At 38.8% G+C, this 57,671-nt stretch carries 50 protein-coding genes and 3 pseudogenes (1 of these 53 running past the window's edge); 27 read left to right on the forward strand and 26 right to left on the reverse strand.

Annotated features, from left to right (window positions below; all coding sequences use genetic code 11):
* A partial coding sequence (gene deoC, locus G8Y84_RS00005) for a deoxyribose-phosphate aldolase (protein ID WP_165806025.1) occupies nt 1-386 on the reverse strand: 386 nt, incomplete at its 3' end.
* A 243-nt stretch (nt 387-629) separates the two neighbouring features.
* Between deoC and G8Y84_RS00010 the strand changes: the two genes are divergently transcribed.
* Genes G8Y84_RS00010 through hisIE form a run of 9 tightly spaced genes read left to right on the forward strand, consistent with a single transcriptional unit; the run spans nt 630 to nt 7,533 of the window.
* Complete coding sequence (locus G8Y84_RS00010; RefSeq protein WP_136732106.1) at nt 630-1,457, forward strand: ATP phosphoribosyltransferase regulatory subunit; 828 nt, start codon at nt 630-632, stop codon at nt 1,455-1,457.
* The gene (gene hisG, locus G8Y84_RS00015; protein ID WP_165806026.1) at nt 1,454-2,068 is read left to right on the forward strand and encodes an ATP phosphoribosyltransferase; all 615 of its coding nucleotides are present in this window, start codon (nt 1,454-1,456) and stop codon (nt 2,066-2,068) included. The genes G8Y84_RS00010 and hisG overlap by 4 nt, the downstream gene beginning before the upstream one ends.
* Nucleotides 2,058-3,308 (forward strand): histidinol dehydrogenase, encoded by a 1,251-nt coding sequence (gene hisD, locus G8Y84_RS00020; protein ID WP_105965685.1) that lies wholly within the window; start codon nt 2,058-2,060, stop codon nt 3,306-3,308. Before hisG ends, hisD begins: the two co-directional genes overlap by 11 nt.
* A gap of 5 nt (nt 3,309-3,313) precedes the next feature.
* Entirely contained in the window at nt 3,314-4,324 is a 1,011-nt protein-coding gene (locus tag G8Y84_RS00025; protein ID WP_037577146.1) for a pyridoxal phosphate-dependent aminotransferase, read from the forward strand.
* Nucleotides 4,308-4,883, forward strand: a complete 576-nt coding sequence (gene hisB / locus G8Y84_RS00030) for an imidazoleglycerol-phosphate dehydratase HisB (RefSeq protein WP_037577145.1) — start codon at nt 4,308-4,310, stop codon at nt 4,881-4,883. Before G8Y84_RS00025 ends, hisB begins: the two co-directional genes overlap by 17 nt.
* Nucleotides 4,880-5,455 carry an imidazole glycerol phosphate synthase subunit HisH gene (gene hisH, locus G8Y84_RS00035; protein WP_103159075.1) on the forward strand — a complete coding sequence of 192 codons (576 nt, stop codon included), beginning with the start codon at nt 4,880-4,882 and terminating at the stop codon, nt 5,453-5,455. Before hisB ends, hisH begins: the two co-directional genes overlap by 4 nt.
* Complete coding sequence (hisA, locus tag G8Y84_RS00040) at nt 5,448-6,152, forward strand: 1-(5-phosphoribosyl)-5-((5-phosphoribosylamino)methylideneamino)imidazole-4-carboxamide isomerase (protein ID WP_037577139.1); 705 nt, start codon at nt 5,448-5,450, stop codon at nt 6,150-6,152. The genes hisH and hisA overlap by 8 nt, the downstream gene beginning before the upstream one ends.
* Nucleotides 6,149-6,907, forward strand: a complete 759-nt coding sequence (gene hisF, locus G8Y84_RS11520) for an imidazole glycerol phosphate synthase subunit HisF (RefSeq protein ID WP_105997036.1) — start codon at nt 6,149-6,151, stop codon at nt 6,905-6,907. Before hisA ends, hisF begins: the two co-directional genes overlap by 4 nt.
* Nucleotides 6,904-7,533, forward strand: a complete 630-nt coding sequence (gene hisIE, locus G8Y84_RS11525; RefSeq protein WP_105997037.1) for a bifunctional phosphoribosyl-AMP cyclohydrolase/phosphoribosyl-ATP diphosphatase HisIE — start codon at nt 6,904-6,906, stop codon at nt 7,531-7,533. The genes hisF and hisIE overlap by 4 nt, the downstream gene beginning before the upstream one ends.
* Before the next feature lie 113 nt (nt 7,534-7,646).
* Here the strand turns inward: hisIE and argF are convergent, their stop codons facing one another.
* The 5 genes from argF to betB all read right to left on the reverse strand — a co-directional run bounded on the left by argF (nt 7,647) and on the right by betB (nt 13,570).
* Nucleotides 7,647-8,696 (reverse strand): ornithine carbamoyltransferase, encoded by a 1,050-nt coding sequence (argF, locus tag G8Y84_RS00055; RefSeq protein ID WP_229717312.1) that lies wholly within the window; start codon nt 8,694-8,696, stop codon nt 7,647-7,649.
* A 206-nt stretch (nt 8,697-8,902) separates the two neighbouring features.
* Nucleotides 8,903-9,352 carry a DUF1801 domain-containing protein gene (locus G8Y84_RS00060; protein WP_107363994.1) on the reverse strand — a complete coding sequence of 150 codons (450 nt, stop codon included), beginning with the start codon at nt 9,350-9,352 and terminating at the stop codon, nt 8,903-8,905.
* A gap of 24 nt (nt 9,353-9,376) precedes the next feature.
* Nucleotides 9,377-10,024 (reverse strand): zinc ribbon domain-containing protein, encoded by a 648-nt coding sequence (locus G8Y84_RS00065; protein WP_037577127.1) that lies wholly within the window; start codon nt 10,022-10,024, stop codon nt 9,377-9,379.
* Nucleotides 10,025-10,354: 330 nt separating this feature from the next.
* Nucleotides 10,355-12,049, reverse strand: a complete 1,695-nt coding sequence (betA, locus tag G8Y84_RS00070; protein ID WP_103159081.1) for a choline dehydrogenase — start codon at nt 12,047-12,049, stop codon at nt 10,355-10,357.
* 21 nt (nt 12,050-12,070) lie between these two features.
* Nucleotides 12,071-13,570, reverse strand: a complete 1,500-nt coding sequence (gene betB, locus G8Y84_RS00075) for a betaine-aldehyde dehydrogenase (RefSeq protein ID WP_037577122.1) — start codon at nt 13,568-13,570, stop codon at nt 12,071-12,073.
* Between the two features lie 210 nt (nt 13,571-13,780).
* Between betB and cudC the strand changes: the two genes are divergently transcribed.
* Nucleotides 13,781-14,341: a choline uptake/conversion transcriptional regulator CudC gene (gene cudC, locus G8Y84_RS00080; RefSeq protein ID WP_037577119.1), complete on the forward strand. Its 561-nt coding sequence runs from the start codon at nt 13,781-13,783 to the stop codon at nt 14,339-14,341.
* 224 nt (nt 14,342-14,565) lie between these two features.
* On the opposite strand, the gene G8Y84_RS00085 is transcribed toward cudC, so the two are convergent.
* Complete coding sequence (locus G8Y84_RS00085) at nt 14,566-16,182, reverse strand: BCCT family transporter (protein WP_037577153.1); 1,617 nt, start codon at nt 16,180-16,182, stop codon at nt 14,566-14,568.
* 766 nt (nt 16,183-16,948) lie between these two features.
* Between G8Y84_RS00085 and G8Y84_RS00090 the strand changes: the two genes are divergently transcribed.
* Nucleotides 16,949-17,095 carry a hypothetical protein gene (locus G8Y84_RS00090; RefSeq protein ID WP_157946134.1) on the forward strand — a complete coding sequence of 49 codons (147 nt, stop codon included), beginning with the start codon at nt 16,949-16,951 and terminating at the stop codon, nt 17,093-17,095.
* A 343-nt stretch (nt 17,096-17,438) separates the two neighbouring features.
* Here G8Y84_RS00090 and G8Y84_RS00095 read toward each other — a convergent pair whose 3' ends face one another.
* From G8Y84_RS00095 to G8Y84_RS00110, 4 genes and pseudogenes are all read right to left on the reverse strand, one after another.
* A complete protein-coding gene (locus tag G8Y84_RS00095) occupies nt 17,439-17,915 on the reverse strand; it encodes a GNAT family N-acetyltransferase (protein WP_107368069.1) in 477 nt (158 codons plus the stop codon).
* 131 nt (nt 17,916-18,046) lie between these two features.
* Nucleotides 18,047-18,735, reverse strand: a pseudogene (locus G8Y84_RS00100) (flavin reductase family protein).
* 189 nt (nt 18,736-18,924) lie between these two features.
* Nucleotides 18,925-21,796 (reverse strand): annotated as a pseudogene (locus G8Y84_RS00105) (DEAD/DEAH box helicase).
* 2 nt (nt 21,797-21,798) lie between these two features.
* Nucleotides 21,799-22,191: a (deoxy)nucleoside triphosphate pyrophosphohydrolase gene (locus G8Y84_RS00110; protein WP_037577110.1), complete on the reverse strand. Its 393-nt coding sequence runs from the start codon at nt 22,189-22,191 to the stop codon at nt 21,799-21,801.
* A 137-nt stretch (nt 22,192-22,328) separates the two neighbouring features.
* Between G8Y84_RS00110 and budA the strand changes: the two genes are divergently transcribed.
* Nucleotides 22,329-23,036 (forward strand): acetolactate decarboxylase, encoded by a 708-nt coding sequence (gene budA / locus G8Y84_RS00115; RefSeq protein ID WP_165806027.1) that lies wholly within the window; start codon nt 22,329-22,331, stop codon nt 23,034-23,036.
* A gap of 133 nt (nt 23,037-23,169) precedes the next feature.
* Here budA and G8Y84_RS00120 read toward each other — a convergent pair whose 3' ends face one another.
* The 5 genes from G8Y84_RS00120 to G8Y84_RS00140 form a co-directional block, all read right to left on the reverse strand.
* On the reverse strand, nt 23,170-24,597 hold the full coding sequence (locus G8Y84_RS00120; protein WP_165806028.1) for an alkaline phosphatase: 1,428 nt from the start codon (nt 24,595-24,597) through the stop codon (nt 23,170-23,172).
* Nucleotides 24,598-24,860: 263 nt separating this feature from the next.
* A complete protein-coding gene (locus tag G8Y84_RS00125) occupies nt 24,861-26,300 on the reverse strand; it encodes an alkaline phosphatase (protein WP_119513139.1) in 1,440 nt (479 codons plus the stop codon).
* A 251-nt stretch (nt 26,301-26,551) separates the two neighbouring features.
* Nucleotides 26,552-27,172: a DedA family protein gene (locus tag G8Y84_RS00130; protein ID WP_107360609.1), complete on the reverse strand. Its 621-nt coding sequence runs from the start codon at nt 27,170-27,172 to the stop codon at nt 26,552-26,554.
* A gap of 110 nt (nt 27,173-27,282) precedes the next feature.
* Nucleotides 27,283-27,678 (reverse strand): hypothetical protein, encoded by a 396-nt coding sequence (locus G8Y84_RS00135; protein WP_037577096.1) that lies wholly within the window; start codon nt 27,676-27,678, stop codon nt 27,283-27,285.
* Nucleotides 27,679-27,955: 277 nt separating this feature from the next.
* The gene (locus G8Y84_RS00140) at nt 27,956-28,969 is read right to left on the reverse strand and encodes a HoxN/HupN/NixA family nickel/cobalt transporter (RefSeq protein ID WP_105965677.1); all 1,014 of its coding nucleotides are present in this window, start codon (nt 28,967-28,969) and stop codon (nt 27,956-27,958) included.
* A gap of 214 nt (nt 28,970-29,183) precedes the next feature.
* Here G8Y84_RS00140 and G8Y84_RS00145 point away from each other — a divergent pair, with 214 nt between their 5' ends.
* Together G8Y84_RS00145 and G8Y84_RS00150 are read left to right on the forward strand one after the other, a co-directional pair.
* Nucleotides 29,184-29,861 (forward strand): response regulator transcription factor, encoded by a 678-nt coding sequence (locus tag G8Y84_RS00145; protein WP_037577090.1) that lies wholly within the window; start codon nt 29,184-29,186, stop codon nt 29,859-29,861.
* Nucleotides 29,854-31,329 carry a sensor histidine kinase gene (locus G8Y84_RS00150; RefSeq protein WP_165806029.1) on the forward strand — a complete coding sequence of 492 codons (1,476 nt, stop codon included), beginning with the start codon at nt 29,854-29,856 and terminating at the stop codon, nt 31,327-31,329. The genes G8Y84_RS00145 and G8Y84_RS00150 overlap by 8 nt, the downstream gene beginning before the upstream one ends.
* A 230-nt stretch (nt 31,330-31,559) precedes the next feature.
* On the opposite strand, the gene G8Y84_RS00155 is transcribed toward G8Y84_RS00150, so the two are convergent.
* Entirely contained in the window at nt 31,560-31,994 is a 435-nt protein-coding gene (locus G8Y84_RS00155; RefSeq protein ID WP_157948450.1) for an antibiotic biosynthesis monooxygenase family protein, read from the reverse strand.
* A gap of 219 nt (nt 31,995-32,213) precedes the next feature.
* Nucleotides 32,214-33,701, reverse strand: coding sequence for a cardiolipin synthase (gene cls, locus G8Y84_RS00160; RefSeq protein ID WP_037577081.1), 1,488 nt, complete (start codon nt 33,699-33,701; stop codon nt 32,214-32,216).
* 751 nt (nt 33,702-34,452) lie between these two features.
* Here cls and sph point away from each other — a divergent pair.
* The 6 genes from sph (at nt 34,453) to G8Y84_RS00190 (ending at nt 40,631) form a co-directional block, all read left to right on the forward strand.
* Nucleotides 34,453-35,382 (forward strand): sphingomyelin phosphodiesterase, encoded by a 930-nt coding sequence (gene sph, locus G8Y84_RS00165; RefSeq protein WP_051605031.1) that lies wholly within the window; start codon nt 34,453-34,455, stop codon nt 35,380-35,382.
* Between the two features lie 686 nt (nt 35,383-36,068).
* Nucleotides 36,069-37,229 (forward strand): poly-gamma-glutamate synthase PgsB, encoded by a 1,161-nt coding sequence (gene pgsB / locus G8Y84_RS00170; RefSeq protein ID WP_105963285.1) that lies wholly within the window; start codon nt 36,069-36,071, stop codon nt 37,227-37,229.
* Nucleotides 37,230-37,231: 2 nt separating this feature from the next.
* Entirely contained in the window at nt 37,232-37,684 is a 453-nt protein-coding gene (gene pgsC / locus G8Y84_RS00175; RefSeq protein WP_037577418.1) for a poly-gamma-glutamate biosynthesis protein PgsC, read from the forward strand.
* A gap of 14 nt (nt 37,685-37,698) precedes the next feature.
* Nucleotides 37,699-38,769, forward strand: a complete 1,071-nt coding sequence (locus G8Y84_RS00180; RefSeq protein ID WP_105963284.1) for a CapA family protein — start codon at nt 37,699-37,701, stop codon at nt 38,767-38,769.
* Entirely contained in the window at nt 38,759-39,049 is a 291-nt protein-coding gene (locus tag G8Y84_RS00185; protein ID WP_037577412.1) for a hypothetical protein, read from the forward strand. The genes G8Y84_RS00180 and G8Y84_RS00185 overlap by 11 nt, the downstream gene beginning before the upstream one ends.
* On the forward strand, nt 39,033-40,631 hold the full coding sequence (locus G8Y84_RS00190; protein WP_105963283.1) for a gamma-glutamyltransferase: 1,599 nt from the start codon (nt 39,033-39,035) through the stop codon (nt 40,629-40,631). Before G8Y84_RS00185 ends, G8Y84_RS00190 begins: the two co-directional genes overlap by 17 nt.
* A 224-nt stretch (nt 40,632-40,855) precedes the next feature.
* Here the strand turns inward: G8Y84_RS00190 and G8Y84_RS00195 are convergent, their stop codons facing one another.
* Both G8Y84_RS00195 and G8Y84_RS00200 read right to left on the reverse strand, forming a co-directional pair.
* Nucleotides 40,856-43,417 (reverse strand): YfhO family protein, encoded by a 2,562-nt coding sequence (locus tag G8Y84_RS00195; RefSeq protein ID WP_210433423.1) that lies wholly within the window; start codon nt 43,415-43,417, stop codon nt 40,856-40,858.
* Nucleotides 43,418-43,701: 284 nt separating this feature from the next.
* On the reverse strand, nt 43,702-44,355 hold the full coding sequence (locus G8Y84_RS00200) for a poly-gamma-glutamate hydrolase family protein (RefSeq protein WP_051605030.1): 654 nt from the start codon (nt 44,353-44,355) through the stop codon (nt 43,702-43,704).
* A 544-nt stretch (nt 44,356-44,899) separates the two neighbouring features.
* Between G8Y84_RS00200 and G8Y84_RS00205 the strand changes: the two genes are divergently transcribed.
* Nucleotides 44,900-45,136: a hypothetical protein gene (locus tag G8Y84_RS00205; RefSeq protein ID WP_037577403.1), complete on the forward strand. Its 237-nt coding sequence runs from the start codon at nt 44,900-44,902 to the stop codon at nt 45,134-45,136.
* A gap of 374 nt (nt 45,137-45,510) precedes the next feature.
* Nucleotides 45,511-45,996 carry an immunodominant staphylococcal antigen IsaB family protein gene (gene isaB, locus G8Y84_RS00210; RefSeq protein ID WP_037577400.1) on the forward strand — a complete coding sequence of 162 codons (486 nt, stop codon included), beginning with the start codon at nt 45,511-45,513 and terminating at the stop codon, nt 45,994-45,996.
* A 42-nt stretch (nt 45,997-46,038) separates the two neighbouring features.
* On the opposite strand, the gene G8Y84_RS00215 is transcribed toward isaB, so the two are convergent.
* Nucleotides 46,039-47,310 carry a mechanosensitive ion channel gene (locus G8Y84_RS00215; protein ID WP_069191686.1) on the reverse strand — a complete coding sequence of 424 codons (1,272 nt, stop codon included), beginning with the start codon at nt 47,308-47,310 and terminating at the stop codon, nt 46,039-46,041.
* Between the two features lie 119 nt (nt 47,311-47,429).
* On the opposite strand from G8Y84_RS00215, the pseudogene G8Y84_RS11530 reads away from it, so the two are divergent.
* Nucleotides 47,430-47,516, forward strand: a pseudogene (locus G8Y84_RS11530) (aggregation-promoting factor C-terminal-like domain-containing protein); the annotation flags it as partial.
* 138 nt (nt 47,517-47,654) lie between these two features.
* Here G8Y84_RS11530 and G8Y84_RS00220 read toward each other — a convergent pair.
* Nucleotides 47,655-49,250, reverse strand: coding sequence for a xylulokinase (locus tag G8Y84_RS00220; RefSeq protein WP_165806030.1), 1,596 nt, complete (start codon nt 49,248-49,250; stop codon nt 47,655-47,657).
* Between the two features lie 397 nt (nt 49,251-49,647).
* Between G8Y84_RS00220 and G8Y84_RS00225 the strand changes: the two genes are divergently transcribed.
* From G8Y84_RS00225 to G8Y84_RS00235, 3 genes are all read left to right on the forward strand, one after another.
* Nucleotides 49,648-51,006: an alanine/glycine:cation symporter family protein gene (locus G8Y84_RS00225; protein ID WP_103158951.1), complete on the forward strand. Its 1,359-nt coding sequence runs from the start codon at nt 49,648-49,650 to the stop codon at nt 51,004-51,006.
* 320 nt (nt 51,007-51,326) lie between these two features.
* The gene (locus G8Y84_RS00230) at nt 51,327-51,428 is read left to right on the forward strand and encodes a type I toxin-antitoxin system Fst family toxin (protein ID WP_107358294.1); all 102 of its coding nucleotides are present in this window, start codon (nt 51,327-51,329) and stop codon (nt 51,426-51,428) included.
* A gap of 264 nt (nt 51,429-51,692) precedes the next feature.
* Nucleotides 51,693-51,779, forward strand: a complete 87-nt coding sequence (locus G8Y84_RS00235) for a hypothetical protein (RefSeq protein WP_375713371.1) — start codon at nt 51,693-51,695, stop codon at nt 51,777-51,779.
* Between the two features lie 133 nt (nt 51,780-51,912).
* On the opposite strand, the gene G8Y84_RS00240 is transcribed toward G8Y84_RS00235, so the two are convergent.
* From G8Y84_RS00240 to G8Y84_RS00250, 3 genes are all read right to left on the reverse strand, one after another.
* Nucleotides 51,913-53,307, reverse strand: a complete 1,395-nt coding sequence (locus G8Y84_RS00240) for an MFS transporter (RefSeq protein WP_103158950.1) — start codon at nt 53,305-53,307, stop codon at nt 51,913-51,915.
* Nucleotides 53,308-53,670: 363 nt separating this feature from the next.
* Nucleotides 53,671-54,897: an ArgE/DapE family deacylase gene (locus tag G8Y84_RS00245; protein ID WP_103158949.1), complete on the reverse strand. Its 1,227-nt coding sequence runs from the start codon at nt 54,895-54,897 to the stop codon at nt 53,671-53,673.
* A gap of 24 nt (nt 54,898-54,921) precedes the next feature.
* Entirely contained in the window at nt 54,922-56,355 is a 1,434-nt protein-coding gene (locus tag G8Y84_RS00250; RefSeq protein ID WP_210433424.1) for an MDR family MFS transporter, read from the reverse strand.
* Between the two features lie 184 nt (nt 56,356-56,539).
* On the opposite strand from G8Y84_RS00250, the gene G8Y84_RS00255 reads away from it, so the two are divergent.
* Entirely contained in the window at nt 56,540-57,478 is a 939-nt protein-coding gene (locus G8Y84_RS00255) for a ketopantoate reductase family protein (RefSeq protein WP_165806031.1), read from the forward strand.
* A gap of 65 nt (nt 57,479-57,543) precedes the next feature.
* Here G8Y84_RS00255 and G8Y84_RS00260 read toward each other — a convergent pair whose 3' ends face one another.
* Nucleotides 57,544-57,671: the 3' portion of an ADP-ribosylglycohydrolase family protein gene (locus G8Y84_RS00260; RefSeq protein WP_107378402.1), read on the reverse strand. Its footprint extends 826 nt past the window's final position; only the last 128 of its 954 coding nucleotides appear in the window; the start codon falls outside the window, past its right edge; the stop codon is at nt 57,544-57,546.

Below are 57,671 nucleotides of genomic sequence, written 5' to 3' on the forward strand. Positions count from 1 at the left end.
AAGACCGTTTCGATAATCACTTTGACTGTTTTCCCTTGGGCCGCTTCCACTACCGCAGCAATGTCGGCTTGAACGTCGTCGTAACGCCCGTCTTTCAAGGCGCCAATGTTAATGACCATATCGATTTCATCAGCCCCATTCTCAATGGCGTTTTTCGTTTCGAACGCTTTGACTTCTTTCGTCGATGCGCCGAGTGGGAAACCAATCACGGTACAAACAAGAACGTCTGAGTCCGCTAACTTGTCATGGGCATAAGCCACGTGTGTTGGGTTAATACAAATGGATTTAAAATGATAGGTTTTTGCTTCGTCGATAATGCGATCAATTTGGTCGCGTGTCGATTCAGGTTTTAATAATGTGTGATCAATATATTTTTCAAAATTCATTTTGAATGCTCCTTTTTCTTTCCTATTCGTTTCTCATTATACAATGCGAACAACCAAAAAACGATTAATTATACTCTAGGAATCCCACTACGCTTCCATAAATCTCCTCTTTATGTGCTTTAAATCTCTAATTATTTTTATTTTTCAGAAAAATCATTGAATTTAAATGAATGACGTGCTAGTATGGATACATCTTTCGAAAAACACTTTAACTTGGTAGAGAATAAAAGCGAGGCGATGACTATGGAAAATCCCACAATTTTACGTAAACAACAAGAACTTGAGTTTTTACAACAAGCACAGCAACAAGGTTTTGCCCTTATTGAGACAGATTTCATTGAAACACTCACATGGACACAGTTATCTCCCGATGACCTCAAACAAATGACTGAGCGTTCAATGTGGCAAAGCGACGATCATGTATACGCATTACGTAATGATTTTACGGATCAACTGATGCGCTATTACTCTATTTATCAACGCGAACATTCTATGCTTGCTTATAGTGGTCCCATCGCCCGACATCAAAATGTAGCACTCCAACTCGGCTTAGAATGTTATGACCCCACGATTCAAACGGTGCAACATGCCTACCAATTTTTCAAATCCTATATCGAAACGACCCTACAAGAGTCACTCGATTTTGCCGTCATCGGTCATTTCGAATTGATAGAACTGCTTTTAGGCACACAAGCAAAGGATCCAGCGCTGTTGGAGTTACTAGGCCAACGTAATATTTCAGCCTTAAAAGCACAATTAGGCGTCTCGCATCCACTTATTCAGCTGTTAAGTACGCCTACAGATGCGCAATTGGCACAACTACACACTTTATTTCCGCAAGATCATAAAATTTTACAGAGTTTATCACGCTGGGAAACGTTTCTCCATCAACAAGGAGTGGCGCATATCCATTTAGATATTACTCCACAACCCCCACGTTCTTATTATAAAGGGACGTTTATTAAAATATATTTGTCGAGTGGAAAAATCCTTTCAGGTGGCGACTATAAGGGCACACTTGAAGGATTCGGACTGGGATTAACATTAAATACAAAGGAGGCCACAGAATGATTACCGTTGCATTAGCCAAAGGACGTTTACTTAAAAGTTTCATTGAATATCTCGAAAATCATGACAATGCGGCACTTGCCTCCCAACTTTCCAATCGTAGGCGTGCGCTCCAATTAACCACTGACCGCTATCTTTTCTTATTTGTCAAAGGCCCAGACGTACCTAAATATGTCGAACAAGGCAATGCCGATATTGGTATTACAGGGAGCGACATTTTAAATGAAGCCTCCTATGATGTGAATCAACTGTTGGCCCTCCCTTTTGGCCACTGTCATTTAGCCGTTGCAGCGTTTGAAGAGACAACCACTTACCAAAAGATTGCTACGTCTTATCCTAAAGCGGCGTCGGACTATTTTAAACAAACGGGACGTGATGTGGCAATGATTGAACTTTCTGGCTCCATCGAATTGGCTTGTGTCATCGGCATGGTCGATGGCATTGTCGATATTGTCCAAACTGGGCATACATTAAAATCGAATGGCCTTGTTGAAAAAGAACATATTTCAGATGTTCAAGCACAACTCATCACCAATCGCCAAAGTTTTTTTACGGCTTCACAAGAAATCGATACATTTATTCAAATGTTGGGGGTGTCACTCATTGATACGTAATGGACAATCATTTTTACAACAACTGAAAACGACAACTTCATTTAATGCCCACATCCATGACGCTGTGGCGACGATATGTGAACGTGTGAAATGTGAGGGGGATGTTGCGCTACAAGATTATACCGCGCAATTTGATGGCATCGTCCCGACGCATTGGCACGTGCCAAACACTGATCTCCAACACGCTTACGAGACATTAGATGCAGATTTGCGCAAAGCACTAGAACTCAGTCACGAACGCATCACACGTTATCAAACAAGTATTCGTTATCAGGATGGCGATGCAACGTCTGAAATTTACGAAGTTTATCGTCCATTAAATCGTGTCGGTATTTATGTACCTGGCGGTAAAGCGAGCTATCCTTCTACCGTCTTAATGACTGCAACGCTTGCGAAAGTGGCGGGGGTCAATGACATTATTGTCGTGACGCCTCCTCAAAAAGAAGGCATTGCCAAAAGTGTGCTAGCCGCCTGTTATATCGCTGGCGTGACCCAAGTGTTTCAAGTTGGGGGTGCCCAAAGCATTGCTGCTCTCGCTTACGGGACTGAAACGATTCCAAAAGTCGATAAAATTGTCGGTCCCGGCAATCAATATGTCGCTTATGCTAAAAAATATGTCTACGGTGACGTGGGCATTGATCAAATTGCCGGTCCGAGCGAAATCGCCCTTATCATCGATGAAACATGTCGTTTAGAGGACGTCACTTATGATGTATTGGCCCAAGCTGAACATGATGAAATGGCACGCACATTTGTCATTTCAGAAGATGAGGAACTTTTAAAGCGGCTCGCGCAGAACATTCAATCCATCGCTTCGCAAACTGAGCGCAGTGCCATCATTCAAGAAAGTTTGGCGCATCACCATTATTTAATTCATACTGCTAACTTTGAAGAAAGTTGCGCCGTGATGAACGCGATTGCACCGGAACATGCGTCTATCCAAACAGCTTCACCTGAACATTATGTCCCTTATATCTCTTATGTAGGCAGTCTGTTTCTCGGACGTTATGCGCCTGAAGCGATTGGAGATTACATCGCTGGCCCAAGCCACGTGCTTCCTACAAATGGCACCGCGCGCTTTCAACATGGTTTAAGCGTTAACGACTTTTTAACGAAACATACCGTCATTCAACTGTTTGAAAAGACGTATCAACAAACCGCAAAAGCGGCGATGCGTATCGCTCAAGAAGAAGCGCTCTATAACCACCAACATTCGCTAACTATACGAAAACAGAGGTGACAGACATGATTCATATGGATAAAAATGAAAGCCCGCTTCAACCGTTATCACGCTCAACGTTACATGAACTATTAGACCAATGTGCCTATCATCTATACCCTGATGAAGCGTACGAACGGTTTAAACAAGCGTATGCGCACTATTATGGTGATTTATCAGAACATCAAATCTGTATTGGGAATGGGTCGGATGACCTTATTCAAAAGTTAATGTTGACGATGCCTAAAGGGCCATGTCTGACTTTGCATCCTGACTTTTTCATGTATCAAGACTATGCCCGTCAAGTTCAACGGCCCATCGCTTATGTGGATGCGCGTGAGGATTTAACTTTTGTCATCGAAGACATTATTGATCGCATTCATGAAGTACGCCCGAGTTTCTTTATTTTTAGTAATCCACACAATCCAACAGGCCATCGTTTTAATGAAAAAGAGGTGGCACAAATTCTTGAGGCGGTGACCGAATATGGAGGCTATTTGGTGGTCGATGAAGCGTATGTCGAATTTTCCAACCCCCTTCAAATGAAAGCAAACGATTATTTGCTTCGTATGCGCACATTGTCTAAAGCGTTTGCGATTGCAGGTTTGCGTTTAGGGGTACTCATTGGCACACCGTCAACTATCGAGATTGTCAAACAGCTCGAACATCCGTATCCGATGAGTGGCTTCACGTTAGCAGTCGGACGTCACCTCTTTGCGCATCCTACAGAAACAAGTGCGTTCATCCAACAGCAACGCACCTTGAGTGAAGGTCTTAAAAATATTTTATACACGTATGCGACCCCTTGGATGACGGTCTATCCGAGCGAGACGAATTTTGTGCTGACACGTGGCAGAGCGGCTTTAGATTTAGGAAACTATGTAAAAGCTCGTGGCTTCCTACCGCGATTTTATAATAGCGAGACCGAACAACCGATGGGAGATTGTGTCCGTTATTCTATTATTACCGAGGAGGATTTGACGACCTTTGAATCTCTCGTGAAAGAATGGAGTGAACACTATGACGTATCAAATTGAACGTGAAACGAAAGAAACAAAAATCGCCATCGAAATCGACACTCCTGGTGAGACGCACATCGCCACGGGTGTAGGATTTTTAGACCATATGTTAACACTCTTTAGCTTTCATAGCGGCATAAAGCTTCATATCGATGTCGATGGGGATACGTGGGTAGATGATCACCACACGACAGAAGATATTGGCATTGTGTTAGGCCAACTCATTTTACAAAAAACGAAAGCCGAACCCTATTTTGAACGTTACGGTACAGCATATATTCCAATGGACGAATCTTTAGCACGCGCGGTCGTCGATATTAGCGGTCGTCCCTATCTCTCGTTCCATGCGACATTAAGCAAAGAAAAAGTTGGCACCTTTGATACTGAACTCGTCGAAGAATTTTTTAGAGCGCTCGTCATCAATGCCCGTTTAACTGTACATCTCGACCTTTTACATCAAGGCAATACGCATCACGAAATCGAAGCACTCTTTAAAGCATTCGCACGTGCGTTAAAAGAAGCGTTAACTCCTTCTGCTGAGTCCCGTATCCCCTCTTCAAAGGGCGTGATTGAATGATTGCTATTGTCGATTACGGTCTTGGCAACGTGTTGAACGTGAAACGTGCCGTCGAACATTTAGGGTATGACGTCGTATTAACACGAGACGTCACTACCCTTGAACAAGCGGAGACCCTTATTTTACCGGGCGTGGGTCATTTTAAAGATGCGATGAAGACGATGGAGCGGTTACAACTCGACTCCTTTTTAAAAACGACCCCTCAATCCATCATTGGGATATGTCTTGGTATGCAATTACTGTATGACTGGAGTGCAGAAGGTGACGTTCGTGGGCTTGGACGCATTCCTGGAAAAATCGAAGCCATCCAAACGCCCTACACGGTGCCTCACCTGGGATGGAATAACTTGTATAGTGATGATTCAACGTTAAAAGACGATGTCTACTTTATTCATAGTTATCAGGCGCCAATGACCGATGTTGTGGTTGCCTATGCGGATTACGGCACAGCGATTCCAGCTATTATTCAACAAGGGACAACAATGGGTATTCAGTTTCACCCTGAAAAAAGTGGAGACGCAGGATTAGCTATTTTAAAACAAGCGCTCAAAGGAGGTTGGATACATGATTAAACTTTGGCCCGCTATCGACCTTATCGATGGTGAAAGTGTCAGATTAACGGAAGGACACTACGAGACGTCAGAAAAAATGCAACGCACCGCTGAGGAGAGCCTCGACTTTTACTCGCAATTTGCTTGTGTCGATCGCATTCATATCGTCGACCTCATCGGAGCGAAAAACCAATACGCCACTGAAGCGACGTACATTCAAACGCTTGTGCAACGTACCGACAAACCTGTCGAAGTCGGCGGTGGCATTCGCACAGAAGCAACTTTGCGTGCCTACTTTGCAGCGGGTGTCGATTACTGCATTGTCGGGACACAAGCGATAAAAAATATCGGTTGGCTCCAAGAAATGAGCACCTTATTTCCCGGGAAACTTTATGTCTCCGTTGATGCATTTGAACGTCAAATTAAAGTGAACGGTTGGCTTGAATCCACGGAACTTGATTTAATAGCATTCTCCAAAAAAATTGCGACCTTTCCTATAGGGGGGCTCATTTATACCGACATTTCTAAAGATGGCAAGTTGGCAGGCCCTAACTTTGAGGTGACAAAATTGTTGGTCGATGCCATTGACGTCCCTATCATTGCTTCTGGAGGGATTCGCCATCATCAAGATCTTCAACAACTCGAACAACTCGGCGTTCATGCGGCGATTGTCGGTAAAGCTGCACACCAACCGGCATTTTGGGAGGGGCTCTCATGATTAAAAAACGGATTATCCCTTGCCTCGATGTTAAAGAAGGTCGCGTCGTTAAGGGGGTTCAATTTAAAGGGTTACGTGATATTGGTGACCCGGTCGACCTCGCACTCTATTACAATGCCGCTGGGGCTGATGAACTGGTCTTTTTAGATATTTCCAAAACTGAAGAAGGCCATGATTTAACACTTGAGGTCATTCGTCAAACGGCAGAACAATTATTTATTCCGTTAACAGTAGGCGGTGGTATTTCTACATTAGAAGATATCTCTCAGCTCTTAAACCACGGGGCAGATAAAGTATCCCTCAACTCCGCTGCCCTAAAAAACCCTGACCTCATTCGTCAAGCGAGTGACAAATTTGGTAAACAGTGTATTTGTATCGCAATTGATAGTCAATATGACCCGCAACTCGATGATTTCGTTTGTTGTACACATGGCGGTAAACAACGTACCGACAAACGTGTTTACGATTGGGTCCAAGAAGTAGAAGCCCTCGGTGCCGGTGAACTCCTCGTCACTAGCATGGCTTTCGATGGTATGAAACAAGGCTTTGATTTGAATCATTTAAACGAGATTGCACGTCGCGTCAATATTCCTATCATTGCCTCTGGGGGCGGGGGTCATGCGACGCACTTTACAGACCTTTTTACAAAGACCCCAGTATCAGCTGGGCTCGCAGCTAGTATTTTACATGATAAAGAAACGACGATTCGTGACATTAAAACCGAACTTCAAAAAGGAGGGATCCCTGTCCGATGACACTTCATCCTGATTTTTCAAAAGGCTTATTGCCTGTCATATTACAAGATGCCGATACTCAACAGGTGCTCATGTTAGGTTATATGAATGAAGCCGCTTTTCAAAAAACAAATGAGACCGGCGTTGCGTGGTTCTATTCACGGTCTAAACAACGTTTATGGCAAAAAGGGGAGTCTTCCGGTCATGTCCAACGCGTCGTTGATATGCATCTAGATTGTGATCAAGACACCTTGCTTTTATGGGTACATCCTGAAGGCCCAACCTGCCATAAAGGAACACAAAGTTGTTTTGACACCCCTGTGCCGTTTCATCTGAAACAGTTAGAACATTCCATTGCGACGCGACTCAAGGAACAGGACTCCGGTTCTTATACCCACTACCTCATGACCGAAGGCAAGGAAAAAATCACCAAGAAATTCGGTGAAGAAGCCTTTGAAGTCGTTATCGCTGCGATGAAAGATAACCGTACAGAACTCATAGAAGAAAGCGCCGACCTATTGTATCACTTGACCGTCTTATGGCAAGAACAAGGGATTTCTATTGACGATGTCGAAGCGCAACTGGCTGCACGCCATCAAACGAAAAACAACTTTAAAGGTGAACGTGCCGATATTGAAAAATGGTGAGGTCACTTCATTTTAGATAAGACCTATTTCACCTCAAAACATCAAAAACGCTTCAAACTCTTTTAACCTAGAGTTTGAAGCGTTTTTGTTATCTCTATTTACAATGATATTGTTTAAAAAACGTCTCCTAATGTGGCGGCGATGATAGCTTTGATGGAGTGCAAACGATTTTCTGCTTGTTCAAATACGACCGATTGTGCACTTTGAAAAACGTCATCCGTGATTTCCATCGCTTCGAGGCCGTAAAGCGCTTGTATTTTTTGTGCTGTGAATGTTTCGACGTCATGAAATGCCGGTAAGCAATGCATCACGATCGCATTGGGATTTTGGGTCAGGTTTAACAACTCACCATTCACTTGATAAGGCAGTAACGCTTCAATACGCTGTTCCCATTCGGCGTCGTCGGTCCCCATCGATAACCACACATCTGTGTAAATGGCGTCGGTATGTTTTACCGCATCTTCAATATTTTCTGTAATCCATAGGTTTGCGCCACTGTGCTTAGCGAGCTGTTGTGCAAGTTCCTGTACGGAGGCGTCAGGTTGTGCCGATAATGGTGCAGCAATATGGATATGTACGCCTAAAATTGCACCTGTCACTAACAAGTCATGCGCGACATTGTTTGAGGCATCGCCTACATAAGTGAGGGTTTTATTTTTTAACTTCCCAAAATGTTCCTTAAGCGTCATAAAATCAGCAATCATTTGCGTCGGATGCCATTCATTGGTTAAGCCGTTCCATACGGGTACCCCTGAAGCGACACTTAATGTTTCGACGTGGGCTTGTTTGAACCCTCTAAATTCAATGCCATCATACATGCGTCCAAACACTTTAGCGGTATCGGCAATAGATTCTTTCACACCTAAATGAAAATCTCCTTCACCATAAACATCGACATTGGCGCCTAAATCTTTTGCCGCCACACTAAAAGCGGCTCTTGTACGTGTGGAAGGTTTTTCGAAAAGCAACGCAATGTTTTTCCCTTTCAAATAAGGATGCGGCAACTGATGTTGTTTCTTCTCTTTCAGTTCCATCGCAAAATCAATGAGTGTCTCGAGTTCATCTTTTGTAAAGTCGCTTGTTTTTAGAAAGCTCTTTCCTTTGAAGTCAGTAATTTGTTTTAAAGTAGTTGTGTACGTCCCATCTTCATCACGTCCCCTTATGAGAAATTATACAGTTTTTATAATATTTATACTGTATGTTGAATAATTATACCTAAACTATTAAAGAAGTCAATACTTTATGACATAAAAAAAGCGAAGCATCACCTGCTTTCGCCTTAATTTCTTGCTAAAAGTCCTATTATTATACATTCAAATATGCATTTCAGTCTTTAAAGTAACGCTACAAACCCTCATTCTTACCGCAATTAGCATAAGTGTTGATCACGTGACTCATAATACGCTATCCAATCGTCCACCGTAATGCGCGTACATAATTCACCAATTAATGCATACGGGATATGTTTTGTATTCGTAAACCGGACGCAACTTTTTCCCATATTGAGCTTCGTCGGCACTTTTTGCGCATACCGCGCTTGAAACCATTTTAGCAATGTATCGTCTCCATAAAGCCCTATATGATACAGCGCAATATAATTCTTTTGTGCGGCAATAGAAATAAACGGGAGCGCTTCAGCTTTTTTCAAATACCCTTTAGGATAACGTGATAACGGCACGACAAATGTCGGCATTCCATATTGCATACATGCTTCAAACCCTTTCGGCAAGTGCGTCTCAATCGTTTGATACAATTTTAAAAATGCCGCACGTCGTCCTTCATCGATTTGTTGAATATAGTGTTCAATCTCTTGTTGCATGGTTTCACCTACGTTCTCAGTTCATTATATTTGTGGAATATTTTCTATCGCTTTGATGTGTTGACCTTCAATCGTGACATTAATCGTATGTTCATTATTCGCATAATCATCGTAATACCAATGATTGCCATTTTGAATCGTTGGTGCCCCATGCACACGTAAAAATGCTTCTTTGGACACATGATGTGGGATAATAAATAAATCCGAAATCGCATCATCCTCGTAATGAATCCCCACATTACCGTAAACGGTCACATCTTCTCCGCTTACTTCAGTGTGTGTCGTTGGACGACCGAGCATTTTTTCAGCGCTTTGACGAGACATGCCGACATGAAGCCCATCATAAGCCCCTGTTTGTGAACGTTTCATAAAACCTTGACTAAAGTTTTGAGATAATACATCAATTTTTGTATTCACTTGATGAATTTGTGTCTTATTTTCATCCGCATGTGTTGGAGATATGAACATCCATCGTGCCATCATAACTAAAAGAATAGCACTCGCTGCAATACTAATGCCTATGCCCATCCAAAAAGCGATTCGTTTGAATACATTCCTATGTGCGCTTTGTGGCTGTTTTTGACGGCGAGACATCTTTTGTTGGGCACCGCAAAAACGACAATAGGCATCCGCATCGTCTAACGGTCTATGACAATGCATACATTGCACCACTGTCCCCCTCCTCTCTATGTATCGGGTTCTCCGTTACTATTCAGTTAAAATCGTCTTCAAGATTACTGTAACCCTTCAACATGATTTTAGCGTAAACTTGATGTAAAGTTTATAAATATTCCTAAAAGTAAATGGGATATTCAAAACAGAGTTATATGCTAAGAAATGAGCGCCTAATGCTTTTACGTCAATAATGGGCAATATCACGTTCTTCCACATTTCCTTTACTTCAATACTTCACTAAAACTTTGTGCAGATGTCTATACATATTTAGTCTTCTACATACCAAAAAGACTGAGACATTGATTGCCTCAGTCTTTTCCACTTATTTTATTCAATTGCGCCTGCTTTTGGATCTGATTTACCATGGACATAGTAATCCACATGTTCAGGTGCTAATGGTTTCACGCCTTTAATAATGTCAGCTGCTTTTTCCGCAAGCATTAAGACAGGTGCATGGATATTTCCGTTTGTTGTCGTTGGCATAACAGATGCATCGACGACACGTAAGTTTTCCATGCCGTGAACTTTCATTGTTAATGGGTCAACAACAGCCATTGGATCTGAGGCTGGTCCCATTTTAGCACTACATGACGGGTGTAACGCTGTTTCTGCATCACGACGCACCCAATCTAAAATTTCTTCATCTGTTTGTACAGAAGGTCCTGGAGAAATTTCGCCACCGTTATATTTATCCATTGACGGTTGGTTTAAGATATTACGTGCGACGCGAATTGCTTCCACCCACTCTTGTCTATCTTCTGGTGTCGACAAGTAGTTAAAGACAAATTCTGGTTTTTCATATGGGTTTGTCGATTTAATTTTTAAATAGCCACGAGAGTTTGAATACATCGGTCCAACGTGTACTTGGTAACCATGTGCCGTCGGTGCTTTTTGTCCATCATAACGTACCGCTAATGGTAAGAAATGGAACATCAAGTTTGGATATTCTACTTTGTCGTTAGAGCGTACGAAACCGCCCCCTTCAAAGTGGTTACTTGCGGCAGCACCTGTGCGGCGTGTTAACCATTCTAAGCCGATAAATGGCATTTTGAATTTATTTAAACTTGGTTGCATTGATACTGGCTCTTTACATTTATGTTGAACGTAAACTTCTAAATGGTCTTCAAAGTTTTCACCCACACCTGGCAAGTGAAGACGGGGCTCTACGCCTACAGAACGTAGATGTTCCTCATCACCAATACCTGATAATTGTAGTAATTGCGGCGTATTAATCGCGCCTCCTGAAAGAATGACTTCTTGCGCAAGTGCTTTATGAAGTTTTCCGTTACGTTTAAAAGTCACGCCTGTGACACGGTTGCCATCGAAATGAAGCTTTTCAACAAACGCACGTGTTTTTACAGTTAAGTTTGGACGCTTCATCGCAGGACGTAAGTAAGCGCGTGACGCTGACACACGGCGGCCGTTATGAATTTGACTGTCGAACGGTCCGAAACCTTCTTGACGGTAGCCGTTAACGTCTTTTGTTTTATGATAACCTGCATCAACAGCGGCATTAAAGAAAGATTCGAACAATGGATTATCCGCTGGGCCACGACGTAATTTAACTGGTCCATTTAAACCACGAATTGGATCATCTTTATCCGCACCAAATGCGGTTTCTAAACGTTTGAAATAAGGAAGACAATGCGCATAATCCCATGTGTCCATGCCTTCAGGTTTGCCCCATTTTTCGTAATCTAATGGGTTCCCACGTTGATAAATCATACCGTTGATGGAACTTGAACCTCCAAGCACTTTTCCGCGTGTATGGAAGACTTTACGGCCACCCATATGAGGTTCTTCAGCTGTTTCATATTTCCAATCGTACAAACGGTTCCCAGAAGGATACATTAACGCAGCTGGCATTTGGATGAGTAAGTCCCAAGGATAGTCACTGCGTCCTGCCTCTAATACGAGAACTTTTTTGTCTTTATCTTCACTTAAACGTGCCGCTAAAACGGAACCTGCACTTCCGCCTCCGATAATGATGTAATCATACATTTTGTCGTATGCTTTGCTCATAAACGTATGTCCTCCTCTGAATTAATCGTTATTTTTACCAAACCATTCGATAGGTTCAGGTTGTGTATTTAATAAAATGTGTTTCGTTTCTAAATATTCCTCTAAGCCTTCATGACCAAGCTCTCGTCCAATACCTGATTGCTTGTAGCCACCCCATGGGGCTTGTGCAAAGTATGGATGGAAATCGTTAATCCACACGGTACCCATGCGCATCTTTTTCGCCACACGGTTCGCTTTACCGATATCTTTTGTGAAGACGCCGCCCGCTAAACCATAAATAGAATCATTTGCGAGACGAATCGCTTCTTCTTCTGTGTCGAACCCTTCAATCGTTACGACCGGACCGAAGACTTCCTCTTGAACAATACGCATTGACGTATCACAATCTGTGATGACCGTCGGCTCAAAGAAGAACCCGTCTTGTAAATCTTCACGTTCAGGACGTTTACCACCAATCGCAATTGTTGCGCCTTCTTTTTTCGCTACTTCCATATAGCCTTCAACTTTCTCGCGATGTGCCGCAGAAATTAAGGGTCCAAGTTCTGTCGTTTCATCAAAACCGTTGCCCATTTTAATGTTTTTAATACGGTCGATTAATGCTTTTTCAAAATCATCTTTGATTGAATTATGCACGATGATACGTGAACCTGCAGAACACACCTGACCTGCATGGAATAACCCTCCATTGAGTGCTTGGTCTACTGCTAAATCAAAGTCCGCGTCATCGAAAATCACATTAGGATTTTTACCACCAAGCTCGAGTGCAATGTTTGTCACATGGTCTGCCGCTTGTTTCATAATGCGTTTCCCTGTTTGAATACCGCCTGTAAATGAGACGAGATCGATATCTTTATGTGTTGACATGATGTCCCCAATGTCAGAACCTGCACCTAAGACAAGATTCACAACTCCTTTAGGGAAACCGACTTCTTCCATTAATTCAAACACGCGAATGGTTGTTAATGGCGTGATTTCACTCGGTTTCATGACGATAGAACATCCTGTTGCGAGTGCTGGCGCAATTTTCCATGACGCTTGAAGTAATGGATAATTCCAAGGCGTGATTTGTGTCACGACGCCAACGGGTTCTTTCACAATCTTGCTGTCTGTATTTGGGATTGGAGAATTCACAATTTCTCCGCCCACTTTATCAGCTAACCCTGCAAAATATAAAAATACGTTATGAATATCGTCCATATCTGCACGAGATTCTTCTAACGTTTTCCCTGTATCTAACGTTTCAAGTTGCGCGAGTTCTTCGCGGTGTTCTTTGATTTTATCTGCAATAGCACGTACCTTTTGGCCTTTCACGTCACCTGTTTCGTCCGCATAAACCCCTTCATCGAATGCGCGACGTGCTGCTAAAATTGCACGTTCAACATCTTCCGTTGTCCCTTCAGCCACTTCGAGAATGACTTCTTGATTATAAGGATTAATAATTTCACGTGTAGCTTTATTACTGCTCTCAACCCACTCACCATCGATAAATTGACGGCGTGATAATTGTTTTACAATCTCCATCAAACGACCCTCCGTTAAGTTTGTTAAGTTTTTATTTAACGAATTTCACAAATTAAACTTTAACAAACTCCTCAACCCTTGTCAACGTTCCGACTCACCTCTGTTGCTTTCGTTAAAAAAATAATAAATGTTTCTAATTTATTGAACTTTATGGTTATAATGCTCATAAAACGTGATAAAATAAAATTTGCAAATTGGAGGTGTGCTGTCGTGAAACAACCTAAATCTTATGAATCACAATTAGAAACAGCCAAAGATATCGTCATCAATTCCATAGCCGAGACAATGGATTTGTACGGTATTAATCGCAGTGTCGGAAATTTATACGGCATTATGCTCTTTAAAGACAGCATGACGTTAGATGAAATGCGCCAAGAACTCCAAATGAGTAAACCAAGCATGAGCGCTGGCGTTAAAAAACTACAAGAGCTCGATGTCGTTAAACAACGTTTTACACGTGGAAGCCGTAAACAACACTTTGAAGCCGAAAAAGACTTTTTCGACTTCTTCAGTAACTTTTTTACAAAAAAATGGCAACGTGAATACACCGTGAACTTTGCGGCTGTGAAAGAAGCTGAAGCCATCATTAATTCCATTTTGGCAGCGGACGATGTTGATGAAGCGACCCGTGAAGAAGCTAAAGAAATCAAAGCACATTTGGCACATTCACGTGTATATTATCACTGGCTAGAAAATATCAGTCAGGCGATACAAACAGGAGAAATTTTTGAACATTACCCTATTCCAGATCCTGAGGAAACAGAAAAATAATAAACGGGCACTTCGCAATAGCCACTGTGCATTTTGATGTTTTTCAAATCATCACGTGGCAACCACCCGCTCTTCAGACTTTAGACAAACCTCACTTTTTTAAGCAGGTTTGTCTTTTTTTGGTTTAAGGGGTATGAAAATAGCCATCAAAACTGAACTAAAAGGCAGATTTTGATGGCTTTCTCATTTGAGACGGGTCCTTAACCCACCTCTTTTTTATTAAGTTATAAGTTATCGTCCTCGTCGTCTTCTTTCTTTTCTGAGACTTGAACGATGCGTAACGAACGACGTTCAATTTTCTTAAAGCGTTCCGCGCGTGACTGTAGCGCAATTCTGTCATTCGACAAAATCATTATGAAAGAGATCATAATAATGGAGAATATGACGATTAAAGGAACACCGGCGACAATCGAGGCCGTTTGTAGGATTTCCAGTGCTTTTTCTCCTCCCACAAGCATAAGTGAAAATGGAAGTAAGCAAAGCGCAAACGCCCAGAATAAACGGTTCCATTTGAACGGTTCGCCTTTTAATTTCATTTGCGTTGCAGCCGCAACAATATATGACGCTGAGTCAAATGTTGTTACTAAGAATAAAAAGGCAGAAATAATAAATAATACGACAACAACCGTCGAGAACGGCAATTGGCTAATGACTTCAATAATGGTTGCTTCAGTCCCATGCGCATTTAAAAATTTCACTACATCAAATTTTCCTGAGATTTGTAAATATGCCGCATAGTTTCCAAAAATACCGAAGAATAATACACAACCAAATGTACCATAGGCAATAGTGCCTAAAATGACTTCTTTTAATGTACGCCCTTTTGAAATACGCGCAATGAATAATCCAATAAATGGCGCATACACAATCCACCATGCCCAATAGAAAATCGTCCATGTTTGTGGGAAATTGGTTTCTTTACGACCACCAATCCCTCCGAATGGTTCGAGCCATGTGGCCATTTGGAAAAAGTTTTTCAACATATTTCCAAAACCAGTCACTGTGGACTCCATAATGAAAATCGTCGGACCTACAATAAAGACAAACGCCAGTAATACGAGAGACAACCAAACATTTAAGTCACTTAACAGTTGAATCCCTTTTTTCAAACCTTGGTAAGAACTGTAGGCAAAGACAGCCGTGATACACAAGAGCACGATACTTTTGACGACCATGCTGTTACCATCGATGCCAATTAGTTTTTCTAAACCGGCTGTAATCATCGGCACACCCAGTGCGAAAGACGTCGCCGTTCCGCCCATTAAACCAAAAATGAACAAAATGTCGACCAATTTACCTAAAAATTTGTCGGTTTGCCCTTTTAAAATGGGACGACACGCCTGACTGATTTTGTATATCGGTTGTTTTTTCACGAAGACGAGATAACCAATCGGTAAGGCAGGTAACACGTAAATCGACCATGCAATCGGCCCCCAATGGAACATGCCATACATCGTCGCATACCCTAATGCCTGTTCACTCATCGGTTTCGCATCAAATGGTGGACCTTGATAGTAGTACGCCCACTCGATAACACCCCAATACAAAATATCAGAACCAATCCCCGCACAAAAAAGCATAGACGCCCACGCAAAGTCACTAAACTCCGGCTTATCACTTGCGCGTCCAAGCGTGACTGATCCATATTTACCAAACGCAATATAAAGCACGAATCCGAAAATCGTTAAGCCCAAGACTAAATAAATTGCGCCTAGTTTCGACGTTACGAACTCATTCATCGCCATCACGACAGCACGACTTTGATCAGGAAACACCATCATAGGGATGACCGTCAACAATAACGCTAATGCTGTCCCGATAAAAACGACCCAATCTATCATTTTTCGATTTTGAAGCAATAGAAGCTCCCCCTTTATGTATTCAATGCATATGCTCATCTTGCTGAAAATCTTCTGATGTGATTCGTATTAATACATGCAATAGGTTATCTAATATTTCATTTTAATGCAAATTCCATACAGTAAAGTTGTGACAACTTAATGAATATATATAACTTTTTTGTTATGTGAATATTGTCAAAACGCTTTAATTAACTACATAAAGAACGTTAAGAATTTACTTAACAAATTAAATGAGGTATAATTATACTTAAATTACGAATATTTATTTATTTCAAAACGGACTGTTTTTCTTTTTATTTTGCGTACTTTTTATATCCTAATGCCCATCCAAAAAGGTTAAAATTTATGCTATATTGAACATAATCCTTTAAAAATAACAATTAAAAAACCAAATGCCCTCCCCTTGAACATTTGGCTTAATCTTAGTTTACTTTTCTATTTAGGAAAGAAGGTGATTTTCATGCGAAGAGACCAACTTTTCAGTGTACCTGTTTTAATTTTCTTGATTCTTAACTATCTATGTATGCTTGCGCTATTTTCATTTTTATCAAATTTAGGCATCGGTAAAGGATTCTTGTTATCTTTTCCTTTTTTTATCGCTGTCCTGAACTACATTTTCCTTTATATTCGGTATCATAAAGAAAAAGATATTTAACATACACTATTATCATTTTTCCAAAGGCAAAAAGAAAAGAAGGTGATTCTCATAAAGACATTTTTCAAAATAATGAGTGTTGTGGTTTGTATGTTCATTTTAAGTCGTGTTACTTTTTATATTTTACAGTTGCTTTCAGTAGATACTTGGATTGCACGAGGCATTACAATTGCTGTGATTGTTCTCTTTGCGATAGGCGTAAACATTGTCATCTATCGACACTACCATAAAACTTAATAGATGCTTTATGACCTCTCAAAGTTAAAAACCGACCTTCTTTTTAAAGGTCGGTGAAATGTTAAATTCTATTAATTCGTCCACGCAAGGATAAAAACGAAAAGGCCACAAAGCATCGCGAAAATCCCTAAAACTTTACGTTCTCTCAACGTCATAATGCCTAAAGATAAAAAAATAATAGATTGGAGTATTATCCTCACAAACTGGGTCAAATGGATAAGGTGTAAAAGATTAAGGAAGGTCACGATAAGCGCTATACTTCCTATCACCACTGCCCCCCATTCATACGGTAAAAATATTTTATTCATATCTCACTTCGTCAATGAAAAGTAATTAAATTTTGCTAGTTCTTTAAACATTTCACCATGCGTTGTTCACGAAAGCCTTCGTCCTCTACTTCTTCTCCGTCAAATTGATATCCGTGTTGTTCATAAAAATGAATCGTATCAAAATTAGAATCCACCACCCACAATGCCACTTGTTGGGCTTTTTTAGCAATCTCCGCTTCTGCCTTTTGAAGTAGCGCGGACCCTATGCCTTGTCGCTGTACTTCTGGTAATAAGTAAATCATATAAATTTCATATGCCCCTTGTAAATCATCATCATGTGTTGGGCCGTACATGACCACGCCGACAATCCGATGATCTTGTTCAGCGACCCAACAATCCGCATTAAACTGTTGATGTTTCTCAATATAATCTGCTTCATGTTGTGTTTCTAAATGTGCATCTGGTACAAGCCCTTTGTATGTATCGATATAGGATAAATAATGTACTTTCGCAATTTCTGGAATATCTGCTGCTTTTTTACGTCGAATCACCATCGATTGCCCCTCTCACATCTTCTTTATTTATGATTATAAATCAAAAATAGAGTGTACAGACCCTCAATATGCCTGCCCACTTTAGAGTATGACTAAATGCTTATAAAGTTAAACTCTCCGTATTCATCCTATTTATCTGTTTGGTTATCAAAATTACGGCCTTCTAAACCGGCTAATTCTTCTTTTGAGGCTTTTGGAGATTTCATTTCAAATATTTCATCGACGACCGTGTAATCATAATGCCCTAAACGTGCGATAGGTCGTATGGATTTGATGTCTAATTTTCCATTATTTAAAATGACGTTATCATCAATATGCACTTGAGCCACGCGTCCAATCACAATGTCTACGGTAGAAACGGGGTCCCCTGTAGGAATACGAATCGTTGTACGTATTCACACTCAAAGTGCACCGGCGACTCTTTAACACGATAACCGGGTACTTCAATACACGCTTCCTTTGTGACCCCTGCGAATTCAAATTCATCTTCTTGAGGGGGTAAGGCTTTCAAAGATAAATTGACCGCTTCTCTTAAGTCATACGTCGCCATGTTCCAAACAAACCATCCTGTTTCTTCCGAATTCTTTACCGTATCTTTGCGTTCATGATCGGCTAACACGGATTGATTCGCCGCAAACATCACCATAGGGGGATCCCCCCATGTTAAGTTTTGATATTGACTATATGGCGCCAAATTATCCACGCCATCCTTTGATTGGGTAGAAATCCATCCTATCGGTCTTGGCACCGTACTACTCTTAAACGGATCGTGTGGTAAACCATGACTTCTCACGCCTTGTTTTGGTGAATAATGCATTTCAACAACACCCCTTTTATTTATCTCTAACTTTAGTGTAGGAAATCATAAAACGAAGGTCTAATACTAAAATACTATTCATTTATTACCATAAGCTATAGATGAGAAATTTATACTATTCCTTATGTATAAATTTAAAACCACATCATAAAAACACAATAGGGGTGACTTCCCATTGGATTTTCTGCCTTAATTACTTACTAAATAGCGATAAATATCATCTCTTACAGGGGTATTCAAACTTAAATGCATTGTCACAACGGGCGAACCATTAGGCATTGTGGTTTGTTGTGCAGTGCCTTGAATCACATGTGCTGTTCCTAAATAAAAAAAACTGTGTCCCTTCAGGATTGTCTTTTTGCACAAAAACATAGATTGTTTTATTCGTCGCTTCATGTTCTAAAATTTTCTGAACTTCAGGTGCGTTTAATTTTCGATTAGATTTTGTGAACCATTTCAATTCATTTTGACTGACAAATTTATCTCCATAATTTGTGTTTTCACTCACATCTTCTTTTTTCTTGTAAGTCACAAAAATGGGGATCATTTCTTCTTTTACTTTATAACCAAACACTGTGGAGGACTCATCACTTTTAAAGTTTTTAATTTTAACGAAGTCCTTACGTGAATATTTATGATATAACAACAGCTCACTCTGGCCTTCTTGATAAACCTCGTTGTTGTATTGAGCCAAGCGCAACAAATCTTCAACATACATGCGGTATAAATCATCTTCAAGTTGGGCCTTAAAGATAGGGCTCAACGCTGCAATTTCTTCGTTTACGACAATCAAAGGTTGACCATAGGTTTGATCAATCGTTTTACTAAAGAAACTCAAATCCAATATACGTAATGCTGTTTCAATATCTGCCGTTGTGACCGTTTCATCGTAATCTCGTACAAATTCTAATAATTCGGTTTTCCGTGCTTCTCCTTCAATCAATCGCGTGAGAATATAGTGTTCCGCGCTTTTCAGTCCTGGTGCCACCTCTCGCGTTAAAAACACTAAGTTTTTAGACGCATTTTCTGACAATTTAACATCCGTTTCTTTGATTTGTTGTAAAAACATATGATAATTTTTCCGTTTGTTTTCTACAGTAATCACTAAAGGATCCATCGAATTTTGTTCGACAAAATCCATCATTAACGGTATTCTACCGATGCGCTGTTTGACATTAAAATATGCTTCTTTCAAATTGGGTAAGGCATCTAGCTTTGCCTCATTTATAGAATCAAAAATTTTCTTTTTGGCCACTTCTTCAAAATTGATTGTCGACACACCGTTGAGCACACTAGAGTCTGTTAAAAACTTTCGATACGTCTCTTTGTTTTGTGATTGATTGCCTGACAATGCGATAGGAATGAGGTAATTGTTTTTATAGTTTCCAATAAAATCGATAACTGTCACATAGTCTTTATTGCGACTTTTACGTAAGCCACGCCCCAGTTGTTGAACGAAAATGATGCTGGAAGCCGTCGCTCTTAACATGATCACTTGATTGACTTCGGGAATATCAATCCCTTCATTAAATAAATCGACAGTGATAATATAATTGATTTTCCCCTCTTTAAGTTGTTGAATCACTTCTTGACGTCGTTCTTGGTTATCTTCACCCGTTAATGCGATGGTTGGAAATCCACGATCTGTTAATTTCACTGCCAACTCACGTGCTTCTTCTTTACGACTCACAAAGATTAAACCTTTCAGTTCAGTACCTGAATAACCATAATAGTGCGTACGCTCTAATACGTGTTCAACTCGCGCATCTGACGTTAATTTTTGTAAAGAATTGGTATCCTCAATTGTGACGCCATATGCGACATAATCAGTAACACCAAAATAGTGAAATGGGCAAAGTATATCGTTTTCTAAGGCTTCTTGGAGACGAATTTCATAGGCGACATTGTAATGAAACAATTCAAATACATTTAATGCGTCGTTACGCTCGGGTGTCGCTGTCATGCCAAGCATAAAATCAGGTTTAAAATAGTCAAAAACGCGCTGATATGAACCCGCTGCAGCACGATGCGCTTCATCAAAGATAATATAATTAAAATGTTTTGACGCAATGTGTTCATAAATATCGGGCTTAGAGATGGTTTGAATAGTGGCGAAAAGATATTTTGCCTCTAAATCCTTTTGGTTTCCTGTCAATAAACCAAATGCTGAGGCCGGTTCATCTGCTAAAACTTTCTGGTAGTCTTCCCTCGCTCTTCGCAATATCCCCTCATTATGTACAATAAATAAAAAACGTTCTGGTTGATAAGCGCGTACATCTAAGGCAGACATAATTGTTTTGCCTGTCCCAGTAGCTGATACAATAAGGCCGCGTGTTTCACCTCTAGCCCGTAATTCATCTAATGACTTTAAAGCTTCAATTTGCATTAGATTAGGGACAATTTTTTGCGCTTCTTTCATGTTTTGTTGCATAGCGACTTGCTCTTTTTCAACTTCTAAAACACGTTCAAAAGCGCGTGGCTGATATAACGTTTGATACGTTTCAATCCATTCAGATGTAAGTGGATCACTTTCTTGCCATAAGCGGTCAAACTGTGCTTTTACTTTATGAACGAGATCCCCATTTTGATGAGAAGACAGTAAAATATTATGTTCGTAATTTACCTTTAAGGCATTAGATGTAAGGTTTGAACTCCCTATAACTAATGACGTATGAAACGCATGATCAAAAATATAACCTTTCGCATGAAAGCCACTTACATTCGTGACACGCACCTCAATATTTTCCAATTTCAAGAGTTCTTGATACATTTTTGGATTATTAAACGAAAGATAATTAGAGGTTAAAATACGACCTTTGACACCGCGTTGTTTAAGTTCATACAGATGTGTTTTTAAACTGGCCAATCCACTTTCAGTAATGAATGCCACAGAAATTGAAAAGGCTGTACATTTATGTAATTCATCTATAATCGTTGCAAGTACATTTTCTTCATGATGATTGATGACCAATTTAGGCATAAAGTTACCTAAGTGTTCAGCATTTCGATCAATAAAACCTTTATGTAACGATTGCGTCATATCACGAATCAGATTGTCCATCGTTAGTCCTCACTTACAATGATTTCGACAGCTGGAATATCTGCAGGTGCCCAAGTTAAAGATTTCAAATCTTTTTTATTTAACCACTCAATCGCTTTATGTTCTGTCAAAGTAGGTAATTGTGATTTTAATTGGCAACGATAAGTTGTCAGTTGAATAATCGCAAAGTCATATTCATAAGTTGTGGTTGTCACTTTTTCTCCCACTTCTAAGTCACATTTCATTTCTTCACGAATTTCTCGTTTTAATGCTTCAATATCACTTTCTCCTTGTTCAATTTTTCCACCAGGAAATTCCCACATTAAGGGTAAGCTCATTTTCTCACTACGCTGCGCACATAATACTTTATGGTCGTCAAAAATAATCGCACCGACAACGGCTATTTGTTTTTTCATTGAAATATCGCCCCTTTTTCAATTGATTATTTTTATTATAAATGATCTCATAAAATGTTGTAATGACTCAAGTATTGAATGTGACAAATTAAAATAAGGGTATAATAGTATTAATGAAATCAAAGGAAGTGGCATAGATGACTATTCATACTTTGTATCAACATGGGACATTAGGAGTGTTAATGGCGGGTGCGCTTGAAGGGACCGCACCGATTAAAGATATTTTGAAATATGGAGATTATGGGATAGGTACACTTGAAGGGGGCGACGGAGAGATAATGATTCAAGACGGCGTTGCCTATCATATCAGTGCTGAGGATGAGACTGTTAAAGCGTTAACGGGGGCTGAACTCACACCTTATGCGAATGTCATCCAATTTCAAGCAGACACGTCTTTTGAATGTGAAAATGAAACAGAAGAGACCCTTTTTCAAAAAATACGTCAAGCAATGATGAGTGAAAATTTATTTTCTGTCGTTAAAATTTCAGGACATTTTAAAAACATGCATGGCCGAGTCATGCCTAAACAAGATCCACCCTACCGCAAATTAATTGAATCTGCGCGTCAACAACCTGAATATACTTGTCATGATATTGAGGGGACGATTATCGCTTTTTACACGCCAGAATTTTATCATGGCGTTGGTTCTGCAGGCTTTCATCCCCACTTTTTATCTGCAGACCGTTCGTTTTTAGCCCATGTCCTTCATTTTGAAACGGGACGTATCCAAGTCGAAATCCAAAACTGTCAGGCCTTTCATCAAATGCTTCCATCAACAGACAGTTTCTTAAACAAAAAAATTGATTTTGATCACATTCGTGAAGATATTGAAGAAGCCGAATAGAAAACAAAGCCCCTTACTTCCATCGAAAATAAGGGGCCTCTCTTATGCTTGCTAATTCACATTCCTATTCTTATCGAAAAAACTGCCTATAAAGTCAATGGCTTCGTAGACAGTTTTCTTCATTTTGTTACTCTTATTTTCCACCTAACATGTCAAACATTTTCTTCGCGTTATCTGTATTATCAATATTTCCTCGGAAATGTTCAGCGCCTGGACCATGGGCATAAATGTCGACATCTTCGCCGGTATGTCCTGTAGATGTCCATCCTGTTAACGATTTATCATCAACAGGTTTTTGAATCGCCGTGTGCAAGGCTTGGAGTTGTGTTTCATAGCGGTCTTTGTCTTTATCTTTGTTCAGACGTTTTAATTTTTTCGCTTCTTTTTGAATTTGTTGCATTTCTTTCTTCGTGATTTCAAATCCATATCCTGCATTGATGGTGTCTTCTACACTTTGACCTGCTTCAATTTGTTCAACCATCCAACGTCCTGAATGTTTCATTTGACGAATAGGTTCTGGTTTCCAGTTGTACTCGCCATCTTTCCCCATCGATAAACCACCTGTCGAATGATCAGCTGTTGAAACAACGAGGGTGTCTGGATGATTATTGGCATAAGCAATGGCTTGTTCAAATGCTTTTTCGTAGCTCGCCATTTCTGACATAACACCTGTCACATCATTCGCATGTCCTTGCTTATCGATAGAAGCGCCTTCGACCATAAGGAAAAACCCTTTGTCATTTTTAGACAGTTTGTCTAGGGCCGCTTGTTGCATATCTACGAGCAATGGATTTTTATCAGGCGCATCGATTTGGAGGGGCATGTTTTTATCCGCAAAAAGACCGAGTACTTTGTCTTTTTTAGAAGCTGTTAATTGCGCTTTATCCGTCACGACGTCATAGCCTGACTTTTTAAATTTTTGGTCTAAATTGCCATTCTCTTTACCAAAGTATTTTGCGCCGCCCCCTAACAGCATGTCGACTTTATGTTGACCGTTAATGCGTTGGTCATAGTATTGTTGTGCGATTTCATTCTTTTTATCACGACTGTCGACGTTGGCTGCAAATGCGGCTGGTGTCGCATCTGTAATTTCTGCTGTAGATACAAGACCTGTGGATTTCCCTTGTGATTTCGCACGTTCGAGCACAGTCTCCAAATCTTTTTTATCATTATCTACGCCAATGGCACCGTTATAGGTTTTCACACCTGTACTGAAAGCTGTGCCCCCTGCAGCGGAATCCGTAATATTTTCTTTGGGGTCTTCAGGATGTGTTTGGTGTGCCCCAACGAGATGTTCATCAAATACCGTACGCTCCACTTCTTTTGTATTCGGGTTATCCGCAAAATGACGATAAGCTGAATTATAACTTGGACCTAACCCATCTCCCACCATAAAAATAATATTTTTCGGGTTTTTCGTATTTCCGTAAACAGCTGCTTCTTTTTTCTCTCCTGTTGTCGATTTCTGTTCTTCTGCATTCACTCCAGGCGTCATAAATAGAGATGATGCGATAAGTGTGCTCGCTAGTGTCACTTTTGAAAATCGATTCGTCAATTTCATTATGTATAGACCCTCATTTCTTAAAATTTGAATACAGGCACATTGTAGAGGGTGAATTTAAATTTAAAGTTAGTTTTATGTTAATAAATAGTAAACGTAGGAATTTCTTTTTGTAATATTTGTTTTATTATTTTATTATTTATTATGTCTTAATAATAAACGCAGTTACTTTCATATAAATTGAAAAAGCGCTCACACTCTCCATTGAGAGCATGAGCGCTTCATCTTGCAATTAATCATTTACTTTGTATTAAAAGTATTTTCTACTTTACATCTTTAGCGAAAAAATCAAAAATATTTGTCGCATTTTCTGTATTATCAATATTGCCTCTCCAAGATTCTGAACCTGGGCCATAAGCGTAAGTATTCACATCTTCTCCTGTATGACCGTATGTTGTCCAACCAGTGTGCGATTGATCATTGATTGGCTTTTGAATCGCATCTTGAAGTTTTTGAAGTTGTGCTTCGTATTTTGATTTATCTTTGTTTTCATCTAAACCTTTAATTGCGTCTGCTTCTTTTTGAATCGCATCCATTTGTGCTTTGGATAAGTCAAAACCGTAGCCCGATTGAATTGTTTTTGTGACATCTTTGCCACTTGCGATTTCATCTGCCATCCATTTACCAGAGTGTTTCATACTTTGAACTGCTTTAGGATCCCATTTGTAATCTTTGCCTTTACCAATCGTTAATCCACCTGTTGAATGGTCAGCTGTTGCGACCACTAACGTATCTTTGTGTTGCTTTGCATATTTCATCGCATTGTCAAATGCCGTTTCAAATCCGGACATTTCAGACATAACACCCGTAATGTCATTCGCATGTCCTTGTTTATCGATAGATGCGCCTTCCACCATTAAGAAAAAGCCTTTTTTGTTTTTTGAAAGTTTATCCAATGCTGCCCCTTGCATATCGGATAAAAGTGGATTTTGTTTAGGTGCATCGATTTGAAGTGGCATATTTTTATCCGCAAATAAACCTAAAACTTGATCACTTTTAGCATTCACAAGTTGTTGTTTATTTTTAACGACGTCATAGCCATCTTTTTTGAATTTTTTATCGATGTTGCCGTTTTCTTTACCGAAATATTTAGCGCCGCCTCCTAATAAGACGTCAACTTTATGTTTGCCTTTAATGCGGTCGTTATAAAATTGTTTTGCGATTTCATCTTTTTTATCACGGCTGTCAATATGTGATGCATACGCAGCAGGTGTCGCATCTGTGATTTCAGCTGTTGATACGAGACCTGTAGATTTCCCTTGTGATTTCGCACGCTCTAACACCGTTTCAACGGGTTGTTTGTCTGGTGTCACACCAATGGCACCATTATAGGTTTTATGGCCTGAGCTGAACGCTGTTGCTGCAGCCGCTGAGTCTGTAATATTTTCTTTCGGATCATCAGGATTTGTACGTTGTGTCCCCACGAGATATTGATCAAATGCTGTTTTTTCCATTTCTTTCGTATTTGGATTGTCTTTAAAATAGCGATAAGCTGATGTATAAGCAGGTCCCATCCCGTCACCGACTAAAAAGATGACATTTTTAGGATTTTTCGTATTTCCGTACATCGCCACTTTGTCCTCTTTTTGATGATGTTCTTTATTTTGATCTTTCGCATACGTCGTTTGTCCAGCGCCGAAAAGTGCAGAAGCTACTAATGTACTCGCTAACGTCACTTTCGTCCATTTACCCGTCATTTTCATAAGTCAATAACCCCTAACATTATTATTTACAAATAAATTGTACTATCTCTTTTTGAATATGACGTTAGATTGACGTTAACTTTCAGTAAAGCGAATCAGAATCATTACTTTTACTCAAAAATATTTTTAGCTTATCTCCTCTTTCACATGTATTTCATTTTCCACACCAAAATTATTCCTAAAATCCTACTAAAAAACCCGACAGCACTTAGACTATCGGGTTCAAATATGTTTCACATGAAACAAGGTTGTTATTCATTTGATTTTGCTTTTTTACCACGACGCCACCATCTGTAAACGAGATAAAGTAAAGCAATAGCGATGATGACAATGAAGATTTTTGAATAAATACCAATATATTGGATGATTTGTTGGATATGATCCCCTAGCGTCATCCCAAGTGTAATTAAAAAGATATTCCATACCGCTGTCCCGATGGCTGTAAATAACATGAAATGAAAAATATTCATCCGTGTCAGTCCAGCAGGAATTGAAATCAGCGTTCTCAATATCGGCACGAGTCGCGCTAACATAATCGCCCAGTGACCATATTTTTCAAACCATGCGGACGTTTTATCTAAATCTTTGCGTTTAATGCGTACATATTTACCATATTTATCAATCCAACGATACAAACGTTCTTCGCCAATTAATAGTCCGATATAATACAAAACGACAGAGCCAGCCGTTGCAGCGACGACTGCGATTAAACAAACGACCCAAAAGCTCATGGACGTTTTCGTCGTCATGTACCCGGCAAATGTCAGCACAATTTCAGAAGGGAAAGGGTGCAAAATATATTCGACAAATATTAATAAGAAAATCCCGAAATAGCCATATTGGCTCATCACATCAGTAATCCATTGTTCCATTAGCTTCACCTATTTATTATTAGAATATAGTTCATTATAAGTTTTACTTTCCCATTTTACCATAAATGAACGCTACAACTTTTGGATGAAAGATGTGTTACTGTAAAAAATTACTCCATAACTTCTTTAAAAAGCAAATCTATATCTTCAAAATCATAAATTTTCTCTTTCGGTTCCCCAAATTGCTTTTCATACATCTCACGCAAGATGATGCGCGAACAACGTTCCACACCGTAATTTTCAACAAAAACACCATTACGTTTTTTCAAATAGGGGACAACTTTTGCTTTAAATCGGACCTCTTCGCCGACCATAGCCAAATAGTCGTCATAATAATTACGATGCTCATAAAGCCACAAATGATCGACCTGAATACCTGAAACTGTCACATTTTTCAATAATAAGCAGACATTGGGATTCAACTTGCTTTTTCTTTTGACTGTCACTAACGTCCCTAGTACGATCACTTTTCGATTTTTAAAAGGTTCTAATTGTTTTCGTCGCATCGGCCCCACCACCTTTCGACGCACCCTGTTATACACTACTATACATGTAAATTTCTGAATAATCCAAAATTTAAATTTTATGAAACCTAAGCCTTGGATATTTATAAAACATAGGCGCTCCTTTCAAGTGAGGTGAGTCTCCCCTCATAGTCCCCGAAGACTCCAAAGACGTCTAAAAACACCGTTATCACAGGGGATATAAACACATCGCCGTTTAAAAGAAAAGATAAAAAGAGCTATATTGAAATGGAAATATTTCAATATAGCTCTTTTTCATTTATTTTACACCTTTACCTTCAATGTCTAAGACTTTCCAAATCGTCATGGAAATCAGCCATGCCAGTATGAAGACAATGACCAATCCGTATCCTAACCAACCGATGTCTAGTTGGGCAATCCATCCTCCAAAACCTGACGTCCAATGTTGTTTCTCACCAATCAGTTGGAGAATTTCTAATACACCGATAAATAACGCCGCAATGACTGACACAGAAGTAATCGTAATGTTGTAATAGATTTTGCGTATCGGGGTATCAAATGCCCAATGATACGCTTCTGTCATCACGACCCCATCGAGCGTGTCTAATAGACTCATGCCTGCCGCAAACAGGATTGGTAAAGATAAAATCCCTAATAATGGAAGGGTTTGTTGTGCTGCCCCTGCTGAAAGCGCAAGCAATGAGACTTCACTCGCAGTATCAAACCCGAGGCCAAATAAAAAACCGAGCGGATACACGTGCCAACTTTTCGTAATAAATTTAAATAGTGGGCGGACAAATCGCATAATGAGCCCTCGTGAATCTAACAATTCATTTAATTCGAGTGAGGTAATATGTTCACGTCGCACCTTTTTAAACAACTGAACCAATTGGATGAGAATGACTAAATTCAAAATTCCAATTAATATTAGGAAAAATCCGGAAACGAGCGTGCCAATAAGACCACCCGTTGTTTGGAAGGTGGTTAAATGCGCTTTCGCCCAATTGACCGCCACACCGAGTAAGACAGCCATTAAAAAGACGACTGAGGAGTGGCCTAAAGAGAAATAAAAACCTACGCCAGTTGGATTTTGGCGTTGTTCTAATAATTTTCGTACGGTATTGTCAATCGCCGCAATGTGATCGGCATCAAATGCATGTCGTAAACCAAGGGTATAGGCGATGAGGCCCATGCCTAAAAGCACTGGATGTTGCCATCCGCCAAAAAACAAAAAGCCGACTCCGATAATGTGTAAAGCCAGGACAACACTTAAATAAGGGACTGCCGATTTAAGATTTCGATTAATTTTCATAAAATCACCATTACTATTTTAGAATAATAAAATAATACACCTACGTTCTTATAATTTAAAGTCAAAGCCTTCTAAACATTTTTAATGAAACATAAAAGTCAAATCATGATTGGCAATTCACATAATAAAATAGATTTTTAATAGATTTATATCTACCTTATTAGAAAAAAATGTGCTTAAATGAGGGATAAAGAGAAAAAAAAGAGGTGCAAACATGAGTAACAAAATTTTAATAATAGAAGACGACCTAGATATACAAGCATTAATCCACTTATCTCTGACCTCTCAACATATCGGTGAGGCAGATTGTGCGAGCACATTTAATGAAGCGCTTAAATATTTACAGTCGCACACCTATGACGTCATTTTATTAGATTTGAACTTACATTCAGAAAGTGGTTATGAGCTTTTAAACGAAGTCGACCAAACACAAACAAAAGTGTTAATCGTTACGGCGAAAGATACGAGTTACGATGTATATCGCGGTTTTGAAGAAGGCGCAGTCGATTATATCAAAAAACCTTTCGACCCTATGGAGCTCGCATATCGCGTGAAAATCCATTTAAAACCTAAACGCGATTATATGTATCAATTCAAACATTTAAAAGTGAATTTCCGTACCGCGGAAGTATGGGTACAAGACGAACCTGCCAATTTAACAGCGCGTGAATATGACTTATTAGAGTATTTCATTAGTAATCCGAACCGCATTTTAAGTAAAGAACAGTTATATGCGCAAGTTTGGGGTTATGAAACAGGCGTTGATGATAATACTTTAATGGTACATATACGTACACTGCGTAAAAAGGTTGAATTAACCCCTAACACGCCAGAATTGATTCAAACTGCACGTGGTAAGGGCTATATCTATAGAGGCCTAATCAATGAATAAACGCTTCATCCTTAAGTTTGCTAAGTATATGTCACTATATTTTATTATTACGACGATACTCACACTCATCGGTTTCTTACTGTTTACGTATTTGGCAACGAAACCCTCACACATCAACAAACTAGATGATATAGAGTTAGAGCTCTACCCGCCTTACTCTCCTCAACGTGTCGAGGTCCCTAATCAAATATTAGAACTTGCCCAACAAAGTAACGCAGACGTATACGTCACAAAACTCAATGGAGACATTGCGTATCCCCACAATGTTAAAGGCAATATTAAAAGCCGTCTAATCAAAAACGCCTACCAGTCCCACTCAATTCGTTATAAATATGGGGCTGAACATTATTATTTTGTCTATATTTATCGAAGTGGTGAAAATCCAGTCATTAAAAATGAGAATGAAATCGATACGCATATGTTACTAGAAAGTATTCGGACAAATGGATTAAACCCTTACGAATTCAAGATCGATGACGGTCATTTGAAATTTTACGAAAATAGCGGTATCGATCGTTCTGATACGACATTAATTAAAAAGAATACGCATACGATTTACTTGAGTTGGATTGCGATTATTATCGCGAATATTCTCTCTATTCTCTTTATTTCATGGATGATTTCGCGACATTTATCGCAGCCGCTATTTTTCTATTCACGCTGGATTCAAAACTTAAGTGTCGGCAAACTTCATCAACCCGATGCGCATATTAAAAATCGTGACCGTACACGTAAAACATATAAAGAGTTAGATGATGCGATATTCACACTCAACAAACAACTTGTAAAAGATCGCTTTTATCATGATCAGATTCAATATTATAAAACAAAATGGATTTCTCAAATTTCTCATGATTTGAAATCTCCACTGACTTCGATTTATGGTTTTTCAAAACTCGTACGAGGCGCGAGTGAAATGGATCAACAACATCTAAAGCTCATTTCAGAGAAAGCCGATTACATTCGCGAAGTCATTGATAACCTAAGCGCCCAGTTCAAATTTGAAACCGAGCAAATGGAATATCACCGGGAAAGTTTTGAAATTCAAAATACTGTAGAGCGTGTTGTTTCCACGATTGGATTCGATAAAATCACGGTCAATTTTGATTTTCCATACGAAACGACGTTTTATGGCAATAAACTATACTTTGAACGTTTGTTATTTAACTTAATTAACAATAGCTTAGACCATAATGCCATCAATCCGAATATTATGATTCACTTCAAGCTCGACCAAACGCATCTAACAATTGATTACAAGGATGATGGAAAAGGATTACCTTCGTATAAGCTAGACGAATTAATCGAAAAATCCTACACATCTAAAAAAGTAAAAGATGAACATGGCCTCGGGCTCTCTATCATTCGAGACGCTGTCGAGTTCCATCAAGGTGATTTAACCCTAGTGCCATCTGAAAAAGGTGCTCACTTTAAAATTCACCTTAAAGCCCATACACAAGAAAAATAGATTTTAAAACGAGAAGTTATCCTATTAAAAAACGTCCATCGCATTGATTATGGGTGGACGTTTTCCTGCATATCAGAGATATGAAAATGAGCTGTATCAAACGTATGTAATTTTACCAAATGATGAAAACTTACAAATGAAGTTTCATCATTTGTATTGAATTAATTTATTATTATTTAGATATCTAAACAGTCTGTCAACATTTTAAGTTGCGTGACACTTTCAAGCCATCAAAAAGCTCGTTTAAATGTTTCATCATAAAACGAAATTTTGTATGTTAATTGACAATTGACGATATCACATTCTATAATTTCACGAAAGGCTTGTTGAAAACCTTCAGAAGCAAACCAATCCTCATAATATTGCACATCTTGCCATAATGTGATAATCAGATATTGATCAACATCGTTTTCTAATCTTAAAAAGTAATAGCCTTGAAAGCCGTCTCGCTCTACTAAATAAAAATCTTTTTCGAAACATTGTTGTTCAAAAGTTTCAGAATGTCCTTCTAAGACTTTAATATAGTTTAACACGACATAACTTTCTTTGATGGGATTGCCAATGACATCCAAAGGTTGGTACGCTTTCGTTTCATTATTTTTATCAATGTACACTAAATCTTCAAAGCGAATACGATAATTTTTATTCACATCAAGTATTTCCATAAGATGCCTCCTTCTCATATAGTGTATTCCCACCTTTATACCATCTGAAAGCAACATTTAAAAATTCTTCATGATAATATAAAAAATCTGTAATTTCAACTATTATAGAAAAGTATTCCTATCGTAATAATCACCTTTGGATAACCCTATAAAAATAGGATACTTCCACAATAAAACATATCGTAGAAGCATCCTAAATCCATCAAAAATACTTTTATTTTATAAAATTGGTGACACTAATTTTGCGATAGACTGTTTAAATTTCACCCAATTTGAACGAGATTCATAACGTTCAGGCGTCAATTTTTTCGAATCTTTCACATCTTGTTCAAACGCTTTTATTAATTGTTCCGCTATATTTTTATTATAAATCAACGCATTCACCTCAAAGTTTAATTGAAAACTCCGTTGGTCCATATTGGCAGATCCAACAGAGGCCACTTCGCCATCAATGACCATCATTTTCGAATGGATAAACCCTTTTTCATACGTATATACATTAACACCATCATACATTAATTGCGCCACAATCGTTAACGTTGCCCAATGGACAAACGGTTGATCTGGCTTATTCGGGACGATTAAATTCACCTCGACCCCAGATTTTGCGGCAATCCGTAACGCATTGACATAGCCAATTTCTGGCACAAAATAAGGCGTATGCATATAGATAGATTCTTTCGCATTCATAATCATTTTCATATACGCAAATTCCAATTGGTGCCAAGCATTGTTTGGACCACTCAAGCCAAGCTGCATCGCCACACGGCCATCTTTACGCGCATTCGTTGGAAAATATTTTTTATCATAATCGAGTTTTCTGCTATCGTCCACTTGTGAGTTCCAGTCGTGGATAAAACTCAATTGAAGCGCATCCACCCCGTCCCCTTGAATACGAAGGTGCGTATCACGCCAGTATCCTAGTTTCTTATCTAAGCCTAAATATTCATCCCCAACATTAAAGCCTCCGACATAACCAATATCTCCATCAATGACGACATTTTTACGGTGGTTGCGGTTATTCACACGGAAATTAATAAATGGGATAATCTTCGCATGGAAAAAGGCTTCAATAGAAACACCCGCTTCAACGAGTCCTTTCATTTTACCTTTGCGCAGTTGTTTAGACCCCACTGCATCATACAATAATTTTACTTCTAATCCTTCACGTGCTTTTTCTTTTAATATTTCGAGTACTTCTGTTCCTAATCCATCTAGGTTGATAATGTAAAATTCCATATGAATGTAATGTTTGGCATGACGCAAATCCTCTTTCATACGTTCAAATAATTCATGGCCATCTGTAAAAATATGAACATGATTGTTTTCACTTAAAAATGAGGCTTCTCGCGTCAACATCATTTGCACTAAATCTGATTGTTTTTCCACAACAGGGTTATCGGTTTGAAACGTTCCCTTTTTAAATTGTTCCTGCTGATGCATCACGCGTGAACGCGCATCTTCAATCTCTTGCCCTGTCTCTTTAGTACTTTTTAGTCTGACGGCCCGTCCGAAGAATAAATATAGAAAAAAACCGAGTACAGGCACAACAAATAGTAATAACAACCATGCCCACGTGGAAGTTGCTTCACGGCGATCACGTTCCATAAAGATTATGAAAAAAGCGAGCACTAAATTAATCACAAAAAATGAGCCTAGAAACAGCCGATAAAACAAATTCACGCTCGGATCAAAAATCAATTGCATTCCGTTCACCTCGTTCGTACTATTCTTATAATGTTTTTATTATACCCAAAAAGTAACACAAGGTCTTATGATATGAAAAATAATTAGTGTACTTATACTACCCATTTTTTAATTATGAGTGACCTATGGCTTCAACGAACTCTCAACTCATTGTGATACTTATAATTTCATAGAATATGAGCAAATGAGCTTTCAGTTAAATAAAAATTATAAGTAGCTTGCTAAATCCAAAACAATACCATTTGGAAATAAGGAATGAGGATTGGATGTTTTTATCCATCCCAACTTTACTATTTTATTTCATTTATTCTACTGCCATTTTCTAGATTTTTCCTCTTGCTATAATGGGGTATCGTCTATGCTCTATAGATGAATTTTCTATGGAGGAGGATGCGTATGCTATCCACGTTAATTCAACAGTTTCTTGCACCGTTACTGGTCGGTGGCGCACTCACCTATTTCAAGCACTGGCTCGATAGGCGCGTGATTAACAGAGACGATACCCAGTAACACAAAAAGCCCTACATCCCGAAGAGATGTAGGGTTTTTGTGGATCATGATCCATGTTTGACTAATATATATCATATCACACTTTTCCCTTGCGCAAAAGAGACTTTCTCATAAATTCAATTTTTTTATCCTTTACGCCTACTTAATATGAGGTTAATGCCTGTTTGTTAGTGTAGATTTTGTAAGATATCTACATAAAGGAGTGTCCTCATTGAAAGTTATATTTCGCTGTGGTTTCATCATGATTTTTTGTTTACTCATTTTTTCATTTTCTGCACAGGCAGCCGCTTCTTTTCCATCACTACGGATCACGACGCACAATGTTTATTTTATGCCTCAAGCGTTGTATCCGAATTGGGGGCAAATGCAACGTGCGGATCTTATTGCGGAAGCACCCTATATTCAAAATAATGACGTGATAATTTTGAACGAATTGTTCGATCGTCAAGCGACGAACCAACTCCAATCTCGTCTATGCCAGGAGTATCCTTACCAAACCCCTGTACTCGGTAATAAGGATGACCGCTGGGATGATGCGCACGGTTATATTCATAACGCTAAAGTATCAAATGGAGGTGTGGGTATTGTGAGTCGCTATCCAATTGCACGCCAAGAACAACATATTTATGCACAAGGCCATGGGGCTGATGCGATGGCGAAAAAAGGGTTTGTCTATGTCAAAATCATTAAACAAGGCCAACCTATCCATATCATTGGCACGCATCTTCAAGCGGATAACGGTGGAAGTTCGTCAGCGAAAGATGCCGAAGTACGGGCGCGTCAAATGGCAGAAATCCATCAATTCATCGAAGAAAAGCATATTCCTAAAAATGAGATGGTTCTCATTGGCGGTGACTTAAACGTGCAAAAAGGGTCACAAGAGTATCAAGACATGTTGTCCAATTTAAATGTATCTGCACCAACTTATCAAGGGCATAATGCGACATGGGATACAGAAACCAATGGGATTGCCCGCTATAATTACCCTGATTACGCACCGCAATATTTAGATTATATCCTCGTAGAAAAGCATCACGCCAAGCCTTCTCATTGGAGTAATGAAGCACGTCCTGTAAAATCGCCGCAATGGTCTGTGACGTCATGGGGAAAATCGTATACCTACCTAGATTTTTCTGATCATTACCCTGTCATTGCTTCAAATTCTCAATAATATGACAATCCAGCACGTAATGGTACAATTTATCTTTCTGTGTAACATTACGTGTTTTTAAAGAAAAGACCGTCATTATCACGTTTCTTAATGTTTCGCGCTCCCTAAATTTTTTATTTCCTGCCCTTTATAATTTCTGTTGTTTTCTTCTTTATTCCAAGGTCATATCTATAAAAAATGGTACAAAACAATAGATTTGTAAAGCCAACTAAATATCAATCACACTCTATAAATACTGTCATATCAGTAGTTTTCGTTTATCATTTTCTCGCATACTTCCGAGTCACTTCAATCCATTAGAGTAACAAATTATACAAAAAATAATCAAGATGAATCAATATGATAACATTTTCTTATCGCTTTTTATTATTACTTTTCGTTTCCTAAATACATTATTAAAAAATATTTGCATTAAGATTGTAATTTTACAAATATACTCATTTTATAATATTTGTCTACAAGAAAATTTCGACAAATTTTCAAATATGCATTCCTAAAGTCTTTCTACGAATTAAAATTTATTTGTTTTACACACGTTTTTATAAAAATATTATTTAGCGTAAGTAATGAGATTAAATATTTTTTTATGATAAAAATAAACAAACTTAAATAAATGTAAACATGCAATTTAAGCATCTTATTTGTGATAGCATAGCGGGGTGACAAATTAAAACGAGGTGAAAAAATTGTTTTTGGTAATTTTCTTTACTGCTTTGATTTTAGTTTTGGCCATAAGAGAAATTTATGTCCATAACAAACGCATCAATAGTATTCCTGTTCGTATTAACATCAACGGGATACGTGGTAAGTCAACGATTACTCGATTGATTTACGGAATTTTACGAGAAGACCATATGAAGGTCATCGGTAAAACCACTGGAACAGATGCACGTATGCTTTACTGGTATACAGATGAAGAGTTTCCGGTTGTACGTAAACCTCAAGGTCCAAATATTGGGGAACAAAGGGATATTTTGAAAATAGTGAATAAGGAAGGCGCAGAAGCCATCGTCAATGAATGTATGGCTGTAAACCCTGACTATCAAATTATTTTCCAGAAACAACTATTAAAAGCCAATATAGGGGTCATCGTTAATGTTATGGAAGACCATATGGAAACATTAGGTCCCACCTTAGACGATGTGGCTGAATCATTTACCGCAACAATTCCTTATAATGGAAAACTTGTCGTCATGAAAGATGAATACACGGACTTTTTCAAAAAAGTTGCAGATCAACGCAATACAGAAACCATTGTCGTTGATAAAGATGACATTGATGAAGCGTTATTACGTCGCTTTGACTACATCGTCTTCCCAGACAACGTCGCCATTGCCTTAGGTGTTGCCAAAGCAGTAGGTATTAAAGAAGACAGAATGATTGATGGTATGTTGAATGCGCCGCCAGATAGTGGTGCTGTTCGCGTGAAGTACTTCGATAAAAATAATACGCAAAATGTCTTCGTCAACGCGTTTGCCGCAAATGAACCCAAATCAACAAAAGCAATTTTACAAAAAGTTATAGATTATAAATATCCATTCAAGAAGATTGTTATTATTTTAAACTGTCGTGCAGACAGACTCGATAGAACGAAATTGTTCGCAGAAAACTTCATTACAAATGTCGAATATGACACGCTCATTTGTGTCGGTAAGAGTACACAGGCTGTCACAGAAGCAATGAAAAATGAACGTCCTAATAAAAAATATTTAAACTTTGAAGGTCGTCCATTTAGTGAAGTAGAACAAGCGATTTTTGAAGAATGTCATGAAGCCTTAATTTTCACTGTCGGAAATATTCACGGCACAGGTAAACAAGTCATTAATTTAATGGAAGGGTTGGATTAATTTTGATAGGTTCAGAGTTATATTTCTCGCTATTCGTAGGTATTGTATTAAGTTTAATCTTCGCCGAAAAATTTGGAATTACGCCTGCAGGACTGGTGGTTCCGGGTTACTTGGCTTTGATATTTGATCAGCCAATCATGTTGCTTTCAATTTTAGTGATTAGCTGTCTTACATATTTCATCGTTGTCCACGGTGTAAGTCGTGTCGCTATTTTATACGGACGTCGTAAATTCGCAGCGATGATTTTAACAGGGATGATTCTTAAATTCCTCTTTGATTTAATTTATCCACTCACCCCTTTTGAAATTGTGCAGCTTTCAGGGATTGGTATCGTTATTCCTGGTATCATCGCCAACACAATTCAAAAACAAGGGACAATCACAACACTCGCATCATGTATGTTGCTGACAGGTATGACTTATATCATTCTATTCGCTTATAGCTTTATTAAGTAAAAGGGAGCTAAATTATGTCGAAAAAGAACAAATTAAATTTAGAAGAACGGATTCTCCGCAACTCTAAAACGCAAAAAAAGCACAATTCCTTATTGATGATTTTCGTGACAGTGATTGCCATTGGGTTGCTCGTCTTCTTTATGCTTACGACTAAAACTGAAGAAGTTAACGTCTTTGGTAAAGAAGATAAAGGCTTACACCTGACGTACCTCGGTAACATCACATTAAATGAAAATATTCGTCAAAACGACTTGAAAAATATGTTTAGCGCGGTCTCAGGCATTATTAAAGAAAGTGACTATGCCACAGCCAGCTTAAACGTTAATAACTTCGCAAAAGATCCAAAACGTAACATCGATAAAAACTTAAAAAATATTAATTTCTTAAACCATTTAGGTCTAAGCACGATCAATTTAACAAACAACTCTGTGGACCTTGAACAAATCAAACAAATCACAAGACAAGCCGATGCCAAACATGGCTACAACTTCACAACAGGAAATGGGTCTAACCCATTAAACAGTAAAATCACAAATAAAACCGTTCATGGTAAAAAAGTGGCAAGTGTGTCGTTTACAGATGTCAGTTCAAAATACATGGATCCTCGTAAAGCCACAACGTCTATCGCCCTTGAACCTAAAATCTTTATGCCTCTCGTTCAAAGACTTAAAAAAGATAATGATGTGGTAATTGTCAATGTCGACTGGGGGATTCCTGATGAACCTAACGTGACGAACCGTCAAAAACAATACGGTCGTGCGCTCGTTGATGCGGGTGCCGATGTGGTGGTCGGTCATAATACGGTCGTTCAAAAAATCGAAAACTACAAAGGTTCAAGCATTTTTTACAGCTTAGGTAACGTGACTTCAGATAAATTCTTATCTGAAAACAAAAAAGGCATCGCTGTACAACATACAATGAATGGAGATAAAAACAAATTCCAAATCACTCCGATTCGTACGACTGGCGACCAAGTCACTAAAGACAATATGAACGCGATCGAAAAACAAAAATTCTTTAACCGTATTTCAAGCCCATCAGTTAATTTAAAAGAAACCAATGGAGGTTACACATATGAGAACTAAAAACTACATTCTTTATGGTGTTATCGTGTTGCTGATTTGCGGCATATTCTTCTTAATCATCAACAGTAATGCTAATGACACTTTAGATAAATATGAAAAACACGATTTAAAACAAGAAAGACACGTCTCACAACAACCTACCGCTAAACAAACAGAAAACAAAAGTGAAGAACTTCATGCGTCACTCAAAGAAGCTCAATCACATCCAGCTGATACGACATCGCAAAATAACCAACAGGTTGCCTTAGACGGAGGTCAATCCCATGAGTATTTACAATAAAAAATTACTCGGTGTGATTTTAATTGTCATGATTATCGCATCGGTAGGATTTTATTATCTTAATCGTGAGGAACAAGTCGATAAAGACCAATTATATGAAAATAAACTGGCATCTCAAGATTCTAACGATAACGCTATAAAATCATATGGCGTGTCGACAAACAACGAAATCGCAAGACAAGTCGGCAACAAAATCATTAAAGACGGCGGTAACTCAGCCGATGCCGCTTACGGTGTGGCTTACACATTAGCCGTGACAGAACCCTTTGCGGCAGGCTTAGGGGGCGAAGGAACAACCCTCTCATACTCTGGTCATAAAGGAGACAAACCAAAAGTCTATGATTATAATGCCGTTTCTTCTCACTATTACAAAAACGGAGACCAAATCGGGGTACCCGGCTTTGTAAGTGGGATGTCTCATATGCATGCGAAAGAAGGAAAAATGAGCGAGAAGGAAATTTTAAATTACGTCATTCCTCTTGCGGAAGATGGTTTCCAAGTCAATACAGATTTAGAAAAGATGTTGTTAAAATACAGCGCCATTGTCGATAAAAAATCACCTTTTGTCAAAGATGGCAAAGTCGTAAAAGCCGGTGACGTTGTAAAACAACCGAACTTGGCCAATACGTTAAAAACAATTCGCGATAACGGTGCAGACGGCTTTTACAAAGAGCTCGGTCCTAAAATCGCTGAACAAACAAATGGCAACTTAGACGCACAAGACTTCAAAGACTTTAAAACAAAAGAGAAAAAGCCGATTGCGACAGAATATTTAGGCAACCAAGTCTACACATCACCAAACCCAACCGGCGGTATTTTCACATTACAATCACTCAAAATCGATCAAATGATTAACGGTGAATTAGGCGAAGATACTCCACAATCTTATGTGGACGGTACTGTAAAAGCACGTAACGTGAACTTTAAAAACCGTTACATCGTCAATGACGAAAAACCGATTAAACAACAAAAACTGAACGATGCTTACCTTTCAAATCACGCAGAAGAATATAAAGACATTAAAAATAAATTTGATTTACAAGGTGAAGCCAATACCGCAGGCTCACATTTCGTCGTTATTGATAAAGACGGCAAGATGATTAGCTCAACCAACACGTTGAATAATTTCTTTGGTAACGGTCAATATACCGAACAAGGCTTCTTCTTAAACAATGCACTTGATCGTTTCTCTAAGTCACCTTCAAGCGACAACAAAGGGGGTCCTAATAAAACCCCACGCTCTTACATCTCACCTATGATTGTAGTAGGTGAAAATTACCACTTTGGTACAGGCACACCTGGCGGTAACAAAGTTCCAACGTTACTGCAACAAACAATGTCTCAGTATTTACGTGATAAAGGCTCACTCCAAGACATTATTGAAAAACCACGTTTTTATAACGATGGCGATACCATTTATTATGAAAATGGTATGAATGAAGACAACATTAAAGAGTTCAAAAAATTAGGTTATAAGACGCAGAACAGCTCAGATAATCCAAATTACGGTAGTGTCCAAGGAGCGGCTTACTTTAATAAAGATAAAAAAGTTGAAACCGGCCAAGACGTAGAAGTCAGATAACCAAAAAGACGACGCTCAAACGAGTGTCGTCTTTTGTTTTATCATGTTAACTTACTTTGGCATATAGCCCTTTTACTCAAAACTTCTCCATGCTTTGAAAATGTCTCTAAGCACGAGGTATGCTAGTTCACTTAAAATAACCTCCCTAAACACCTGCACGAAAAAACTGCCTACAAAACTCATGCTTTGTAGACAGTTAAAATCCTTTTCATTGAAGCCACTTACTATTGTTGCTTTTTAAACCGTCTCGCAATCCAAAGTGTATAGATGGTGCCAACAATGATACCGATGACTGTCACTATCCATAACAATGTTCGGTGCGGTGGCGTATACGTCAATTCGATGTGTTCTTGTCCCTTGTTAACAGGAATCACTGTCTGCATCCCATTCCCCTTTTTAACGTCCACAGATTTTCTATCCGCTGCCGCTTTAAATCCTTCAACGTAAGGGGTCGGTACGACAAGATAACCCGAATCTTGTTTATTTTTGGTAAACGCATAGCCGTCTTTTGTATTTTTGACATTTACTTTTTGTACTTCTTTCGTCGCGGATTTGAGCGTTTCATAGTTTTCACCATATACCCCTTTAAGATGGTATCGGTACGTACCTCTTGAAAGTCTTAGTCGTAACGTCTCATCGGCTTTCACACGGAAAGTAATCGGTGTGACCGCACGGCGATACGTGTAATTTAACGAACTGCGATTTTGTTTATATTCGTTCAGTGCTACTTGATGTGCTTTATCTTTCGGTGTGACCATTTCTAAATCCATTTCAACGTATAAATCTTCATTATCTTCAGCGACTGTTTTAGGAACTTTAAGTTCTAAACCACCCTCATCTTTTGCTACTTTTAAGAAACGTTGGCCTTCTTTAAAATCAGCATCTTTCGTGTTCGTTTCGACAAGGCTTTTGTAGTTGGTACTTTCTTGAATTTGACTGTTAGGTTTCGTGCCATCATTCAAGACGACCCCTTGTAACATCGCGTGTTCACGATCTATCGGTGATTTTAAATCTTTAGGGTCAAACACTTTATTTGTAATGTGGGTACTTGGATAATGAATCATGTCTTTTGAATATTGATATTGATTATCCTTTCCATCCACTATTTTTTCTGTTTCAAACCCATACGGAAGATTGTCATCTTTAGGATTTTTAAAACGATCTTTCGCATCCCATAAAGCCATTAAGTTCGCTCGATTTCCTAATAAACGATGCGTACTGTTTTTATCAATCGGCTGCGCAATTTGCATTGTTTTATCATAATAATGCAGGACATCGCCATTAAATAAACTTGAATAAATGGACAAGCCATTATAGCCATAAATAAATGGCGAATTCAGCGCAGAAAATGATAAATATTCAATGCGTGAAAATGGATTTCCTTTATGCTGAATTTGGTCAAATTCTTTCTGAAGCGCTTCACTATGATATTTATCTTTTGTCATAGAGGCAATCGGTCGTTCATATATAGACATATGCGATTGGTGATAATCGACAATCATCATCGCTTGTTGTAGTAATATCAATCCAATCCATACGTAATACATGGCTCGGTGCGTCATCCATTGACGTTGCCACAATACCACACCCATAACGATGATGATAAGTAACGTCACCCACATCCAGTTCATCGTGGCATCATAATGCGTATACATCAACGCCATGACAATGACAGTCGGTATAGCGGTCATCATCAATTGTTTGAGATGCACTTCTGAGAGATGACGTATGAATAACGCGATAAGAACGCTCGAGGATAAACATAAAATGTAAATCCAGCGCCTTGCTGGAAGTGAAAATCCATTGAAAAAGCTATCAAAATACGGGGTTAACGACCCGATTAATAAAACCCATGTGAGTATCGCAAATAAGCGATAATAATAATATTTATAAAGATTCAGCGCAAATAAAGCGATAGACGTAATTGTTGAAATCGTAATATAAAAGCCGTTAGAAAAAATATGATATTTCTCCGCAAAATCAATAAACAAGGACATGCTTAAGTGTGGATTGATTTGTCGATCATTTTCCATCACAGCTGAAATGCCTGTAAAAAAACCGATACTGCCAATCATTAAACTCATCAAGGCAGCCACTGCTAACATCCACAGTTTTTGCATACGGGAAACGATATCTTTGGAATGCGGCACAATCGTCCGATAAATAAAGTAAAATCCCAGAATAATCATTTCGTAATAGGCAAAATAGAAATTCGCAAATAATGTGATTGCGATGGCGATAATAAATAGTCCTATTTTACGTTCTCTAAAAAAGCGCTCCATGCCAAGAAGTGACAATGGCAATAAGATTAAAACCTCACCATAAAAGGACCACGTAAAATTAAAATAAATCGTCACGACAGATACGGCATACATCACGGTGGCCAAAATCGCAAAAAGTCGGCGCTCTGGTTGTATGTATCGAAAACAATAGTAACTTGCAATCGTCGTAAGCAACACACGTATATATGAAAGGATGACTTGGTTTTTCGCCCAAAACGTCATCTCCTCTGTCGGCAAATGAAACATGAGGTCAAAGAGGCGTACCCCGAAAAAATAAAGCATCATTAAAGGACTCGTCGCATAGTAATAAGACAGCCCTTTCGTGTAATCGCCACCTAATCCAAAGCCGACATCATAAAAACTTTTGAATTCAGTATAGCGTGTATATAAATATTTTTGAAACGGGATCAGTTGACTAAATCCATCCCCTTTTCCAGCAAATGCGATGCCATTGACAAAGGTGTTATAAAAAAAGGGAATAAATAACACAGTTGCGAGAATCAAACTGAAAAAAGCAATTTTTAAAAATCGTTGTAGCTGTTGTTGAAAATGTCGAATGGGACTCGACCTCCTTCTCTTTCTCTGTCTATACGATTTTCAACATTGTTACGATACTATAAAACATCAGGAGATGCACTTAAAATCATGCGATTTAATACGATTTTTAAAACGTCATAAAACTGAAAAATCATACAATCTTTAGCGCTGTTTTAGAATTAAAACGTGATAAAAAATGACGATAACGCATATTTGCGTCTCGTCATCATTTTGTGATAAATGTCATACGCTTAAGCCTTTAAAGCTTCTGCCACACTACTTGTAAAATCTTGCATCGTTTGACTCCAGTTGGCTGCTTGTACGCGGGCCATTCGACTCGAGTCTCCATTTTTAAAGAAACGTTGTATGGTTTTACTTGAAATTTCTAATTGAACCCCTGCTTGACGTTGGTTCATATTCGTAATATTGTTGACCCCTTCTCCAGCAATACTACCTGTCCCTTGTTTCACTTTGAACCCTTTGTCCGACAATTTTTCTGTTATGATTTGTTTTAATTTAGTATCACGTCCACCTATGAAGACATCCGCTTCGTCTCGGCTCGTTCTGTGGACTGTAACGGTACGTTGTGACTGACCGACCATTTTTTGTGCTTTTGGTTCATCATAATTGACCGAAGTCACATGGAGCTCAGAATTATTTGCTCTTCGTAACCCTTCAAATGTATAAAAGCCTGACTGACTTTTATCAGCGATATCTTCTGCGATTTCCGATGTCCCTGGTTCAATACCTCCCCCATGCGGTGCCACAATCACTGTCGCATTTGTTTCGTCTTTCGTCCGAATTTTCCAATCTTCGCCCTCTTTTGTCGCTTTCATCAAGGCTTTCATTGATGCATAGTGATCATCTGCTTGACTTGGGGTCGAAAAGTAAGTTAAATACGCCATATTAACCCCCATTATTCCTAATATTAATAACAGTGATATTATCATTTTTTTCACGAAATAAAACACCCCACTTTTAAATTTTAATTAACTAATATAATCTACCTCCAAATCTTTACAAACAAATTTAATTGTCGTTGTGTTATATATATTCACATCATTATCACATTATAATCATAAAATCAGAAATGAAGCGAATTAATTAACAAACTTTTACATTTACAGCTACTCTGTTCGTTTATTTTTTCAAGGGATCTCCTATCGAAAAAGCTTTGTATATATATTATTAACCGTAAAATTTAAATGAATATTTTGTAATTCATGTTGGCCTCATACATCTTTCCCCCCTTTCATAAAAACTTCATCTTGTAAAAGATACACAATATAATGCATTCGTTATGTTTGTTTAATGGCATTCCAACGCGTTTATATGAACTTTTTTTTGAGTTATTTCAAAAAATATTACGATTTCGAAGCATTGGGGTTGAAAAATAATACCTTCTATGTTAGTATACTTTATATACCAAATAGAGAAAGGTGATTATGTATGAAAAATTTAACTAAATTTGTTGCAGCAGGAGCATTAGCAGTAGGTGTAGCGTCATTTGCAAGCGGAACTTCACAAGCAGCAGGGCTTAGTCAAAAAGAATACAATGATTTAGCTTCTTCTCTAGACTATGATATTCACACAGCAACTGTTCAAACCAATGACAACGCACAAAGCACTCCTTACAAAGGGTTAAGCCAAGAAGAATATCAAAACTTAGCTTCACAATACATGTAAAAAAGAATTTTACATGTTTCGGAATTAGAATATAGTTTCTAGCCAATTTTAGAAAGCCATCATAATTTATCTTCGGATAAACTATGATGGCTTTCTTGATGTAAGTTAAATAAGTAAAACTAAGGTGAAATATTTTATAATATGGATGTGAAAAAATTATCACCAATTTGATTGAAGACTAAGCAAAGACTTATTAAACATCGGTCAAATATATATAAGTGTTTATATCCTCATCCGCTTTAATGCGTCCTCGGATTTCCAATTCTAATTACCTATAAATTCCCCAAAAGCTATCATAGTGTTTCTACTTGCGCACTAGTAATATTTTTGTAATAATGTAATAGAATTGTAATAATAAAAAAGAAGGTGCTTTTATGAAAAAATTCTCAAAAGTTTTACTAGCGACAACATTAGCAACTGGAACACTTTTAGGTACACAAGCAATTGCTCCTGTAGCCACTACGAACGCTACAACAACGCCTTGGTATGTTTACAATGGTCAAACGCAATATGGAGGTGCATTTTTCTTAAACAGCCATTTTAAAAATGCGGTACAACATAGAGGCCTGTCATTTAATGGCTACAAAATTTCAGCGCCTTTCAACACGAAGAACATCAAGTATCAAAAAGTTAATGACCAAAGTATCGCTGTCGTTTCAGGCAAAACCGCAAGTAGTATTACCTTCCCTGTTTCTAAAGGCACATCCATTGAAAAAGTGAAAGCAACCTATGGAAAACCAACAAAAGTATTTGAATCTGAACAAGGCACAGTCTATCGTTACCAATACAAAAATGCGACCCTTGAATTTACAGAAGCATATCATCAAGTAACAATGATAACGGTATTCAACGGCCGCTAAACAAAAACGCCTAGAAGCAAAACTGCTTCTAGGCTTTATTTATTAGTGACGATCACGTGGGTCGCGACGACGTTCACGGCGCTGTTCACGACGTTCTTCTACTTCGTCATTTCTTACATAGTCTGATTTTTGTTCAGCTTGACGACGTTCAATTTCACGTTGGTCAGCATCAAATTCGCTATGTTCAAAGTGATCGTTTGCAGATGCGTTGTTATAGTGCTGATCTTCATAATGTGCATTATCATAATGATTGTTATCATAGTGATTATTGTCATAATGCGCATCTGAATAGTTGTTGTAAGCGTTATTTTGTTTTGAACCGAATAATGGTTCGTCTGTATTACCATAGTCTGGGTTGCGTTTGTCTTCTTCGATACGGTTTGAAAGACTGTTTAATTGTTTTTCAGCAAAACCGCGACCACCGATACCAAATGCGATTGCAAATGCAACAGCGACAGCACCTAAGATTAATAAGAACGCAACGTTAACAATGCTTTGTGCAAAGTTTAATTGGTCTAATGTCATAAATACAGCCACAATGATTAATAAATATTTAACCACTTGTGCAAGTAATGTATGACCTGTCGCACGGCGAACAAGTTTCGCTAAAATGTTACCACCGATAAGACCTAGACCTAAAATGATTAAACCAGAAATCACTAATGGTAAGTAACCGATGATTGCTTTACCAATACCATTTAAAATTTCTAAGTTTACTGTTGTTAATGCTTGAACAACAAAGAATAAACCGATTAATACTGTGATAATCCAACCTGTTGCTTCTGGAATATCAATACCGTCTCTTGAATTTTTACCAAAGTTCACATAGTGATTGAAACGACTTACGTTTAAGCTTGCAAGTAAGTTTTTCACTAATGAACCTAACATTTTAGCAATGAATAAACCTAATACTAAAATAATCACCGCAACAATAATGCGTGGTGCGAATTCAAATACGCTGTTCATCATACCTTTGATTGGTTCAGATACTGATTTCATACCTAACGCATCAAATACTGGCGGTAAGAATAATAAAAATACTAAGAAATAAGCTAATTTGCCAAGTGTACGAATTAAACCTTCTGATTCAGAACGTTTACCTTGCTGTCCGTCATTTGGACGATTGTTAACTAAGCCTTTACGTTCTAACCATTTATCTACACCAAGTGCATTTAAACCTTTAACGATAATATTTTTCACCACTACTGCAATAATCCATGCCAATAATAAAAGTAAAATGGCACTGATTAAGTTCGGGATGAAATTGACAATTGTTTCAATTGCCCCCTTGAACGTGCTCCATACATTGTTCATATGTACAGCCTCCTTAAAATTTAATTTCTCTAACTCTTTTGTACCCTCGTTAAAGTAAAATAATCACAAAAATATAAATATTTGCTTAAACAATCTTTTTGGATTATCGTGGATGAGGTCAAACCAAAGGTATGATCAACTACGCGAAAAATCTTTATGGTTCTATCGACAATGCCATTCAATTCCGTATCCTTAACGGCTGGTGATAAGCTGTAACTATGATGTTATAAAAATAGAGATGGAGTATTTAAATAAATCATATGAAAATAGCCATCAAAATTTATGTTCGTAAATTTTGATGGCTTTTCACTTATGATAAAGCTTTAGTTTGATTTTACTTAGTTTTATACAAAGAGTTGGTAAGCTTCTCGTTGCGCGCGTAATCCTTTTTGAAAGCGTGCGGTATACGTTTTAAAAGCATCAACGCGTGCTTCTTCAGGAGGATACGTATCTACCGCTTCATCCGTAAACACATACTGATCTAAAAATCCATCGAGTGTCAGTCTCTCTTTTTCTGACATATAGCTCGCCAATAAGGCAATCCCCCATGCGCCACCTTCATGCGCATTTTTCATCACTTGGACTGGGGTTTCAAGTGCCGCTGCTAAATCTTGCGCCACTGAGACGGTTTTTAACATGCCGCCATGCGCCGTCACCACATCAATATCCAAATATTCTTCATCACTCAATTGAGAGAGTCCTATTTTCAATGTTGTAAATGTGCTGTATACCTGACTTTTCATAAAGTTGGCCAAATTAAACTGGCTGTCACGGTGACGTAAAAAAGCCGGTGTGCCTTGTTTGACGTCTGTAATAAATTCACTCGCCACATAATTGTAGCTTAGCATTTGACCTGCATCTTCATTAGCTTGGTCCAATGCTTGAAACATCTGTTGATACAGTGAGGCTTTATCAAAATCAACATTCATAGCAGTTAACAACTCACCAAACACCTCTGCCCAGGCATCAATTTCTGATGTGCCGTTATTTGCGTGTATCATCGCGACATCTTCACCACTCGGTGTACTCACAATATCTACTTCTGGATGAGGTCGAGACAGCGGGGCGTCTAACACAAACATCGCAAAAATACTTGTCCCTACCGACACGTTCCCTGTTTTCGGTTTCACACTATTTGTCGCCACCATGCCTGTCGCTGCATCTCCTTCAGGTGGACATAGTGGAACGCCTACCTCAAGACGGCCAGAAGGATCAATGCGACTTGCGCCTGCTTCTGTAAGATGGCCCGCACATTCTCCTGCTTTTAAAATATGAGGTAACATCGTTTCGATTTTTTGTTCGTACCCTTCTTCTACAAGCAAACGATCATAACGATCCATCAAATCAGCGCGATAGTAGTGTTTTTCTTTATCTATCGGAAACATCCCTGAAGCATCACCGATTCCACTCACATGTTCTCCTGTGAGTTGCCAATGCACATAGCCTGCCAACGTCATCAGTTTAGCGACCTCACGTGCATGAGGTTCTTTATTCATAATCGCCTGTTCAAATTGCGCAATGCTCCAACGTTCAGGCACATTCACTTGAAATTGATAGCTTAACAAGCGGCTTGCAAAGTTCGCATGGTTATTACGCCACGTGCGAAACGGCACAAGCAGTTCATCTTCTCCATTAAAAGCGAGATACCCATGCATCATGCCACTAATCCCAAGGGCACGAAGTTTTGTGAGAGACGCGCCACATTGGGCTTCGATATTTTGTGCCATCAATCGATAGCTTTCTTGAATCCCTTCCCACACGGTCTCTAAATCATATGTCCAATAGCCATCCACCCATTGATTTTGCCATGTATACACACCTGATGCGATCGGTTGATAGTCCGGTCCCATTGCCACCGTTTTAATTTGCGTTGAGCCCAGTTCAATCCCTACCGTAATCTCACCTGATGTGAGCCATTGATTTATTGCATGATTTCCCAAATTTTTCACGTCCTTCGATGTAGTTCTCTCTTATGCTCGAACCATTTATATTTCTCTATGACATTAAAAAGTATATGCTGACCTACTTTACCCACAAAGCGCCGTTAACGAATCATAGTCCAAAATTCATTTTCGTTCGAACTTGACAGCGTCATATTTAGAATGAGCGTCAGCGTTTAAATGCAATTTTTACAATAATTTTGTAAAAAAGACTTAATTTCTGAGCGCATATGTTTTACATTATATTTATAAACACATATTTGGGGTATGGAAATTTAGAATACAATTTCACAGGAATAGTATACATAAATGTAAGCGTTTACCGCTAATAATTGTCTTTTCCTTATTATTATTGTTTTGTATCACCTGTGAACTGTAAAAAAGGAGTGGGAGAATTATGGATGCGATTGTAGCATTTACAGATTGGTTATGGGGTTTTCCGATTGTCGGATTGTTGCTCCTTTCAAGTTTGTTTTTAACGATTTATTTAAAAGGCGTTCAATTTCGGCATTTCAGTTACATTATGAAACAAACTTTCGGCAGTATTAACAAAGAACCTCGAGGAGAAGGGACGATCACGCCGCGCCAAGCGCTCACGTCGGCCTTATCCTCAACGGTCGGTGCAGCCAATATTGTCGGCGTTCCTACCGCCATCATGATGGGTGGCCCGGGGGCGGTCTTTTGGATGATTGTCATCGCATTTTTAGGGATGGCACTGAAATTTAGTGAAAACGTACTCGGTATTCAATATCGTGAGAAAAATGCGAAAGGTGAATTTGTCGGCGGACCAACGTACTACATGAAGAATGGCTTTAAAAATAAAAAACTCGGCATGATTTTTGCGTCGATTTTTGCCTTTGCGTTAGCGATAGAAATTATCCCAAGTGTCATGGTACAGGGACACTCTGTAGCAAGTACAGTTCATGATACTTTCAACGTCAACGAACTCATCACAGGCCTTGTGATTGCGGCACTTGCGGCACTCGTTGTGTTTGGCGGTGTCAAACGCATTGCGACATTCACTGAATTTTTAGTTCCAATTATGGTCGGCATTTATTTAATTTTAGGCTTTATCATTATTATTATGAATATTCAACATTTTCCAAGCGTCATCGCATTAATTGTTGAAAAAGCCTTCAACCCTGATGCCGCACTCGGAGGTAGCTTCGGCGCAGCACTTGCCGCAACGATTCGTTGGGGATTTGCGCGTGGGATTTATTCTAACGAAGCCGGTTTAGGGACATCCCCTATTGCACACGCTGCAGCCAAAACAGATCACCCTGTGCGACAAGCCTTCTGGGCTGTGAGTGAAATCATTGTCGACACCCTCGTAATTTGTTCAACAACGGCATTTGTGGTCTTAATGTCTGGCGTTTATACTGCAAGTGATGCCAAAGAAAAAGCAGCCGCACTTACAGCACGTGCCTATGAAGATGCCTTTGGTAGTATCGGAAGCGCAACGATTTCAATTTCGATGATTTTCTTCGTATTCTCGACAATCATCGTTGTGATGTACTACGGTTCACGCATGGCAGAATTTTTATTCGGCTTATGGGCCGGCACATTAATGAAAGTCATCTATACTGTCTCCATCGTCATCGGAGCCATCGGCGTCGGAACGCAGTTATGGAATTTGTTAGACTTGGCATTAGCCATCGTTTTAATCCCAAACATTATCGCTGTGCTCATGCTTGCGCCACAAGTCAAACGACTGACTCAAGAATTTTTTAGAGACTATAAAGGCAAGCGTGATTAATTTCTATGAGACTTATAGTTTAAGTTGTATAAAATAGCCAACAAAAATCCCCTCACTATCGCGAGTAGTGAGGGGATTGATGTATACATGCACGACATTTTTGTTAACTAACTCTAACATTGTTTAGTGGAAGCGTTAATGGTTCTATGCGATCATTAATAAATTTTCTCGGCATGGCAGTTGAAAGAGTTTGAAAGTACATTATCAATCTCCACAGACTTTCCAAAAGTGGATACGATTCTAAAGGTACAGGTGTTATAATAATGAAGTCGCCTATCTCTCAGGCGTCAATTCAGACGTAGAGAGGAGGTGCATATTAGATGTTCGAAACTTTTGTTCACATCACAACCACTGTTATTAGTGGTTGTATCGTTGCTTTATTTGCGCATTGGCTACGCAACCGCAATGATAAGAAAAAATAGGCGACTATAGCCACACCAAAAATCCCCCTCACTATCGCGAGTAGTGAGGGGGATTGGTGCATATTATGCACGAAACTTTTGTTGAATAAATTATAACACTGTCTAGTGGGAAAATGCAAAAATATTGAGCCATTCTAGATCAATTGCGTGAACTCACGCTTAAACTCCTATCGATACAACCCCTAAGATACAAGTGCTATAATAATGTAAACACACCTCCTCTCAGACGTCAATTTAGACGTAGAAAGGAAGTGTAAAATCCTTGTGCACATCATGTCTACAGTCATCAGTAGTTGGATTGTCGAATTAATTTCGTGTTGGCTACGCAATCACAACAATATGATAAACTAGGCGCCTATTGCAACGCAAAAAAACCCCCTCACTACCACGAGTAGTAAGGGGGGTGCATCATGCACGACGTCTTTGTTAAATGCATTCTAGCACTTTATCGTATGAAAATGCCAAAACAAAAAATCGTCTATTTCTATTTTTCTATTTGAACGCCTTGTGATTTTGGTATTAGAAAGGCAACGAGTAAAAATGAGATAAAGGCGATGATCACGTTAAACCATAATCCAAACATTGCCCCTGTTTGAAGGTTAAATGCGGATGTGCCAATCGCAAAGATCGTTGTCGAAATCGCAATACCAAAGGCATTTCCGAGGGAAGAAGACATTTTATATATACCTGAGGCCATACCAATATGTTCTTCGCTCGCATTCGCAATGGCGGTATCCATGGAAGGTGTCGCATATAAACCGAGACCTAAACCGTAAATGAAGTAGCCGATTACACAGGCAATGACATATGCCGTTGTTGGTAAAAATGTGAGAGAGATTAAAATAATCCCCACCATATTCAATAAGCTACCAATATACATCGGTTTTTGCGCCCCAAGGTGTTGTAAGATTTTTTCACCGACACGAATTGTAATCAAGACCATGACTAAGTATGTAATCGATAAATAGCCCGCTTGTGCTGATGTAAATCCTTTGTCTTCTTGAACGAAGGTGTTGCCGACAATTAATGTCCCTGCGACAGCGTTCATTAAAAAGTTAGATAATGTCGCACCAGTGTATCCTTTATCTTTAAAGATTTCAAAGTCGACTAATGGACTTTTACGTTTTTTCTCAAGAATAATAAAGACGACAATTGAAATGATAAAGACCGCAATCAATGACAAGATAAACGGTGAACCGAAGCCATAATCAGAACTTTGTGTAATAATTAAGTTTAAACTTAAAATAAACACTAAGAATAAGACTAAACCGACAAAGTCGAATTTTTGACTTGTCACTTCTTTACGACGTGGCACTTCTGGTGTACCTTTAATTAAAATCATTGATAAAATCGCAACGACAATGGAAATAATAAAGATCCAACGCCATCCTAAAAATGTATCGGTCATTCCACCGAAGAATGAGGCGATACCGCCACCCCCCCATGAACCGATAGACCAATAGCTTAACGCCGCTTGACGATGGCGTCCATGGTAGTAAGCTTTAATAATAGACAATGTGGCCGGCATCACAAATGCGGCAGAGAGTCCTTGAATCCCACGACCAATAATCATAGGCCAAATATGGGGTGAAAATACAATAACTAATGAACCTATCACACTGAGGACTAACCCGACATACGTCATTTTAACGTGACCGTATTTATCTGCAATACCGCCAGCCCCTACAACAAACATCCCTGAAAAGAGTGATGTCAGACTGACTGCGACGTTAATTAACCCAAAGTTTGTACCGAGTTCTTTGTGAAGTGTCGGCACAACATTCACTAATGATAACGCAAATAACCAAAACGTAATAACCCCGAGAACGATCCCTAATATTAATCGCCCTGTTCCTTCATACTCTGAATTGTGTTCCATTATTTCATCATATCCCTTTAGTAAATTTGGAGCATCAAGCGTAATACATAAAATATATGATGCTACTTCTTTTGTGCTTTGTCAAAATAAATCCGTTTTTACACCCTACAATTAATGATTTATCGACGCGCGTGATAAGACGCTTTGACTAAAGAAGCTGATTCACACATTGTCCCATATCCAATGCGCGAAAGCACCTGAAAAGTAAACGCTTTCAACTCTATTAAGGAGAAGGGCGACCTTAAGCCTGAGATCGCAACTTAAGCTCCCCCTTCTCCTTCCTCCGGTAACTTATGCGTCTATTTTCTATTGAATGCTAATGGGGTTGATTCCAAAGTGATGTCAAAGTTCCGTTCAACTCTATTATGCTAAATATTTAGTAAATAAATCAACATAATAGTCTATAAATCCTAAATAAGACGTTTTTCTCACACGTTCATTCACTTGGTGAGCACGTTCACCTGGACCAAACATCATAAATGAGAAGTTTTCATCCTTGCCACGTAATAAGTTTGAAGCATCTGTTACACCGACTGTTGGTGACACGATGACTTCGTGGTCAAAGTGTTGACCTGCAGTTTCAACACCTAAACGCACAAGGTCGTTGTCACCTGTAGTTAATACAGGGTCAAGATCGAGATAGACGTCTTGTTCAAGGTTTGCGCCGTTGTTGTTCATTTGATCTAAATATTTATTGAATAAAGCTTTAACTTGTTCGTTGTCATATTCTGGAACAGTACGTACGTTAAATTCTGCTGTCGCTTGACTTGGGACAGAGTTCACTTGTGTACCGCCGTTAAAGATAGTATTTGTAATGACTAAACCGTATAAAATGCGAGACACTTCGTCCATGTCCATTTCTTCAGCTAATCTTGGTTTAATATGTTCTAAAAATGTATCGAAGTTTAAACGCTCACATTGTAATTCTTTAGTAATGCTGTCAAATTCATCATCAATGTGTTGAACAAATTGCATTAATGGTTTGATCGCATTTTGACCGATGACCGGCATAGAACTGTGGGCAGCACTACCATTTGATGTGATGCGGAAGTCCATAGATCCTTTGTGCGCATACACGAGCATTTTTTCTGATGGCTCTGCAATCACTAGCGCATCTACGTCATCCATTTCACCATTTTCGTATAATTGTTTAGAACCGAGTTGTTCCATTTCTTCACCAGTTGTGGCCATAAATTTAATTTTTCCTTTTTTCAAAGCGCCACTTTCTTTAATTTCAATCATAGCTAAAGCTAATGCGACAAGGCCAGATTTCATATCTCCAGCACCACGTCCATAAAGGTAACCTTCTTCTTCAGTTAAAGTAAACGGATCGTATGTCCATTGATCGTGATCGCCTTCAGCTACAACGTCCATGTGACCTGAAATCCCTAATACAGGAGACCCTTCACCGATTTCTGCGATGAGGTTGGCACGTTGTCCTTTGACCATATCGATACGTGATTCGATGCCATGTTTTTCAAATAAGTCTTTAAAGTAATGGCACACTTCTAACTCATTGTCATTCACAGTTTTAATACCTACAACATCTTTTAAAATTTGTACCTTTTCTTCGTTTGTAAATACACTCATTTGTTACATCCTTTCTGATTGAAATTAGTTTACTGATTTTGCTTTTGTTTCTTTAATAAAGAGTGAAAGAATAAATCCAATGACGATTAAGACTGTGGTGAAGATAAATGCAGCGTCGACACCGTTAATTGTGGCTTGACGTAACGCCCCTGCTGAAGAACCATGTTCAGCCATGAAGTTACGTGACACAATGGACAGTACTGTAATACTGATTGCTGTCCCAATCGCACCGGCAATGATACGGAGTGAGTTCATAATCGCATTCCCATGGGACACTTCTTTGTTTTCTAAAGCATTCAAGCCTGCTGTATTGAGTGGCATCATGAGTAGCGCTACTGAGAACATCCGTATCGCATAAATTAAAACGACATACCAAAACGGTGTATGTGCCGTTAAGAAAATGTGCAAGATGGTCATAATAATTAATAAAATAAATCCCGGAATGACGAGGACTTTCACGCCATATTTATCATAGATTTTACCTGTGTATGTGGACATAAACGCATTGACCACCGCACCCGGTAAAATAACAATCCCTGATAAAAAGGCGGATAATCCAAGTCCTGTTTGGACATAAATTGGGATTAATAATGCGGGTCCAACAATTCCAATGTAAATTATCATGGATGCAATAGCTGATAAAGTAAATGTTTTGTTTTTGAACACAGCCATACTTAATAGAGGATTATCAATACGTAATTGACGCATTGTAAAGATGGCTACTATTGCTATACCCAAAATCAAGCTGATGATAAATAAAGGAGAAAGTGGTCCAACATGTCCTACGATACTGAACGCATAAAGGATAAGTCCAAATCCAATCGTAGAATAAACGACTGAACGTTTATCAAGCACTGTAGGTTTGGATTGGCCTAAATTTTCCACATAGAAAATTCCCACTACAAAGGCGATTAATGAAATGACCGCAACGACGATAAATGGCAAATGCCAACTTGAAAAGTCGATGAGCACCCCTGTAAGTGTTGGTCCAATCGCAGGTGCAGATTGTGCGACGATTCCTGTAAGCCCCATCGCAAATCCTCTTTTTTCAACTGGGAACACCATAAATACGATAAATTGCATTAATGGTAATAAAATTCCGGCACCAATCGCTTGTACCACACGAGCCACCATTAAAATACTAAATGATGGTGCGAATGCCGCTACAATAGATCCAATTAAAAAGGCAGCCATTGAAAAAATGTAAAGCTGTCTTGTCGAATATTTATCAATTAAAAAAGCCGTCAACGGAATCATAATACCGTTCACAAGCATAAATCCAGTTATCAGCCATTGTGCAGTCGTTTCTGGAATTCCTAAGTCTGCAATCATTGCTGGTAACGCTGTATTTAAGATTGTTTGATTTAACATCGCTACAAATGCACTTAAAAGCATAATCGTAACGATTAAATTTCGTTTGCCTTTCGTCAAGCCTTCTGACAAATTGCTAACCCCCATTCATTATTATTTTCACAAAATATATTTTAACGTTTTGTAGTTAGCAAAGCAAACCATTTATTCGTAAATCTAGTTATACGGAACTTTATTATAAATTTGGTAACTTTTCGTCCATTTGATTGACATCCTTAAAAATTAAATTTACGCTAGATTCAAACATCAGTCTATCTAAGGGGGAATTACTATGAAGCATATCGCAATTGCCGGCGCGGGTGCCATGGGTGGCCGCATCGGAAGTCAACTCAAAAAAGCAGGTTATGACGTGACCCTTATTGATTTTTGGGAAGCGCACGTCAACGCCATCAATGCCAACGGACTTGAAATTCAAACTGAAACAGAGACTTACACCATCGACATTCCCGCATGCCTACCTGAAGATGCTGACAAGGCCTATGATTTAATCGTCATTTTAACGAAAGCCATGCAATCTGAAGCCATGATTCAAGCCTTACTCGATCGTGGTGCGATTCATGAAGATACTGCGATTCTGACAATGATGAACGGACTCGGTCATGATGAACGTTTTGCCAACATCGTCCCTAAATCACAAGTCTTTTTAGCAGTTACGATGTGGACAGCAGGACTTCGTGGACCTGGTCAAATTTTATTAGAAGGGACTGGCCGTATTGATTTACAACGTGCAGATGGTGCCTCAGATACACGTACCGAAGCCATCGCAGACATGTTCAACAAAGCGGACTTGAATGCCCATGTGAGTGGCAACGTCCTTCAAACCGTATGGACAAAAGCAACATTAAATAGTGTGCTCAACCCACTCTGTACGATTCTCGACAAAACCATTTTCGAATTTGGAGAGTACAAAGATGCACGCAAACAAATCGAACCGATTGTTGAAGAAATCGTCAATGTCGCACGTGCCAAAGAAATCACACTCGACAAAGACACACTCATTCAAAAAATAGAAGGTGCCTACCCGAAAGAAACACAAGGTTTACACTATCCATCGATGCATCAAGATTTATATCATGGACGTTACACAGAGGTGGATTACTTAAACGGTCAGATTAGTGCTTATGGTCGCGAATTCGGAATTGGCACACCGAACAATGATATGCTGACACATTTGATTCACCAACTTGAAATGACGCACGTTAAAGCTTAAAAACAAACACCCCATCTTCCATACGGATGGGGTGTTTGTGTGTATTTTGAAGTAATTTGAGCATTTCATGTTTTAGCATCTTCATCTGTCCATTGGGCGACCCAAGGGTTTAGAGCGTGATTGATGATTTCGTGACTGCGTGTTGTTTCGATCCAATTTGTAGGGATGGCCTCTACGCCAAGTTCAAGCCCTT

The sequence above is a fragment of the Staphylococcus sp. 11511212 genome (assembly GCF_011394755.1).
Classification (GTDB): Bacteria; Bacillota; Bacilli; order Staphylococcales; family Staphylococcaceae; genus Staphylococcus; species Staphylococcus chromogenes.

Bases quoted from the DNA above. Each gene is read 5' to 3' on its own strand.
- G8Y84_RS00010 (WP_136732106.1), top strand. From the start codon at position 630: ATGGAAAATCCCACAATTTTACGTAAACAACAAGAACTTGAGTTTTTA.
- hisG (WP_165806026.1), top strand. From the start codon at position 1,454: ATGATTACCGTTGCATTAGCCAAAGGACGTTTACTTAAAAGTTTCATT.
- G8Y84_RS00025 (WP_037577146.1), top strand. From the start codon at position 3,314: ATGATTCATATGGATAAAAATGAAAGCCCGCTTCAACCGTTATCACGC.
- hisB (WP_037577145.1), top strand. From the start codon at position 4,308: ATGACGTATCAAATTGAACGTGAAACGAAAGAAACAAAAATCGCCATC.
- hisH (WP_103159075.1), top strand. From the start codon at position 4,880: ATGATTGCTATTGTCGATTACGGTCTTGGCAACGTGTTGAACGTGAAA.
- hisA (WP_037577139.1), top strand. From the start codon at position 5,448: ATGATTAAACTTTGGCCCGCTATCGACCTTATCGATGGTGAAAGTGTC.
- hisF (WP_105997036.1), top strand. From the start codon at position 6,149: ATGATTAAAAAACGGATTATCCCTTGCCTCGATGTTAAAGAAGGTCGC.
- hisIE (WP_105997037.1), top strand. From the start codon at position 6,904: ATGACACTTCATCCTGATTTTTCAAAAGGCTTATTGCCTGTCATATTA.
- G8Y84_RS00060 (WP_107363994.1), bottom strand. From the start codon at position 9,352: ATGCAACAAGAGATTGAACACTATATTCAACAAATCGATGAAGGACGA.
- betA (WP_103159081.1), bottom strand. From the start codon at position 12,049: ATGAGCAAAGCATACGACAAAATGTATGATTACATCATTATCGGAGGC.
- betB (WP_037577122.1), bottom strand. From the start codon at position 13,570: ATGGAGATTGTAAAACAATTATCACGCCGTCAATTTATCGATGGTGAG.
- G8Y84_RS00085 (WP_037577153.1), bottom strand. From the start codon at position 16,182: ATGATAGATTGGGTCGTTTTTATCGGGACAGCATTAGCGTTATTGTTG.
- G8Y84_RS00090 (WP_157946134.1), top strand. From the start codon at position 16,949: ATGTTCATTTTAAGTCGTGTTACTTTTTATATTTTACAGTTGCTTTCA.
- G8Y84_RS00110 (WP_037577110.1), bottom strand. From the start codon at position 22,191: ATGAAAAAACAAATAGCCGTTGTCGGTGCGATTATTTTTGACGACCAT.
- budA (WP_165806027.1), top strand. From the start codon at position 22,329: ATGACTATTCATACTTTGTATCAACATGGGACATTAGGAGTGTTAATG.
- G8Y84_RS00120 (WP_165806028.1), bottom strand. From the start codon at position 24,597: ATGAAATTGACGAATCGATTTTCAAAAGTGACACTAGCGAGCACACTT.
- G8Y84_RS00125 (WP_119513139.1), bottom strand. From the start codon at position 26,300: ATGAAAATGACGGGTAAATGGACGAAAGTGACGTTAGCGAGTACATTA.
- G8Y84_RS00130 (WP_107360609.1), bottom strand. From the start codon at position 27,172: ATGGAACAATGGATTACTGATGTGATGAGCCAATATGGCTATTTCGGG.
- G8Y84_RS00135 (WP_037577096.1), bottom strand. From the start codon at position 27,678: ATGCGACGAAAACAATTAGAACCTTTTAAAAATCGAAAAGTGATCGTA.
- G8Y84_RS00140 (WP_105965677.1), bottom strand. From the start codon at position 28,969: ATGAAAATTAATCGAAATCTTAAATCGGCAGTCCCTTATTTAAGTGTT.
- G8Y84_RS00145 (WP_037577090.1), top strand. From the start codon at position 29,184: ATGAGTAACAAAATTTTAATAATAGAAGACGACCTAGATATACAAGCA.
- G8Y84_RS00150 (WP_165806029.1), top strand. From the start codon at position 29,854: ATGAATAAACGCTTCATCCTTAAGTTTGCTAAGTATATGTCACTATAT.
- G8Y84_RS00155 (WP_157948450.1), bottom strand. From the start codon at position 31,994: ATGGAAATACTTGATGTGAATAAAAATTATCGTATTCGCTTTGAAGAT.
- cls (WP_037577081.1), bottom strand. From the start codon at position 33,701: ATGCAATTGATTTTTGATCCGAGCGTGAATTTGTTTTATCGGCTGTTT.
- sph (WP_051605031.1), top strand. From the start codon at position 34,453: ATGATTTTTTGTTTACTCATTTTTTCATTTTCTGCACAGGCAGCCGCT.
- G8Y84_RS00180 (WP_105963284.1), top strand. From the start codon at position 37,699: ATGTCGAAAAAGAACAAATTAAATTTAGAAGAACGGATTCTCCGCAAC.
- G8Y84_RS00185 (WP_037577412.1), top strand. From the start codon at position 38,759: ATGAGAACTAAAAACTACATTCTTTATGGTGTTATCGTGTTGCTGATT.
- G8Y84_RS00190 (WP_105963283.1), top strand. From the start codon at position 39,033: ATGAGTATTTACAATAAAAAATTACTCGGTGTGATTTTAATTGTCATG.
- G8Y84_RS00200 (WP_051605030.1), bottom strand. From the start codon at position 44,355: ATGGCGTATTTAACTTACTTTTCGACCCCAAGTCAAGCAGATGATCAC.
- G8Y84_RS00205 (WP_037577403.1), top strand. From the start codon at position 44,900: ATGAAAAATTTAACTAAATTTGTTGCAGCAGGAGCATTAGCAGTAGGT.
- isaB (WP_037577400.1), top strand. From the start codon at position 45,511: ATGAAAAAATTCTCAAAAGTTTTACTAGCGACAACATTAGCAACTGGA.
- G8Y84_RS00215 (WP_069191686.1), bottom strand. From the start codon at position 47,310: ATGAACAATGTATGGAGCACGTTCAAGGGGGCAATTGAAACAATTGTC.
- G8Y84_RS00225 (WP_103158951.1), top strand. From the start codon at position 49,648: ATGGATGCGATTGTAGCATTTACAGATTGGTTATGGGGTTTTCCGATT.
- G8Y84_RS00230 (WP_107358294.1), top strand. From the start codon at position 51,327: ATGTTCGAAACTTTTGTTCACATCACAACCACTGTTATTAGTGGTTGT.
- G8Y84_RS00240 (WP_103158950.1), bottom strand. From the start codon at position 53,307: ATGGAACACAATTCAGAGTATGAAGGAACAGGGCGATTAATATTAGGG.
- G8Y84_RS00245 (WP_103158949.1), bottom strand. From the start codon at position 54,897: ATGAGTGTATTTACAAACGAAGAAAAGGTACAAATTTTAAAAGATGTT.
- G8Y84_RS00250 (WP_210433424.1), bottom strand. From the start codon at position 56,355: ATGGGGGTTAGCAATTTGTCAGAAGGCTTGACGAAAGGCAAACGAAAT.
- G8Y84_RS00255 (WP_165806031.1), top strand. From the start codon at position 56,540: ATGAAGCATATCGCAATTGCCGGCGCGGGTGCCATGGGTGGCCGCATC.